Here is a 57,671-nt window from a genome sequence, read left to right as displayed (position 1 = left end):
AGCCGCTCCCTTGTACTGATCCTCAAATTTGGATACCGTTCCGAACAAAATATATTCCATCAAAATAACGGTTAAAAGAAAGCTAACAAGACCGCCATCGTTTAATTGTAATTGTGAAGAAAGATAAATAGGAGCTATAGCAGCAAAAACGAGTAAGATTAGAAAATATTTTTTGACTAACAAAAAGTCTTTCATCACTAGGTTAATTAACATGGATGTTCCCCCCAATATATGAAAGCATAATCTCCTCAATAGTTGGTCTTTCTATTAATACATCAGGCATGAGTCGACGTACATCATCTTTTTTATTAGTAATCCCTTCAAATCCATAGTGAGTTTGATGTAAATTTAAAAAAAGAGGTCTTGTTTGTTTATTAATTAAGCGGTTGTCGCCCTTTACCAATGCATGTGTGTCTATTAAAACATCTTTTTCATCATTTACTAAAACTTTTCCATCATCAATTAAAATAATCATATCAGCAATTTTATCTAAATCAGATGTAATATGAGTGGAAAAAAATACGCTTTTCCCCGGCTCTTTCATGAAATCAAGGAGAATATCCATTAATTCACTCCGTACTAATGGATCCAAGCCACTTGTTGGTTCATCCATTATTAATAGATCTGCATGATGGGATAGGGCTAATGCAACTGCAAATTTCATTCGCATTCCTTTGGATAGAGTAGAGATTTTTTGTTCTAGATTTAAGTTAAACTTTTTAATATAATTTTGGAAAACTGTTTCATCCCATTCAGTGTAGGATGGAGCAATAACATTTTTCATTTCCTTTACTGTTAATTCATCATAAAAATAGCCCTCGTCTAGCACAATACCAATTTTGTTTTTAGACTTTCTTTCATGCTTATCCATATCTTTTCCTAGAAAATTAATTTTCCCAGAATCTTTTAAAATAAGACCCAAAATCGCTTTAATTGTAGTGGTCTTTCCAGAACCATTTGTACCGATAAATCCTGTTATACAGTCTGTATTAAGTGAAAAGGTAACATCTTTTAACGAAAAATTTCCGTAAGATTTATTTAAATTATTTACTTCTAACACAACATTCATTTTTCATTCTCCTCCTCTAAAATTAAATCTAAAATTGAATGGAGATCATCTGCATGAATACCTATACTACGAGCCATTTGACAAACTTCAGTAAGTTTAACTTCTACCATCCGGCGTTTGGACTCCATTAACAACTCTAAATTTGTAGGAGCTACATAGGTCCCTTTTCCAACCTTTGTAATAATAAAGCCTTCTGTTTCTAATTCTGCATAAACTCTTTTTGTAGTAAGTACACTTACATGTAAGTCGTTAGCAAGTGAGCGGATTGATGGTAATTGTTCACCCTCTTTTAATTCATTGTTAAATATGGATTCCTTAATTTGCTCCTTTATCTGTTGATATAAAGGCAGACTTGATACATTACTTAAGACTATTTTCATTAAACAACCTCTCTATCGATAAGTGTTATGTTATGTAATGCACACCATACACACCATACACAGTTAACATTATAAATTATAAAAAGCAGTTTAACAAGATATACTGCGATTAAATAACTTTTCATAAATAAAATTTTTAGTATCAGTTAATAAAGATATTTGTTATTTTAAATAAACCAAAAAGAAAGTTTTGTAAATATATGTCACAAAATATTAAAGAAACACACACAAAATGTTTGAAATTTTTTGATTGTTTTTAGAAAACATAGGGAGTTATACTTTAGTCGCACCACACAATACAGAAAAGGGGGTAGGTCAAATGGAAACACCAGTAGTACAACCAAGGGATTGGACTTGTTGGAGTTGCTTAGTATGTGCAGCATGTTCTGTGGAATTATTAAATTTAGTTACTGCGGCAACAGGGGCTAGTACTGCAAGCTAATATCCTTTCAGAAGTTTTTTGGTTAAAAGCACTAAGAGAATGAGCACTTTTGGTCAAATTAACTTTCTAGGAGAAAAATAAATAATCAAAAAGGAGATGTTCTAAATGGAAACACCAGTAGTACAACCAAGGGATTGGACTTGTTGGAGTTGCTTAGTATGTGCAGCATGTTCTGTGGAATTATTAAATTTAGTTACTGCGGCAACAGGGGCTAGTACTGCAAGCTAATATCCTTTTAGAAGTTTTTTGGTTAAAGGCACTAAGAGAATGAGCACTTTTGGTCAAATGAATTTTCTAGAAGAAAAATAAATAACCAAAAAGGAGATGTTCTAAATGGAAACACCAGTAGTACAACCAAGGGATTGGACTTGTTGGAGTTGCTTAGTATGTGCAGCATGTTCTGTAGAGTTATTAAATCTAGTTACTGCGGCAACCGGAGCTAGTACTGCAAGTTAAAATTTTAAAATGTGAGAGTGTTTATGGTGAAATTAAATTAGGACTTATTCTAATGACAAACAGTTATGTTAAGAATAAGTCCTATAAATTTATCGAAAACGAGTATGGGATTTTTGTAATACATAAACTAAAAACAAATTTAAATTTTATAGGAGATGATTAAAGTGAATGGCTATTTATTTTGGAAAGAAAAGCTAGAAATAAGAAAATTTACATCAAATTATGAATCTATGTTGGTAGTTCATAAAAACCCAAACGAAAGCGCTCCCACACTCAAAAACGAAAATACATTTACGATAAATAAAACCGCCACTGAAATTATTGAGTTAATTGATGGTACTAAAACATATGGACAAGTTGTATCTTTCTTGTCTTTAAAATACAGTGAAGATCCAATAAGTATTGAAAAGAAATTAAATGCATTTTTAAATAATGTATCCAAAGTTTACAATATGAACATTGGTACGCAAGAAGAACCTATAAATGTACCAGTTAATTTAATTGAAGAACAGACTATATATCCAAAAGTGGCTTCAATTGAAATCACAAACAGATGTAATGTAAGATGTCGTCATTGCTATGGAGATTTTGGAGCAGTAAAGCCAAAAGTAATGAGCTTAGATCAAATAAAATCCTTATTAGATGACTTAAATAATATAGGAGTGAAATTAATTGAACTTACGGGCGGTGATATAACAGTACATCCAAATCTAAAAGAGATATTGTTATATGCACTTAACTTGGATTTTTCTCAAATAACACTGTTGACCAATGGTATAGCTCTTTCTGATAAAGTTATGGACATAATAATAAAAAATAAGTCGAAAACATTTGTGCAAATTGATATGCATAGCTTAGATGATAATTATTTGACTTGGTTCTTTAAAGTTCCTAATACACTTCATAAAATTAAAAATAACATAATGAAATTAGCCGAAAATGATGTTCGTTTGCGGATCGCCACAATAGTTACACATTTGAATGTGCACGAGGTAGAAGATATAGCTGAATGGGTACATAATTTAGGGATTGATAGTATTGGGGTATCTCCAGTAATACCCATGGGAAGAGCCTTAGGATGTAGTGATCTTTATTTAAATGAAGAGGATGTTAAAACATATGGTGAAGCATTGTTGAAAATAAATAAAAAATATCCTAAATTTGTTTCATTATATGAAGGTGCGCGCGCTGAGATTAGGAATTGTGGTGCAATAACATCACATATTGTGATTGCGCCTGATGGTGAAATTAAAATGTGTACTATGCATAGTTTAGATGATTTGAAAAACAGAATAGGTAATGTTTTTGAACAGAATATTAAAGATATTTATGATGAAAAATTCAAATACATTAATGCATTTTTTAACTTACAAGCACCTCAAATGGACTCTGAGGAATGTAAAGAGTGTGAAAATAAACGTTTTTGTAGTACATGCTTCTTAAGAAGCTTTATAAAAGTACAAGAAATTGGCGATAAATGTAAATGGTTTAAAAATCATGTCCCTGAAATAATTAAGGAGCCATTAATGGTAGGGCAAAATTAGTATGATTGGATGAGATGAATATTGTTAAGTTTCTGAGGATAAACCAATATAATTCCATAGATAATGCGTCGGGATAAGGTCTCAAGATATCTATGGAATTATATAAACCTCATTATATTGATTCGTAAATTAATATAATAAATAGACAAAGGAGGAGAAAGAGGGTGAATAAGAAGATAAATAAACAAGATGAAATTCAAATTTCTTATAAAGAGTTATTATTTTTATATCCGTATTTGAAAAATACAAAAACTTTGTTAGCTTTTGGTTTAATTGGGATGGTTATAGCTTCTTTGATTATCGCACCGATACCATATATTATTGGCTACATTATTGATAAAGTTATACTATTAAACAAAAGCTACGATCAATTATTAAAAACAACTCTTATACTCTTATTAATTTATTGTATTAACTATTTAATATCGATAGGTTATGAGTATTTATTTACTCGTGTACAACAAAATGTAGTTAATGAAATTCGATTATCTATGATAAGTAATATTATAGATGCGCCTCTTTCTTATATTAATCAGAAGGAGAAAGGTTACATTCTTAGCAGAATTGCTGAATCTGGTAATGTAAGTGCATTATTTTCTCCAAATTTATTAAGGGTTTTTTCAGGTATATTCGATTTTTTCTTTGCTTTATTTATAATGTTTAATTTAAGTGTTAAACTTACAGGTATCATAGTAATTATTATCCCAATATATTTTATAATATCCAAACATTCTTCTAAAATGATATCAAAAAGTACCACAAACGTATACGAGTCATCGGCAGTATTAAACGCAGAAATGTATGAAACCTTAAATGGAATAGAGGATATAAAATTATTAAACGGTAAAAATATACAAACCAATAAGATTAAGAGTAAATTAAATAATGTAATTAAAAGTGCGCTAAAACAAAGTTTACATTTTATTTTCTTTATGCAAAATTTAATAGTAACAAATAACTTTGTTACAGTAATAGTATTACTGGTATCAGGTATTTTAATTTTACAAAACCAGCTTACTATAGGGGTGTATACTTCATTTTCAATTTATATGGCTAAACTCCTTGCGACTACCCAAGCTTTAGGCAGCTTAGATATAACTCTAAAACCCGTGTGTATTAGTATTAAGAGAATTAAGGAGTTCTTCAATTTAGATGTTGAAAATACACTAGGTACAAATATAATGAAAGAACCAATTAATTCAATAGAATTTAAAGATGTTTGTTTTAAATATAATGGAAATAGTGATTTGATATTTGATCATTTAAACGTGCAAATTGAAAAGGGTGACAAGTTATTAATTGATGGTATAAATGGATCAGGAAAATCTACCTTTATAAAATTATTAACAGGTTTATATCAACCTGAAAGTGGAAAGATATTGATAAATAATATTGACTATAACTTAATACATAAAGAAAGTGTTAGAGATAGAATAGGTATAGTTTCACAAAATATATTTTTGTTTAAAGGAACTATATTAGATAATATATTATATGGACAAACAAATAAAACGAAAGAAGATGTAGTTAAGTTAATGAAAAGGTATCATTTAACATCACATCTCAACAGATTTGAGAATGGATTAGATACTATAATTGTACAAGATGGTTCCAGTGTTTCAGGAGGTCAAGCACAATTTATAGCCTTTTTAAGGGCTATCCTCACAAAAAGGGATATAATAATATTAGATGAAGCAGCATCTAATTTACATATTGATACAAGAAATCTTATGTATGAGATACTTCAAAATTACAATCTTTGTAATATATTAATTATGATTTCACATCAGCAAGATGGCTTGTATTTTCTCAATAAAACATTAGAACTTACACATGGTAATAAAAGAATTGCTTTAAATGGTAGTATGCTTTAATCATCATGCTTTCATAGAAGGGAGCATCCTAATTATGTCAAAAATGAAACTTATTAATTTTGATACATATAGAAATTCAATAGTTTTATTTGAGAACACTGGCGAGATTATATCAGTGTCAGCTCATTTTCAATTTTTTGAAGGAAGTGAAAGCTATATTCAAGGTTTTATTGATAATGAAGAAGTTATTCACTTTAAATCTAATAATCCTGGTCCAACTATTTCTATATATCGATTTACGCCTAAGAATATTACCAAATTAATTATAGCAAGTGAAAATAGAACACATGGAATGGTCACATTGTATACTTCAGAAATATAGCTAACATCTAAATTTTTTAATAGTTAATACGATGAAGTCTTGGATTAAGATCGCTTGTATAACATTATTTGTTTTTAAATAGCAGCTATATAATCAAAAAAAAGGAATCCTTTATTATAAGGTATTCCTTTTTTTGATTATAATATTAAATTTATTATAGGGCTTCTTTACCCATCGGCATTTAACTAAAGCGAAATTGTAAACCTAAAATAACATTATCCTTTACTATAATTCTACAGAAAGAAAAGTGTATTTTTTACAAAATGTATGTGATGTCACCAATAATTAAAAAGTTACTCAATAAAAAAGCTAACTGCCGCATTTAAACATATTGAAAGTAACTAATTTAGTTATATATCAATCAACCACGTCCAGCTTGGAAAGATGGATAAAGCGACATACCACCATCAGCAAACAGTGTAATACCTGTTACATAGCTCGCTTGTGAAGAAGCAAGCCATGCTGCTACCGCTGCAATTTCTTTCGGTTCTCCGATATATCCCATAGGAACCATACTTTCAACATCGGCACGTTTTTCTGGATCCGCAAATTTTTCAGCATTAATCGGCGTATTCATAGCACCAGGCCCAATATTATTTACACGAATTCCTTTTGGTGCATATTCTAGTGCTAATGTTTCTGTCATTAGCTTAACGCCACCTTTACTTGCTGCATAGTGTACAAATAATGGCCATGGAATTTGCTCGTGAACGCTTGACATATTAATAACACTACCTTTAATATCATGCTCAACAAAATATTTAATTGCTTCCCGGCTCCCTAAGAAAGCCCCTGTTAAATTCGTAGCAATTACCTTATTCCAATCACTTAATGGCATTTCATATGAAGGTACTGAATTTTCAATACCCGCATTATTAATCATGACATCCAGTGTACCAAATTCTTTCACAGCAGATTTAACGAGATTGATAACATCTGATTCAACTGTTACATCTCCTTTTACCGCAATCGCTTCTCCACCTGCTTGTTTAACTACTTGTACTACCTCATTTGCTTCTGATTCGTTTGAATAGTAATTAATTACAACTTTGGCTTGTTCTTCTCCAAAACGAATTGCCATCGCTCTTCCTAATCCTGTGGATGCACCCGTAATAACAACAACTTTCCCTTTTAAATCTGTATACATAATTTTTTCCTCCTTTTTATCCTTTAGCAATTCCTAACATAATGCCAGCTGCAATAATGAAGATAATTCCAATGACAATCGCAATAAATTGTCGTTTTGTTTTCTTTTCACCTAATATAAAAATTCCACCTAAAGTTGAGATCACGATCCCCATTTGGGAAAGGGAAAAGCTTGTTGCCACCCCTACACGCGGCTGGGAAATAAATAAAAACATATTTCCTGCTGCCCAAATTAAACCAGGAATAATATTGCGAATCGCATATTTATTAAATGGTTGATGCTTAAAGGTTAGTAGAATTCCACCTAACACCATACCAATGGCTTGTGGTAATAACGCTGACCATCCGTCTATACCGAATAGGCGGATAATTACCACATATACTAAGTAACCAAGAGTTGAAATTAATAACATCACAATCCCTTTTTTGAAATTTCCTTTTTGTTCATCGTTTTTCTCCTCTTTGCTTTGGAGAGATGTGAGAACGATTCCGATTATGATACAAAGAAGTGCCAGAACACCTAATACAACAGATGTTGTTGTTGACCATTCATGAAATACAATGACCCCAAATAAAGTAGTCGAAACTAATTGCATCCCTGTTGAAATAGGCATTGTTTTAGAAACCCCAATTAAATCAATACTTTTCAATTGATTGGCTTGTCCTAATGCCCAAAATAGGCCAGATATAATCCCGACAATTATCATCACGGGCGTCAAAACGGGTTTTATAAAAATATAAACACCGATAGAAAAAACTAGAGCGCCAAGGGTAGTTCCAAGTATTTGACTGTAAGGACCGCCTCCTAGTTTAACGTTGAAGAGTACAATACTTCCCCAAAATAATGCTGGTAAAATCGCTAATAAAATATCCATTTTTTCTAACCTTCCTAAAACATATTTATTAAGTTGAATGCTTGTACGAGATAGTATCTTTGTGTCGAGGGAATTATTTTAGAATAAGAGAAATTTTTCGTTTTTCTACCCGTAATATTTGTTTACCCAAAATAAAAGAAAAATAACATCATGTTGAAAAAGAAAATAACTAGCACGAAATAAAAAAAGTTATTAGAAAGAATATGACCAATACAATTTCAAGTTTTGAAAATAGGAATAATGGAGAAAAACTTGATGCAAAATTAAGCTATGTTATACAAAAACAAAGCATTATGTTTATACATGAGAAAAAGAAATAATATCGTAAAATCTTTAATTTCGTATATAAAATTAATAAGAATTATGATATGATGAAAGTAACAAAATACTTCTAAAACTATCTTGCAAAAGGACACACCTACGCATACATATGCGATAGGTGTGTCCTTTTTTATTTGTTTTTAAGATTTCAAGACTGAAAAGGGGGATGTATATTGTGTACCAGTAATATAGCATCTACTAATGTTTCTTTTGAAAAATTGAAAAGTCAGGAAGAGAATGAAAAAAACATAGTGTCAATATGCCCGAATTGTAAGAAACGCTCATTTAGAGCACTTTATAATGATTATCCAAAATGGATACAGTATTGCCTATGTTGTAATTATCGAGAAGTAAATACAATAGAGAGTCCGTTTGTTTATTAGATGTAGCTATTTACGTATTTTGATTAGGAGGAAGAATTTCCGATATGAAAATATGAATTAAGGCTATTTGTATAACATCATTTGTATTTCAAATGACAGCATATAGCAATTCGACGCAAACAAAAAATGATTCGAGACCTGCCCAAGCAGTACAAAACGGAATACAACAGCACGTAGAAGGGAAAGGTATTGTTGATATTCCAGGGGATTATAAGGGGAAATTAAAAGACTTAGAGACCGTTAAAGGGAAGGTATTACATATAAAAGACGGAGATACAATAGACGTAAACGTAAAGGGGCAGAAACAGATGGTAAGGTTACTGTTATTAGATACCCCTGAGTCTGTATCTCAAAAAATTCCACCACAAAAGATGGGAAAAGAACCATCTTCCTTTTTAAAGAAACAGCTAGAAGGGAAAAGTGTAACATTTGTTTATGATCGGGGACCAAAAGAAGACAAATACGGTAGAAAATTGGCTTATGTATTTTGCGATGGAATACACATCAACGAATTAATGGTCAAGTCGGGTTATGGGATTATAGCCTATATTTCTAGACCTAATACTACAATTCTATCTGAAATGAAAGAAGCAGAAAATGAAGCAAAAGAATCAAAGGTTGGCGTATGGAGCATTAAAGGCTTTGTAGATGAAAAGAACCAGCATTATAACCGTAAAGATGCAGCTTAACACCCTAACCCATTGCAATACAAATATTTGTGCAAAATGGAGGTTTTTTGAATGAATGAAAACAAAAGAAATATGCTCTTATCCTTTATCATTTCAATTTTATTTATTTTCGCGAGTCTATTGCCATTTAGTAATAATGAATATGTGTATGTTGTCTCCAAAATTGGTGCTGCAGCAGGTGTAATAAATATTGTGATGATGAGCGTTTTCTTGTATTTTCAAAGCAAAAAAACGGGACATTTATTAAATTGGTAATTAAAGCTAAATAGTTTTCCTTACTCATATCCTTTTAAGTTTGGTAAGGAAAGCCGAAAAGGAGTGTGAAAGGTGAGTCAAGTACCTGGATTTTTAAAGTTTGTTTTAGCGAAAGAAAGACGGTATGTATATTTAGTTGTAGGAGAAAAGAAAAACAAAAAAGTACATACACACATGGTATATAGATTTGGTTCGCTAGAAAAAGCATTCGAAACCATGTACGAAATGCGTGGTGATTTTGAAAATCTTTTCCCTCTAGAATTAAAAGAGAGGGGATACGACTGAGAAGATATCAATGATTGGATACTTTCTATTGAAACAGGGTACTCGAAACACGGAAATAAACTAGTCATATACTAGCAAATGTTTTGTATTTAAAAAAATAGGTGAGGTAAAAATAAGATGTTGATCATTCAAAAGTATCACATTGTAATTGCTTGGACGATAGCTACTAGTGCAATGTTAATTAGTTTGTTTTTTAGTGAATGGATGAAGCTGCCGCCATGTGATTTGTGCTGGTACTAAAGAATGGCCATGTATCCATTAGTATTAATATTGGGGATAGGGATATATATAGAAGATTCGCACGTAAGCACGTATGCATTTTCATTTGCGTGTATTGGTTTAATGTTATCTGTATATCAAATTACAATTCAAGCGTTTCCTAATAGTGAGATGCAGATTTGTTCAGTAGGAGTTTCTTGCACAAAAGATTACTTAAATTTATTCGGTTTCATCTCGATACCTATGCTATCTTTTGTTGGATTTTTAGCTATCATAATACTTCTATATATTAAACCTGAGAGAGACAAAAGATTAAACAATACAGTGATTATGAACAATATGTTCGAATAAACACAAAATACCTATAAATAGATAAAAAATAAAAAGAGTTAAAAAAGGAGAAATACAAAATGACAACAATGCAAGTAAGTAATGAAATGTACAAAATTCCAGAGGCGGATATAGAACTATTAAAAATCATGGCCCATCCAGTTAGATTACAAATTGTGAAAGAGCTAGAACGCCACAAAATTTGTAATGTAACACAGTTAACAGAGCTATTAGATGTGCCTCAATCTACCGTATCTCAGCATTTATCTAAAATGCGTGGGAAAATTCTTCGCTCAGAAAGAAGGGGATTAGAGATGTATTATCATATTGTGAATTTTAAGGCATGTCAGATTGTCGGAGTATTAGGTCTTTAATTTTAACTTGAAATAGGATGATAGTAAGAGTGTTGTTAAATATAGCTGCAAAAGCTGATGTACTGCAGAATAATAAATTCAGAAGCGTAAAGTCTAGTCTTCTAATAATGGAGGAGCTGACTGTGGTGAAAAATTGATATAGGAGTTACTAAAAAAGAGTGCAGTACATGTGCATTCTTTTTCTTTGTGCCATAGCTACAATAGATAAAGTATTTTGTTTTGCTATGCGAAAACGATATTTTTGACTTTTTAAGCAAAGAAAATATTTAGTTTACTGATTTGTATAGTTAGAATTAAAGTTTAGAATATTCTGTGTCAACATTATCAATTTACTATAGTTTCCAATTATGTAAAGATAGAATTGATTATAATTTTCCGTAAATATTAGATTGAAAACTATTATAAGGGGAATTTGAGTATTTATAGCTTGTTTATAAACGATGATTGGGGGATACAGACAATAGGGTGATCAAGTTCTGGTAGAATTTATTAAACGAAATGAGGTGACTTTAACTTGAGAGAAATTGCGAAAAAAGTACAAATGTTACGTTTACAGGAGGAGCATTCCGGGCGTAAGGCAGACGCAAAACAGTATTCTTCCAAGCGATGTAAAATAGAAAGAGAGGGTATTAATTTAGAAAAAAATAGAGTTAAAAAACGAACTCAAAAATTTCAAACGTCAGAAGAAAAATGGGACATAAAATGTAAAAAAGCAGTACAATTATTTAATCAAGGAGAGGAATATCCAACTATTGCAAAAAATCTGAGGTGCAATGTGAGTAGTTTGTATAGAGAACTTAAGAAACGGGGCACATTACAAACACCAAAGCAGGTAGCAGTATCTAAATCATTAAAATCACCTATAACATCAACACGAACAAAAAAAACAAATTTTGAGAGATATAAAGAATATTATATGTACAAATAGAAGAATTCATGGCTATAAATCTATACTTAATTCTTTAGTGTTAAAAAGCTCAGATTATAAAAGGTACAATGAAAAAATGCATGTTTAGCAGCAAATCTTCTTACAGTATTGATAGAGCATCTTTTTATTTTTTAGGATATTTTTAAATCTAACAAATATTGAAGGCTATTACCTGTTGCTCAGATCATAAAAATATTCATAAAACTAAATCCTTACTTATATTTGTTGAGTAGTCGGTTAAGAAGAGTTTTTTTGCAAATGTTAAAATAAGAATAATTTGTCTAAAGCAAAAGAATCCCCATGTCATAAAGGATTCTTTTAGAAGAGTTAGAGAGATGTTGTCACTTGACTCATATTGATTTTACGATAAAAAGAAAGAGTATTCAATTTTATTATATATTTCTCAATATATTTCTTTCATTTTAAATATAGTAGATTTTAAAAATGTTATAAGTGGGGTTCTTATAAAAAAATAAAAGCCCTCACAATGAAGTGAAGACCTTTATTCATTTAATATCCGTTAGTATGGCTATGAGTGTCTTGTGCGATTTTATGCTCGTTCAATTAAGACCTTAACCACCATGATTTCCGTGTGCATATTGAATAACATCAATAGCTTTATGTGTTTCTGTAGGGGATTGGGCACCAAACATTAAAGTAAAAATAGTAATTACACCAACTAAACCGAGAATTGTCTTTTTCATTTTAATGCCTCCTTCTCAATAACTTTTTTTCCTGCCTGAGAACATGAATAGAAATAATGACTTGCTTTAATATGGTTATGCTCTTTATAAAATGCAGTAGCAAGATATTCTTCGTATTCCTTAATGAATTCAAAAAGTTCTTGCTCTTTAAAATATGATACGCCTTTTAACACTGTCCTTTCAAATGCTTCGGCAGGAAAACCTCCATTCATTGCATCTAATATTTTAAAATGGTGAAGATACTCTATATTTTCAATCTCTTGACAAACGGAATATCCTTTTGCTATGAGATCTTTGGCAACGGAGTGATTTCCTTCCTTCATGTGTTCCCGTGCCTCAATAAAAAGTGCCTTATAATTGTTAGGCATTTTTTGATTTACTTCTGAAAGATATCTAATAGCTAATGGCGAAAGATTTTGAGTTGCATACATTAATCCTAAATTTTGACGCACCATTAAAATAAATTGCTCTTCGTTTATTTTTTTGAACATATCCATTGCTTTTGTGAAATATTCTTCAGCGAGCTCCCATTCCTTCAAATGAGTACAAACTAAGCCTATGAGATTATCACAAAATGCTACATTGATCTCATACCCAGCATGTTGAGCAAAGATTTCTCTTGCCTCTGATACTTTTTTATAAGATAAGAGTCCTTGATATATGTCATAATGGAAAGCTCCAACTTTATAATAAAATTCCGCTTTTTCCAATTCATCAGGAATGCAGTCTAAAAGTTTTTCTGCGCTTTCATAATTCTTTTTTGCAATTTGATATTCACCAATAGTAGAGGCATGAATCCCTTTGAAAAAGTGATAATAATAAGCTAAGAAATTATCTGTAGGCATATCAAAAGCCTCGACTTTGTCAAAGCTGTTTTTTGAAACGATTAAATTATCAATTACAAATTGATATCTAAAATCTAGTAGTGAGTAGTAGAGTAATAAATCTTGATCTTCTTCAATACTATGAATCTTAGAATCAATTATTTCTTTTAATTGATGTGCATTACCTATACGCCTTGAGCGGATTTCAAGATACCAATCGTTTAATAGCTTTGTAAATTCATTATTCCCCTTAGCTGAAACCATCATTATATATTCCCCCATCCCATAAAAATCTACTAATGTTATATATTACCATCATAGCAAAGTATCCAGTTCGTTTAATTGTATTATACTTATTTTTCAATAAAATTCAGAAAAATAAGTTAATTATGATAGTCCAATTATATTTGATTCATAGTTCTCTCATTAACAATTCACGCAAACGTGATGTGATTGAATAAATATGAAAGCGAAACGGATTTTTGAGGGTACTAGTGCAGATGGTATATGGAATAAGGCCTATTCAAGGTAAAAGAATGTATCTATTCTTATAGGGGGAGCACCACATCACCATAAAGTTCAAATTTTATAAGGACCCAAAACGAAAAATTAGAGTCTTTTATAGCTATGAAGTTCATTTTTATCGTTTTGGGGCCACCTATTCCGTTAGGTTGATGGGTATGGGATACCGCCACATCGCTATCAAGCTTTAAATCAAAATAGCTCCTAAAATGAAAAAATACACTATTCATTTTGTAAAATCATAGGGAAAGATGGCGTTTTGTATGTGTCTATCAACTTGAGATGAATTTCACTTCTTCGTTGGATCCCTACATATTCTTCAAACATTTGCAAATGAGTTAGGATTTGTAAAACTTAAAAATAATTATGGTGCACAAGAATTGACTGCTTTATTTAATTTGGATTAGTTAATATGTGCATTATATACATTTTAAAAAGTATAATTTTTTCTGAGACTCACTTGTAACTTTCATCAATTCTGTTTTATGAAATAATCTTGAGAAAATATTTATTTAAATAAAAAATTAACATTTTTTCAATTTACTGTAATTATAATTAAAGGTATTCTGTTAGTGTTATACAGATGTATCTGTCGAACTATTCCATGTATGAATCTAGTCTGGCTATCAACAGAATATTCCACATACCATTGAAAAAGGGGGAAGTTTATGCAAAGGGTTTTTAAATTCCTGTTTATGTCCGTTTTTTCGGTAATTTGTGTTTTGTATGTTCAAACAAACGCTTTTGCCGCACCAGCATACGAAGGAGTTGTCAAAATGAAGCAGCCTTCAGGCGAAACTTTTGAGGGCACGTTACATGGAGATGAATGGTTCCACTGGGTAAGTACAAAGGATGGCGACGTACTTTTACAAGATCAGAAGGGATATTGGAATTATGCTGAGCTTACATCAGATGAACTGAAATCAACGGGTACAAAATATAAAATTGATAAGAAGCCATCAATGGCGGTAAATGAGGGCAATTTGAATAAGTGGATAAAAAAATATAACCCTCAAGCAAAGAAAAAACAGGAGCACATGAATAAATTACAAAAAGAATCACTAAAAAATATTGATGGAACTGTCACTCCAGTTTTAGGGACCAAAAAAATACTTGTTTTGTTAATTGGGTTTACAGATGTTGATATTGCATATAACGATAACGACTGGAGTAACAAATTCTTTTCTACAAATCAAAAGTCAGTTAAGAATTACTATAATGAGGTAAGTAACGGAAAAGTACAGATAACTTCAGCTCCTGAAACATATGGTACTCAAAATGATGGAGTGGTTAAAGTAAAATTAGATTACGCTCATCCGAGTACATCGGGAAAAAGTATGGGTACGGTTATAACAGATGCACTGGCTAAAGCTGATTCTCAAGTGAATTTTGCTAGTCTTGATACTAATAATGATCAAGTCGTTGACTCTAAAGATGGCTTCTACATTGTAAGCTTTCTTGCTGGTAATGAACAGGCTGCTCCTGGTGCTCCACTTCCTTATATTTGGGCACATCAGTCGTATGCTCCAAATACAAATCACGATGGTGTTACGGTATCAGGTATGTATACGGCACAGGGTGAAAAACAATATGGTCATATGGCAACGATTGGTATCCCTGCTCACGAGTTAGGTCATTCCTTTGGCTTGCCAGATCTATATGGTGATAATAATCGTGTGGGTAGCCTAAGTATAATGGGTAATGGATCTTGGAATAGTCTTCAAGGAGAAGATTATGGAGCTACACCCGGTCATATGGATGCTTGGTCAAAAGTAAAATTAGGATTTGTAACACCAAATGTAGTAAATACCACTAATAACTTTACTCTAAATGCGATCCCAAATAACTATAATGTGTTAAAGATTCCTTTAAAGGATAATACGTATTTTTTAGTTGAGAATCGTGCAAAGGTCGGGTATGATGCGAGCTTACCAACAAATTCTGGTGGTATTGCGGTTTGGCATATTGATGAATCTATGAATAATAATTCCAGCGATCCTCATCCTTTCATTGATATAGAGCAATCAGTCAGTGAATACCAAGACCCGTTCTATTATACGAATCAAAATCATGCTGCTACCTTTGGTCCAGACACTAATCCGAATAGTAATACCTACACAGGAGAAAAATCAGGAGTAACGATTACAACGACAAGTACAAGTAATTCTGCCATGAATGTAGCAGTCACAACAAAAGAAGCTAGTTTAATTCCGCAAACAAACTGGACACTAAAATATGTAGATAGCTATAATTGGTACAATTTAGGAACGTATGCCTTTGATGGAAACAAAGACACATTTTGGCATACAAACTGGAGCCCCGTAGCTCCAATGCCGCACGAGATTCAAATTGATTTAGGTGCAATCTATAACCTCTCCAAATTTAGCTATCTCCCAAGGCAAGATGGTCAAATCAACGGAACGATTAAGGACTATGAGTTTTACGTTAGTAGTGATGGAGTGAATTGGGGAACAGCTGTATCCATAGGTGTTTTTGCCAATAATACTAATTTGAAAGAAGTCAGCTTTGCAAACAAGACAGGTCGTTATATTAAACTACGTGCATTAAGCGAGGTAAACAATAATCCATGGGCAAGTGCAGCTGAAATCAATGTATTTGGAGTGACTCAATAATATATTTTTGAGGATATCTATTTAAATTATTGATACGCCATTTCAGGAGATTATCATCTGCTGAGAGTTCATTCAGCCTTTGATAACCTCCTTGTTTTTCTAATGTGGATTAGCACCAAATGCCCATCAAGCCAATGTTTTGAGGCACCTTCAAAACAAAAATTCTATCTCTTGACATTTATTTATGTTAATTCAGCGCGTTTTTTAGAGATTAATAGAAGAACTTTTAAAAATTTTGCACTTTCTTTATCAATTGTTCAAAAAGAATAGTCGTAACTGTCATAGACATAAGAAGATGCCCGTCTTTGATATTCTAGAGATTGTGTATAAAACGACGATGAAGCATAGACGAGCTGCTCAGTGAAAAAATTGTATTTTAATAGGCTTCTTTAGCATGCCTACTTTTTTATCACTTGCTAGTTTTTAAACAAGAGTCACTTCGTACCTAGTAAATTACTTGGCTAGCTTGATGGTAATGGGACCTCAATTAGGATTGTTTCTGATGAAAAAACAATTTGTTGAATAGATAGTTAAAGAAGGCTTATTTATTTCCCTTTAGAATAAATGGTTATATATAATCTAATTTCCTTAAATGTAAAAAGGAGGTAGTCAAATTCGAATGGGGAAATTTGGTTTATATTTACCTTTTTAGCTATTTTAGTAGCTGGTTATGTTGTTGTTCAATATTTCATTTTATATGGGCTTCAAACAGAACTTGTATCGAAGCTAATATATGTATCTAAATTAAGTGATTTTTGGTATATTATGTTATTTTTACATATTGCAACTAGTATATTAGCATTAGTAATTGGTCTGTTAACATTAACCACAAAATTTAGAGGGAAGAATATAAGCTGTCATCGGATGTTCGGGAGAATCTATATGATTGGTATAATATTAGGTGGCATTTCAGGATTGTACTTATCCTTTTACGCTATGGGCGGATTGATATCAAGTATTAAATAGAGTTAAAAATAAAAAAATTCAAGACCATCAGAATTGGATGATCAGAAATTATTCCTTAACCTTTGCAGCAGTTACATTGCGAATTTGGCTACCATTATTTGTATTTCTATTTAGATTAGAGAAGTTTGAACTTAGTTATGCTACTATAGTGGCAACTTATTGAAGTTTTAAGTTTATAATTAATAGACAGTTTTAGTTAAAGAAATTTAAAAGCGCTGTCTTTAAAGACAGCGCTTTTAAAAAAGGATGACAGTTAACAACTGAAGGTACCATTATATTACTATAATTAGGATTTTAATTCCATATTTTCATGTTGATAAATAATTTATTTGCAACGTATATTAAGCATCATTCAAAATCATGTATAGGTTATAATATGAATAAATATAGTGTAGCTAAAAAATTTTAAGACACCAATTCATTGGAACGGTAAAAACTGTTTTTGGAATAGGTGTCTTTTTTGTATTGAGCAGAATATATTTTCTCAACAGGAAAAATTGTAATTATCTATAAGTATTACTTATAAGGATAATAGGAAAATAGAAATTAATAATAAAGGAGAATGCGAAATGTTAGCAGTAATATCTAATAATGACCTAGCTAAAATACGCGAAGAAGATGTAGATGTAATAAGGGTAATGGCACATCCGGTTCGATTAAAAATTATAAGTGAGTTAATGCATTATAAAATGTGCAATGTTACACAGTTAACAGAAATATTAAAACTTCCACAATCCACTGTTTCACAACATTTAGCAAAGTTAAAAGGAATTGTAATCCGTGCAGAAAGAAAAGGATTAGAGATGCATTATTATATTGATAATAATAAAGCTCGTCAGATTGTAGAAATTTTAGGACTATAGGTAAATTATACGTAAAAGTTTCCTAGGTCTAAGATAAATCATGTACCATCTAATCGAATTATCGCAGAGGAGTTTGGAATTAACCGTACTGTTCCAGGTGCTACCCAATACATGCAAGATCTTATTTCTATCTTTAACCAAAAAGGATGGCATAAATCATTCTATGCATTCCGTGAAGACACATGGACAGGGATGAATTATGAATTGGGAACAGGAAAATTAAAATGGGATGAAGAGGGTAAACCGATGCGTCAAGATAATTCACTCTGGGATGTAATAAAAAAAGATCTACAAACGCATAAATAGTTTAGATTGTTAGGGTTAAGGACTAAATGTAAGCATCTAATTCAAATAGAATTAGATGCTTTTTATTTCAAAAAAATGTGGTCGTAATTGTTTAAACCTTTAAAGTGAAAAAAGTTTTATGAATTTTTTGTGAGATCCCAACCCTTAAATGTTGAAATTTATTTACTTATTTCTCCATTTGGATATATTTCTCCAATTGGATGGAAGTTTAGAATACAGAATCAAAACATAATAGGCTGTTATCGATGAGTTTATCGTAAAGTTGTTATTTAATGTGTCATCAAATAACATTTATATACAATAATACATAAAGAAAAGGAGATATATATAAAAAAATATAGAGTAATAGACACAACTTAAATAGTATGAATAGTTTAGATTGTAAAAACATGAAGAAGAAAACAAAAAATCCTTAAGAGTACTAAGGAAAAATGAGGGAGATAATATGGGAAATAATTCAAAACATAAAACTAGAAAAATACTTGCAGCTACTGCTACAGTAACTATGCTTGCGACTGGAATGATTTCTTCATCAGATGTCTTTGCAGAGGAAACGCAGCAGCAAAAAAATTTATCGACATCACTGCAAAGTGAAAAATCAGTTAAATCAGAAAATAGAACATTTACAGTCCCAGGAAAAGGGGATGTTGAGGTACTGAAACAACAGGAAAGAAAAAGTATGGCATTTAGTCCATATGAACCAACTGGTTTATATGCAAAGCCAAATGAACAAATAACGATTAATGTAGAAGGTAATCAAGATATACAGGTATATATTGGAACGTATTCGTATGATGCTTCTTGGAGAGAAGATTCTAAGATAAAATCATTTACATTAAAACCTGGTGTAAACACAATCCAATCTCCAAATGGGGGGCTGATTTATTTTTATAATAAACAGCAAGGAGGTAGCATTCGAACAACAATTACAACAGGTGGAACGACTACGCCTTTCTTTGAACTAGGAAAGCATACGAAACAAGATTTAATAAACATGCTGGACCAATATCCTAATGCACATGCAGTGGAGTTAAAAGGCGAACGTGTATTAATTACGGCCAGCCCTGCACGTGTTAAGAAATATTTGTTGGGTTCTAATACAGATCCTGTACAACTCTTAAAAAAGATGGATGAAGCTACTCGAATTCAAGACAAAGTAGCTGGATTATCTGAAGAACAAGTAGATAAACATTATGTTCATTACGTAGAAGAAAATCATTCTCCTGATTATTATATGTATGCAACTTCTTATCGAACAGCATATGTAGGAGATGCAATCCAATACGTGTTAGATATTAATAAATTTATAACAGATGGCTGGGGCCCTTGGCATGAGGCAGGACATTTGAGACAACAATCGCCCTGGAAGTTTTATAATATGACAGAAGTACAAAATAATATATACAGCCTTTCTGTAGAAAAAGCATTTAATCAACCATCCAACTTAGAGAAAAGTGGAATTTATCCAAAAGCATTTCAATATCTAGAACAAGTGAATAAAAATTATGATGAAATTAGCGATGTTTTTGTAAAGCTTGTTATGCTTTGGCAACTACAGTTAGCGTATGGAGAGGATTTCTATCCTAAATTACATCAATTGTATAGAGACATGCCTTCAAGTGAACTTCCACAAACTGATGAAAATAAAAAACAACTATTTATGATTTCAGCATCAAAAGTAGCCAAACAAAATTTAATTCCTTTCTTTGAGAAGTGGGGATTACGTCCAAATAACGATACCATTCAAAAAGTAGCTGCATTAGGATATCCGATTTTAACAGCAGAGATTTGGAAGGGTACGGATTCTAATCCAATTAAACCAGATATGCCTAATGTAAATAATATTTTAGAAGGAAACCAGTTTGCATGGTCACTAAAAGGAATTAGTGATTTCGAGTTTGCAAAAATCAATTTCAATAAATCAACAGAAGAAATGCAAATTGATTTAAAAGCAGGCGTACCACATCATTATTTTAATGAAACATATGCGAGTATTAAAGTACAAAATGCATCAGGTAAAGTAATGTACAATAAAGACATTTATGGGAACAAACAACAAAATGCTGAATCACAAAAAGTTTCAGTCAAAGTAGGAGATTATATTGAGCTGACACATTTAGAAGGTGTGCATAGAGCTACTCTCACAAATGTAGATAATAGTAAACAAGAGAGCTTTGGAAAAAAAGCCATGTACGAAGTTACAAAGGAAGGTCTGAAGAAAGTAAATCAAATTGTTAATCCGAAACCGGACACAGAAGCTCCAACACAGCCACAAGGATTATATGCAAGCAACCTTACTTCTAACAGTGTAGAGCTAAAATGGAATCCTTCTACAGATAATGTAGGTGTAAAAGAATATCAGGTATTACGCGATGGACAATTGATTCAAACGGTACAAGGAACGACGTTTACTGATCAAAACTTAACAGTTAATAAGGAATACAAATATGCAGTGAAGGCTGTAGATGCAGCTGGAAATACATCAATCCAAAGTGAAATTCTTCTTGTAAAAACCAAAGATCAAAATGTATCTTATGAAAAATGGGATCCAAAGAAGGCATATACAAAGGGCGATAAAGTAGAACATCAAGGGACAGTGTATGAAGCTGTTCAAAATCATCAAGGAAATGGTGACCCGAATTGGATATTTGCACTATCGTTATGGAAAGCAATTACAATCAATTAATATGTAAGAATCAGATGTAAAGATAGAACAACATCCAGTATTTTAAAGAATTACTGGATGTTGTTTGAATTTTGATAGATTTCTCTACTACGTTAGTATTCAATAATAAAAATTAGAAAAGGATGTAGATTAGTGATTAGTCAGAAAACAAAGCAAAGATTTAATAAAGTTATTATAATTACCGCAGCATGTAGCATGTTTTCTATGTTTGGAACGTCTATTTTGCACACTAAAGCTGCAACACATTCAGCTGCTCCAGCAGTTTATGTGAGTCCCCAAAATATACCTGCCTCAGATATTATTAGTATAGACTGGTCACCAGTTCAGACACCACCTTATACGTACTGGGCTGTACACAACTGGAATGCAGGTGGTGAAGCTGGAGGATATGCTGGTTTTCAACAACAAAGTGGGTTTGATGAAAATGGAAAACGTACTTTACATTTTGCCTTATGGGATCCAATTTCCTCTAAAGAAGCAATAAAGGCCGAATACTTATTTCCGAATTCGCAAGCTGGACCCTTTGGAGGAGAAGGAACAGGAATGAAGGTTCAAACAACTTATGGTTGGAAAGACTACAATTGGTACACAATGACAATGCGTTCATGGCAAGAAAATGGTCATACTAAATTTGGACAATGGATGAAAGATGTAACAAAGAATAAATGGCATCAAATTGCAATTATGGACTTTCCGGTTGCTAATGTTGCATTTAATCATGGTTTAGGAATGTTTCAAGAAGACTGGGCTGATAGTGGACAGAATGTTCGAGAAGCGCGCTTGAAAAATGGTTATAGCCGAAAATTAGTTGATAAACAATGGAGTTCTTGGAATAATCAAAGTATTTCTGGAACGCATGATAATACTTATCAATATGATGGAGGATCTACTTCAGAATATGTATGGGTCAAAGCAGGAGGTAATACGCAGTCTACTATTGGGGCAGGAAAAATATTCACGCTAAATCAACCTACTCAACCTGAAATAGGAAAACTAGATTTTGATATCCAATCTATATATTATGAAAATGAAAAATTAAATGTATCTTGGAAACTAAAAGAAAATAGTACACCGCAATTTAAGGGGAAAATTGAAATTTATAACAATGAAAATATGACGGGCCAACCTATTAACGTAATTAATGATATTAAATCTTATCAAAATGGAATCAGTCAATCTATATCATTACCAACAAATGCTTATGCAAAAATTGTATTAACGGATATATTTGATCAAACTGTTGAGAAAAAGGTACAAATCAAAAATGAATCTCCAAACATTTTTGAAGGTAATGAATTTGCATGGTCGCTGAAAGGGATTGGAGATTTTGAATTTGCGAAAGTAAATTTAAATAAATCAACAGAAGAAATGCAAATTGATCTAAAAGCAGGTGTACCACATGACTACTTTGATAGTACATATGCAAGTATTAAAGTGCAAAACACATCAGGTAAAGTGGTCTATAACAAAGAGATTTATGGAAACAAACAGCAAAATGCTGAATCGCAGAAAGTTCCAGTCAAAGTAGGCGATTATATAGAGTTAACACATCTAGAAGGTGTACATAGAGCTACTCTTACAAATGTAGATAATAGTAAACAAGAGAGCTTTGGAAAAAAAGCCCTATACGAAGTTACAAAGGAAGGCCTGAAGAAAGTAGAAAAAATGCCAGAAGCAACAATTTTAGAAGGAAACAAGTTTGCATGGTCATTAAAAGGATATAGTGATAGAGAAATTGCAAAAGTAGATTATGATAAAACGGTAGAAGAGATGAAGGTAAAACTAGAAGCAGGTGTACCACATTCCTATTTTGCTAGTACGTATGCTAGTATTAAGGTCCAGAATTCTTCTGGTAACGTTCTGTACAAAAAGGAAATCGTGGGAAATAAACAACAAAATGCTGAAAGCCAAACTGTGCCCGTCAAGGTAGGGGATTACATTGAATTTACCCATATAGAAGGAGAAGCAGCAAAGGAAAAAACGCGAGCAACTTTAATTAACCTTGAAAATAACAAAAATGAAACCATTGGAAAAACAGCAAGATATCAAGTTACAAAAGAAGGCTTGAAGAAAGTAGAGAAAATGCCAGAAACAACGGTTTTAGATGGAAATCAATTCGCTTGGTCATTAAAGGGATATAATGATCGAGAAATCGCGAAAATAGAATATAACAAAGCAACAGAAATAATGCAGCTTAAATTAGAAGCGGGTATACCCCATTCTTATTTTAGTAATACGTATGCAAGCATTAAAGTCCAGAATTTATCCGGTAATATTTTGTACAATAAAGAAATTATAGGAAATAGACAACAAGATGCTGAGAGCCAAACCGTTTCAGTCAAAGTAGGAGATTGTATTGAGTTTACTCATATAGAGGGAGAAGCACAAAAGGAAAAGACACGCGCCACACTTACTAATCTTGAGAATAGTAAACAGGAGTATATGGGAAAGAAAAGAATATATCAGGTTACCTCTATGGGATTATTAATAAAGTCATAGATTTCACTACAAAAGTTAAATTATAGATTTATATATTATATAAAAATCTTAACCATTATACGCATTAAAAAATTCTCAAGAGAATATAGATCGGCGGGTATAGTATGAACATATTTAAAGGGTTTCTAATTTCATCAATTGCAATGACCACATTTGTAGGAACAGATCTAATTCTACAAAATGATAGTATTCATAATAAAGTTTACGCTGAATCTTATAATGTCACATACAAAGAAAGAGATTCAAAGGAAGAAAGATTAGTTGTAAAGTTTAAAAATCAAATTGACTTACCTTATGAAGATGGTATTGAGAAACGAATAAAAAATGGGGATTACGATAACAATTTAAAGAAGTTATTTTCCGAAAATACAGAACTTACTTTGAATCGTCTGTTCTCATCTGTAAATCCGATAGAGATTGAAAAGTTATCAGTACAATCTAAATCAGTTGCTAATGAATCAGCTAATAATTTATTAAATTATTATATTGTACAAGCTCCTAATAACATAGAAATAGAATTATTACTGAAAAAATTTGAAACATCTCCTCTCGTAGAGGAGGCTTATATACAAGAAAAACAAATTTTGACACCTCCTGAAATACAGTTACCAAATTTATCTGTTAATCCGTACGATGATCCTAGATTTACAAATCAAGGATATCTTGAAGCGGCACCAAAGGGAATTAATGCCTCGCATGCTTGGAGCATTAAAGGTGGTGATGGGAAGGATACAACTTTTGTGGATATGGAATATGGATGGTTATTGAACCATGAGGATTTAGTCAATAAAAATATTAAGCTTATGTCGGGACAAAATATAAGCCAGCATAGGGCTCATGGTACTTCTGTATTAGGAATTGTTTCATCTGAAGATAATCAAATTGGAAATATTGGAATTGCACCAAAAGCAAATGTAAAAGTAATATCCCAGATCAGGGATAATGGAATTTATAATACAGCGGATGCTATTTTAAGTGCTGTACATAATTTACAAGCGGGAGATATTCTTTTATTAGAGGCACAAGCTTCGTATGATGGGTATGGGGATAAATATTTACCTGTAGAAGTACATCCAGATATTTTTGATGCAATTCGTGTTGGTGCAGATAAAGGGATTATTATTATAGAAGCTGGCGCAAATGGTTCAAACGACTTAGATAATTTTAAAGATCGTAATGGAAAAAAGATCTTAAATCGAAATAGTCCAGACTTCAAGGATTCAGGTGCTATTATGGTAGGGGCGGGATCATCAACTGTTCCACATAAACGTTTATGGTTTTCAAATTATGGAAGTCGATTAGATGTATATGGATGGGGAGAAAATGTTGATACAACATCAGCAAATCCAAGTCAAAATACTACAAATTTATATACATCAACATTTAGTGGAACATCAAGTGCTTCACCAATTATTGCTGGAGCAGCAACTTCGATTCAAGGTATTGCTAAAGAACATCGAGGTTCTCCTTATACACCAGCCGAACTAAGAAATATCTTAAGTAATCCGAATACAGGAACAAAATCTCAAGATCCGTGGAATGATAGAATAGGTGTTTTACCTGATCTAAAATCTATATTAGATAACTTAGGTTTTAATTCAGATATCCCGAACTCTTCTAGTATTTTAGAAGGAAACCAGTTTGCATGGTCACTAAAAGGAATTAGTGATTTTGAGTTTGCAAAAATTAATTTCAATAAGTCAACGGAAGAAATGCAAATCGACTTAAAATCAGGCGTACCGCATCATTATTTTAATGAAACGTATGCGAGTATTAAAGTACAAAGTGCAACAGGAAAAGTAGTATACAATAAAGACATTTATGGAAACAAACAACAAAATGCTGAATCGCAAAGAGTTCCAGTCAAAGTAGGAGACTATATTGAATTAACACATCTAGAAGGTATTCATAGAGCTACTTTAACAAATGTAGGTAATAGTAAAAAAGAAAGCTTTGGAAAAAAAGCAATATACCAAGTTACAAAGGAAGGTCTGAAGAAAGCAGAAAAAATGCCCGAAGCAACAATTTTAGATGGAAATCAATTTGCATGGTCACTAAAAGGAATTAGTGATTTCGAGTTTGCAAAAGTTAATTTTAATAAGTCGACAGAAGAAATGAAAATCGATTTAAAATCAGGCGTACCGCATCATTATTTTAATGAAACGTATGCGAGTATTAAAGTACAAAATGCAACAGGGAAAGTAGTATACAATAAAGACATTTATGGAAACAAACAACAAAATGCTGAATCGCAAAAAGTTCCAGTTAAAGTAGGAGATTATATTGAGTTGACACACCTAGAAGGTGTGCATAGAGCTACTTTAATAAATGTAGACAGCAGTAAACAAGAAAGCTTTGGAAAAAAAGTCATGTACGAAGTTACAAAAGCAGGCTTGAAGAAAGTAGAAAAAATGCCAGAAACAACGGTTTTAGATGGAAATCATTTTGGGTGGTCTTTAAAAGGATATAGCGATAGAGAAATCGCAAAAGTTGATTATAATAGGACAACAGAGAAAATGCAGGTGAATTTAGAAGCAGGCGTACCACATTCTTACTTTAATAATACGTATGCAAGTATTACAGTAAAGAATTCAACCGGTAGTGTTGTGTATAATAAGGAAATAGTGGGAAACAGACAACAAACTGCTGAATTCCAAATGGTGCCCGTAAAAGCGGGAGATTACATTGAGTTTACCCATATAGAAGGGGAAGCAGTAAAGGAAAAGACACGTGCTACACTTATTAACCTTGAGAATAATAAACAAGAATATATAGGCAAAAAAAGAACCTATCAAGTTACTTCAACGGGATTAAACAAAATAGATTAACATGAAGAACCTTCTAATTATTCGTTAGATGCAAATAGTCGTTCATTATGAACGGCTATTTGGCTTTTATTTAAAGAAAAGTGAAATGAAAATACTCTCTCTTTTGTCTATACTCTCGTTGCTATCAACTGCTACATTTTTTTATTACGAGAAAATAATTTAAAAAATGTGCTTGAGAATTGATACATGTTTAAGTGCTATAGATTTGAGAAAAAAGAAACAGAATAGTAAGGTATTTATTGATAAACTCTCTCTAGTATTACAATATTTTACATATTTGGTATGATGTATATGAGTTCTATGTATATTGAGGGAGGAATGGGAATGAAGAGGTTCATAACACATGCAAGTGGTAATACAATCTCAAAAAAGTTAGTTTTAATGATGTTGCCGATGGTTTTAATGATATTGATGATTACACCATTGAATGATGTATCGGCAGCAAATCTATCAAAAGCAGGTTCACTAAAAGGCGTGAATTTATTTAATGGAAGTTGGACAGTTGCTATACAGGCAGCAAATTTACAATATGTTTCTGCTGAGCCTTTGGGAAATGTAACAGCAAATCGTAATGTAGTTAATGAATGGGAGAAATTTGAATTAATTCCGACTGGAGAATTATATACATACGCTTTAAAAGCCAAAAGTAATGGGAAGTATGTTTCGTTTGAGCCAAATGGTAGAGTAGTAGCAGATCGTACATCAATTGGGACATGGGAAAAGTTTATCTTATATAATGGTGGAGACAATAGGATATATGTATTACAAGCACTCAGTAATGGTAGGTATATATCAGCAAATGGTGGTAGAGAATTAACGGCTACTAGTTATGTAGCTGGAAGCTGGGAAAGATTTGTTATTGTATACTTCTAAACTTTGAAGTGTAAAGGGCTGCAGGTAATTAGCAGTCCTTTTTACATGCTAAATAAGGACTTACTGAGGTTATAATGAAAAGAAAAAGAACCCTATAGGGTTCTTTTTCAAGGCATATTAACAGTAAGGAGAATCATGAAATGCTACTTCAAATCTTTATTAGGGGAAAGATTTTGAATAAGCTTAACATACATCTATTTTTACATAAATGTAAGATATAGTAAATTGATAATGTTTCTACTTACTATTACTAATATTCAATTAAGATAGTTAACACTATGTATATAGTGTTAACTGGTGTTTAGTACAGTATACATTTAGAAATTTAATATTAGATTTCATTTGTTAAAAAAGCTAGAGAAAGTAGTTATGAAAGCAATGAACTAATAAAGAATTTAACAAAATAGTTATTTTGTTAAATAAAAAGCTATGTCTTGTCTATGTAAATATATGTTTGGTTTATACAAACTGTGAGTATTTTTAAGTAAATTATTTGTTTATAAACAAATATAAAGAGCGTCCTCCAGGACGCTCTTCCACCCAAACTTACAATGAAAAAGAATACGTGACATTGTATGCGTTTTTTTCTCTTTGTGTAGTTTATCAACAAAAAAGAGCGCTTTTAAAGGCGCCCAATGATCAAGATTTATGTAAAAAAGGTGCACAAGATATGGTATGTATGCTTCTTAATCTTGGTGCAGATTTAATACAAAATCCTTATTTGAAAACAAGAAGCCTTAGAGTTAGGGCTCTAGGGCTTCTTGTTTTGGTATTCTCACATGGTTTTTCAAAAAGAATAGAACATATTGAAGATAACATGTGAATGTTTCATAAATGTATCAAAAAAGTGAACAAAATTGCTATTGCAGAAGAAGCAGAAATGAAGTTTCTAATACGTAAGTACGTGAAAGGTATTATTTCCAGTGGATAAAATGCGCATGGGACACCTAATCATTATTTTATCGGGGGAAAAGAATATGTTATGAACTTGGTGGAATGAAAAAATGAAAATTTTACTTTTAGAGTGAAACTAAACAAAAATGCTATTTTGTAGAGCTTTAATTCCATGAGAAAAGAGCACTTCGTAAAAGTGCTCTTTTGACCAAAATCCATTTTGTAAAAGAGAGGAATACGTAATATCATATGAATTTATTTTTAAATGTGTTTAAAATCGTATAAAAACTTCTTTTTGCAAAACAAAGCAGCCAGCTTAATTAACTAACTGCTTGTTGTACAAAAGAAAATTAGGCCCTACAAGTAAAAGATATGTAACTTTAAGTTACAACTATATTATAAGCAGAATTAAACATGTTATGCGGTAGTAAAAATAAGCTTAATCAAACTTTCATTTTGTATTAAGTTGGAGTATAAAAAGGGCACTTAGTAAAGTACTCTCGTGACGAGTCTCATTTTATAACGACTATTTTATAAAGAAAGGAACTCAGGATATTATATGTGCGCCAGTCAATTGAGTACCTTGTACAAATAAAGAGCAGCTAACAAAAGTTAACTGCTCAAGTTGTATTATGAGTAGTATTGTTAGAATATCGAATTTTATCCGTTTAATAAAAAAAGCAGCTAGCAAAAGCTAGCTACTTAGCCCCAGGGAAGGGAGAGGAGCAATCAATTAGGTCTAAGTTTGGAATAAGGTTTTTAGATTTTAAGATCTAACCTAAGTATAGTATCGATTTTATTTGAGTTATTATGCATATAAATGTTTCCTCTTAAATTATTGCCTTTTTAAGAGAACGGAAAGAGTTTTTCGAGTTAGCATCTTTTGCATAATAATTATTAAAGAGGGAATTTCCACTTAGAAATACTTTTAAGCAGAAGAATAGACTAGTTTAATTTCTAATGGTCCCAGTATCTTTTATTTTGACGTGTGTCTTTACATTTATTTTAGCCTCTGCTAACGCTTGCGACCAATCTCCTTTTACTTTTTTCCACTCTTTATATTGAAATGCTCTAGCATATAGGGATAATCCGATTGGATCAATTTTATTCTGCTGTATTTCATACAATATATTTTGTAAATTATTATTAATTTCTTTTTGAATAGCACTTTTTAAATTATTTATATTTTTTTTATTATCATAGTACCCCTTAATTAAATTCGGATTAGTTTTTTCTATTAAAGCTACATTAGCATATATATCGAGATTAAATACAAACTTTCCGTTTTGAAAAGTTACATCTACCTTCCTTGTCGCGTTCTGTACGAAGATAGAAGTATTTGTTTTTTTGTTGGAATTTTTAGGAGGAAGTGCAAGGTGTAGTATCATTCGCCCGTTACTTTTTGGCTTATTTATAAGATTGAAAAATTTAACATCTTTTTTAGGGATATGAGTCAAATATTTCCCTTTTCGATTTAAAAATGCAATTCCTACTGTGTCGATTTCATCCTTTGTTTTTTTGATAATTGGAACAGTTTGCGTCATTCCTTCTTCATTTTGTTCTCTCATTAATTGTTGAATTGTAGAAGAGACTGATTGGTTATTTTGAATTGACGATTCAATTACACCATTTATATAAGATGAAAGTGATGGTTTACTAGGCTTATGAATTTTAAAAATTTCTTCTGCAGGTCCATCTACAAGTACTACTTTAGCATTAATGGTAGCGTAAGGATCACGGTAAGAAGAATCAAGCTCCTGCAACCAGTTTGCTTCTTGCGCTAATTTTTTCCCAATTAAAATGATTTCAGCTTTGGAAGCTGTCAGATATCCCGTTAACTTCGTATCTATCTTACTGAATCCATTATATACAGTTGATGCTTGTGTCCAATGCTCTATAGTACTTTTTTGCTGCTTATGATGAAAGAGTGGTATGCTTGTTCCAACTTTTATGTCTCCATTAGAGGTTCTATCCAAGCCAATTAAAAGGATTAATGAAACCTTCTCAAGAGGAACTCTCTGACTACAACCAATTATATACACACAACAAATTACAATCCATATCCATTTTCGAATCAAAGTTGTTTCCTCCTAGTAACCCAAGTAAAAAGAATGCTGTAAGCGAAAAATAAGATTGGTAATAGAATAAAGAAAATGACATTTAAGATATCCATAAGAGAATATATAAACAAATATTGATCCACATCGGGATTTAGGAAAATAAATAGCCCAACTATAAATAACATAAAAGCAAGCAGCGCCCAATTTCGGGCGTTTTTTTGAAGTGATATGGTCATAGATTCAAAACTGAAAAATAAATACGGATATATTGTAGTGGAAAATACAATCAAGTAGTAAGCGATATATATAATTTCTAATCTTTCCATGAAAGAAAAACGAACCCCTTTTAACAGATGAAATACTGGCCAGATTACGTCTTTTATCCCCTCTGGACTAAAGTATATATAAGAAAGAATAGTCACATATAAATAGAAAAACATAGTTCCAGTATTCGCTATTAGTAGTCCTTTTATGGCTTTTTGTTTTTTTTGTAAGAACGGGTATATATAATATGCAATTTCTAAGCCAGCATAAGGTGTAATGGTTTCTTTTGTTGCCTTTATAATAGGGTATAATCCATCTTTAAAAATAGGTAGTAGGTGTAAAGGGGTGCAGTTAGTCTTTAGTGAAAACAGAAGAAATAGTGGCATCCAAGTAGTGAAGAAGAAAACAAGCATAGAATAACTAGTAAGAGCCCTTAACCCACTCAGGGTTAAAATAATAAAAGGTAATAGTAATAATATGGTGATTTGATAAGCAGGAGTGGAAGGGAATATCCACACTTTTACAATATCAGTTGCCTTTAATAAAGTATTAAATCCAGCAAAAAATAGATAAGAGGCATATGCAAGAAAAAGAATTGTTCCTATCCATTTACCAAAGTATGTTTTTAAGATTTGTGAGAAATTTTTGTTGGGATTTTTTTGTAACATTAATATAATAATTACACCGATTATAGAAGTAACTATCCATCCGAGAATGATCGAAATCCAGCCATCTGTACCAGCAGTAGTAGCAAGTGGGCTTGGCATAATTAACATACCAGATGCAAGTTGCAGCGAATGGATGAAAATAATAAATTCGAATAAAGTTATATTTTTGAATTTAAGATTCCCCATGCGGACCACCTTCTTTTTTCTTTTCTTGTTTCGGCTGTCCAGTACTCGAACGGGTGGTAATCATCGAAATAGGAAACCTTACAAAAGAGTCTTTTAACTTTTGAAGCCGAAATGGCGCGATTGGCAATCCGTATGGTGAACCATAGGAAGTCAGTGAAACAAAATGAGCAAATAAGAGCATTAATCCACTAACAATACCTACAATCCCATAAAAGTATGCCAATAACATCATTGGAAAACGAATAAGGCGTATAGAACTTGATAAATCATAATTAGAAACAATAAATGATGCAATGGCTGTAATAGATACGATAATAACCATAACGTTACTCACAAGTCCAGCTTGAACAGCTGCCTGTCCAATTACAATCCCTCCAACAATACCAATAGTTTGTCCAATAGGTTGTGGTAAGCGAATACCAGCTTCACGTAGCATTTCCAGTGTAATTTCCATTATAAAAGCTTCCAATAAGGGAGAGAAGGGGACCTTAACTCTTGACGTTGCAATAGAAGTGTATAAATCTATAGGAATGATCTCAAAGTGAAAGGATACTATAGCAATATAAAATGCGGGTAAAAAAATAGCTATAATAAATCCTGCAAATCGTAATAAGCGAAAAAAAGATGCAATGAGCCAATGAATATTATAGTCATCTGGGGTTTGAAAAAATCCAATCAAATTCATAGGAACAACCATAGCACCAGGGGATCTATCCATTAACACTGCTACTTTCCCATCAAGTATATGATTTGAAATGGCGTCTGGACGTTCGCTTAAATAAGCCTGTGGAAAAGGAGTCCAATTTTGATCTTTTGTATAATTAGATAGCTCTCCAATACTTAATACCGCATCTGTTTTGATTTTGCAGATTCTAGTTTCTATTTCTTGGACTACATCTGCGTTTGCTACATCACCTAAGTAAATTAAATAGACTAAAGAAGTGGCTCGTTCTCCAATCGTCAGCTTTTTGATTTTTAACTCTGTAGAAGGAATATATCGACGAATTAGGCCTATATTTTTTGTGACATTCTCAATAAAACCATCATGTGAGCCTTTAATAGTAACTTCTGAAATTGGTTCTTGAATGGCTCTCTCTGCCCAGCCTTTTGTATTTATTAGAAGTGACCGATTTTCTCCTTCCATAAACAGTACACATTGACCCTCAAGTAATCCTTCTTTAATTTCATTCCATGTATATACGATTTTTGTATGAGTAGCAATAATATTAGAATTAAAAATTTGACTGTCTTCATTTACTTCTTGTAATAATGGTGTAACAACATTGGCTTTTAATGCAACACCATCTGTAAGGCCTTCAAAATAATAAAGTAAAATATTCGTGTTTGTTTTTAATTGCAAAGGATGTTCAATCAAATCTGCACTAATATCAAAGATATTATCTAGTGTATTTTTAAGTTGTTTTAGGTTATTTGTTTCGATCTTTTCAATGGTTTTATATGTCTTAGTTTCTAAGGTCTCTTCATTTAAGGACAAAATTGACACCTCTTTAATATATACCGATTAGTTGTAGTTATTATTTTTATATAATTGAATTTTATTCATTAATTTAATCGAATTGGATGTAAGAATTGATAAATTTGATGTGCTATATTATTAATTCAATAATTGAGAGGAAAAAAGTAGAGGTAATTTGTGTGAAAATCTAAGTTTCAAGATAGAATTAAAATTTCAATGATTATAACAAAAAAGAACCATTGATAGGCTCTTTTTCATAGTTGGTAAATATGTTATCAACAATAGATGGCGATTAAGGTAGTAATTTAGATGCCTTTAAGTTAATCATCTGAATTTTGTAGGAAGAATTCTTTTTCCATACCTTAATGCTCAATGAAAAAGGATATTTCATTTATTTGGGTGTTCTAGTGTATTTGAATCTTGCGCACTAACAAATTTTGTTTAGGGACAAAATGTATTTTCTTAATAATCAGAAAAATAACGCAGCAAAATTCTTATTAATTATTTTGGTAGGTATCAAATATTCCTTTGGCCTTATTTTCATGATATTACCGTACGCTTATATGTTTCTAAGGGAAAGAAATACTTTCATTTTTATGACCATCTATTGTTTGATTAAGATGGTAACACGAAATAGAAGCGTTTACAACCAGAAAATAAAGAAAAAATATTAAAATAAGACTTTTTTCGACAATTATTTTATGTTTATATTTCATTTTATTATAGGAAAAGGTGGGGGAAGCGGACCTTTTCCTATAAAATGTTTTGTTGGAATTAGAAATAACTAAAAAAGTAATATTAGCTTAAAATTAAAATGAAATTCAATGATAAGATTATAATTGAATTTTTAAACCTCAGGTGTATTGAAAGTATGGTCAAATTTTAATCCACTTTGCGTTTCTTCCCTTTGTAACTAGCTTAATATGGCCAAACACTTGCAAGGAATTTAAAGCCTTACTGATTGTACTTTCTGCAATGTCTGGATAAGTGTTACGAATACTCTCCTTAGTAAAAGGTTGTTTTTGTTTAAGTATAAAATCTTGAATTCTCTCAACTTTAGTATGTTTACATATAGAATCTAGAACTGTGTTATGAAGATCTTTGTAAGCCTCTAATATAATTGTTAAAAACGTTTTTAACCAAAAGCTATTATTATGTTCCTCGCAGTACCAATTGACCGAAGATTTATAAATCGAATTGTAATAATCAGATTCATTTTTCTTAATATATTTATCCAAACATACATATTTTACAAATGTATGTCCACTCTTAATTAACAGCAATTGCATTAACATAAATGCCAGCCTGTTATTACCTTGATTGAAAGGGACTATGCAATAAAAATTTAATATAAAACGAGCTATTAATAAAAGTGAATGTAGCCCCTTACTAGTATTTAATGAGTTGTATTGATCACATAATTGCTCCATAAACTGTGGAATGAGTTCATGCGGAAGAATGCGGTAACTATTCAAGTGCATTCCATGCTCAGGAATACCTGGAATAATAAAAGGTTTTTCACGCCATTTGGCACTGTCAGAGGTAAGGTAATGTATTAGTTGAAAATGTAATTCCTGTATAGTTGCTGGATTAATTGATAAAGTACAGGAGTTTTTATGTACAAAAGAAAGTGTTTGATAATAACAAAAAATAGCATCTTCAGAAATATTTTGAGGTACTATATCATCTAAAATAAGTTCTTTTAATCTTTTATTAGGAACTTTTATATCCTCATAAATAGTTGTGAAATTTTTTATGTAATGTAGTGGTATAGTTTTTTCTAAACTATTAAATATGTCAGGGTTTTGTTCCTGATAAGCAGCTAATTTTCCTTTGAATTCGCTAATTTCACTTATTAAATTGATTAACCTCCTTTTTAATTCAATATTTTTGTACTTATCATCAAAAAAGTCTCTCATTTTTGTTCCTCCTGTAACCCCTTAACACGTTGTTGCATATATCTTTCCATTCTAAAGGTATGCTACGACATCATTGTAAAATAAAGATATTTTCGGTCTGATTTTGAATATATATCAGAATCTATATTTTTATTTAACAATTAAAATATGGAAATTATAAAGAAGAATCGTTAGGATTCAATTTTAATAGGCATAATCCTAACATCAAATGCACAAATGTACAATAAAAAAATAAAAAAAATAAAACTATCGACTCTTTTGAAATATTATCTAAAAGAGTTTTAAGAAATTGTAGGTATAGATGTGCTTTGGTTTAGGAGTAAATAATAAAGCGGTAATAGAGTTTTCATAGGTAATTAAAAAGTAGATAGACTATTAATTTGTGACAATTACGTGCCTAATCTATCATATGCTTTTATGAGAATTTTAAAATTAAATCCTAACGAGCTGAATTTTCTATATTTAGCATAAATATTAGGGAGGCGTGCTGATGAAATGTATCATTTTATATAGAAATATGTAACGTTTAACACTCGTATTGTAAAATATTTTGACATACGTTAATTTAAATATTAGGTACAGGAACATTTAATAAAAACTCAGTACTAAAGTACCCTTTAAACGTTTCACCCTAAGAACCGTTTTCTCAAGCACACTGAAGTTTACCCGTTGTTTCTGTGCCTTATTAGATAAAAATAATATAATAAATTTTTAGAATATGATAATGAAAAATGGGTTTTCAAATCTTTTCTCCTTAAATATTAACAATCTCTTGATAATCTGTTTAAAGTAAGAAAATGCAGGATAGACAATGGTTATTAATAAAGAAAATACAGTTAAGCTAGATACCTTAAGTCATTTTATAAGTAATTAAGCGTTAGATTGAATTAGTAAGAATATTATATGTGTTTGCTAAATGGCTTGTTTTAATTGTTCTGTTACTATTAATTTATGAATTTTAACATTTAGAAGCTAGTCAACATATAGGTTATATTGATTATGTGGGTTTTAACCTCAAGTGTATATGTTTAAGGTTAAGGGATTTGTGAGTGTTATAAAAGAAGTGAAAGTCTGGAAGAAACGGATATAATCGGTTTCTTCCAGACTTTTTTTGCTTTTTTGTAATATAAAAAATTTATTTTTCCTACATGATTTAATTATCTGTTTTAATATTTGAATTTTTTGTGAAATTAAACGAAGTTTTTATTCTTTTTTAAAAACATAATGTTACAAAATAGACTTATTGTATTTATTTTATTTTTATATGAGATTAAAAATAATAATAAACGTACCAATGTATGAGAGGTATTAGTATATTTATTAGTAATTTGTTCGTTTATCTCTATATTGCTATTATATTAGCGATAACAATAATATATTGGGGGGACAAGAATGAATTTGAAATTTACATCTAAATTTGAAAGATTAAGAAAAAGTAAAAAAGGAATTGGTGCTTGTGTTTTAGCTGCAGGGGTAACGGCTATTACTATGATTCCTCAAAGTGCTTATGCACATGGATTTGTTGAAAAGCCAAGTAGCCGTGCTGCTTTATGTAGTCAGAATTATGGAGCATTGAATTTAAATTGTGGAAATATAATGTACGAACCTCAAAGCCTAGAAGCACCTAAAGGATTCCCAGATGGGGGACCGATTGATGGAAAAATCGCTTCGGCAGGAGGACTGTTTGGAGGAATTCTTGACCAACAAACATCAAATCGCTGGTTCAAAAACACGATTAAGGGTGGAGCAAATACCTTTACATGGAAATATACAGCTGCACATCCTACAAGTAAATGGCATTATTACATTACAAAAAAGGGATGGGATCCTAATAAACCATTAACACGTGCTGAATTAGAACCAATTGGAACTGTGAAACATGATGGTTCTGCCGCATCAAATAATTTAACACATACAATTAATGTACCAACTGATCGCAATGGTTATCATGTTATTTTAGCTGTATGGGATGTAGCAGATACGTCAAATGCGTTTTATAATGTAATTGATGTAAATCTAGTAAATAATGAAACTCCCGATACAGTAGCTCCAAGTCAACCAACTGAATTAAATGCCTCTAAAGTTTCTGCCAATAGTGTTGAAATAACATGGAAGGCCTCTACTGATAATATAGGTGTAAAAGAATATCAAGTGTTACGTAATGGCGAAGTAATTGATACGGTACCAGGTACAACTTTTATTGATAAAAAACTAAAAGCAGATACGGAATATACCTATACAATAAAGGCATTAGACTCTGCTGGAAACATATCAAAAGAAAGTGAAAAACTAAAGGTTAAGACAACACATGCAATCCCAGATATAGAGGCTCCAGGTCAACCAAAAGGATTACATAGTATGGGTACAACAGCGACAACTGTTGATTTGATGTGGAGTCCGTCTGAAGATAATGTAGGTGTTGACCATTATATTGTATATAGAGAAAGCGCTGGGGTTATGAATAAAATTGGGACAGCGGCTAATACATCCTTTATGGATAAAGATTTGAAGGCTAATACATCGTATAAATATGTAGTGACGGCGGTTGATTTAGCTGGAAATGAATCTAGTAGAAGTGATGTTTTGACTGTAACAACAAAGTCAGAGGATTCCACATATGAAAAATGGGATGCAAGAAAAGCATATACTAAAGGCGATAGAGTAGTACATGAGGGAAAAGTGTATGAAGCAGTTCAAGATCATCAAGGAAATGGCGACTCAAATTGGATTTTTGCCTTATCGCTTTGGAAGCCAGTTTTGAATAAGTGACAGGTGGGAAAAGGTAGTTAACATTTTTGGGTTTTCTTTTAAAAATTAAGGGCTGTTCCAAATATGAATTATCTTATGATTTAAATGATAAATCAATAAGATTTAAACCCCATCCTAATGTTTACGAAATGAAATTAAAAAAGAATCCCAATGGAATTTCATTGGGATTCTTTATTTTCTAATTTGTAATAGCGTATATTTTCACTGTGAATTTGTTAGTGGCACCCATTGGACTTGCAATATAATATTTAGTATTTGTGTAAGCTTCAGTCCTAGATCCATGTGAAATGTTTTTCCAACGAGTAGAATCTATTCCTAGGGAAACATCAATCATTACATTGAAAGAGATAGTAGAAGAATAATCTTTTTCTGAAGGCTCAATAACCCATTTTAATTCTTTGGTACCTACAGGTAAACTATCAATTTTAAAGTTTTGACTGGATCGATTTTGTTGCCCGGATAAAGGACTAGATTCAGATGATATTTGCGAAATTAATATTTCTTTTTCATTAGAATGTATACCATTTAATTTAATGATACTATCAATTAAACCTGGACCAGGAAAATCAGCTGCGATGATACCAGAATGTTTAATTATGCCTTGTTGTAAGAGTTCGGTCCCAAGTGTATTCATTCCTCCATAGTATACTTGTCCGTTTCTATCGCGAGGGAAATCACTCCATGCATTTGTGGAATTCGTTTGAATCAATTTAGGACTACTATCAGTATTTCTGCTCTCTTTTCCGCTTGCAACAAACCAAGGATATACATTATTTAAAAATGCTGCTGCGCCTCCCGTACCACTAAAATGGTTGAGATGAATTTTTCCATTATTAAAATTAGTATTTGCATTTTGTAGATGGGTTTTTATCGCAATCCATTTTGCATATATTTCGTCTGGTCCGCTTCCAATTTCAAATTTATCTTGTATATTCAAACCTTCGTAATCAATACCGTACAATTGAGTAGATGTAAAGTTTTGTAAGATTACAATTTTCCCGCGGGTATCTCCTAAAGTAGGGTTATTTCTATCTGAGGTTGGTACGGAATTAGGATTCCAAAAATATGAAGCATTAACGTTTTTATATTTTAAAAATATCTCCTCAAATGATAGCGAGCCGCTTTCAGGAGTAGTTTCTTCTTTTAGGCGCATTAATATTGTTTCTGTTGGATGCTCTTTTAAAAATTGAATTGTCTCTTTTAATACATCTTCAAACACAGCTTTTTGATTTACAATGCCATGATACATTGCAAAAGAATCTTTTACACGTTTAACACGCATATCTACATATCGGATTCCAGAATTTAATTGTTGGGATAGACTCATAGTTTGATTTCTTGTCAAATTTTCATCAAGAAAGCTTGCTCCATGTAAAGCCATTGTACCGTGAGTCCCTGGAATAGATATTTCACTTAATTTTGTTGAATCTTCTATTTTGGACATCCACGATGGATTTTGATATCCTATATTGGATTCATAGGAGTAACCTGGATGACTATCAGCTAAAAGAGTAGATGGTGTACTTAAACTTGCTAGTGTAATACAAGTGAGGATGCTAATTTTAATGAAATTTCTCATTTTTATTTTCTTCATTTTATCTCTCCTGATCTTTAAACAATTGCTAGATGATGTTTTTACTATATTTATTGTTTTTCATTCTTGAGGTAATAAATTTTTGGATTTGAAAATAATTAAAAACAGGGGGAGTAAGTTATTTGAGACTTTAATAATTTGTTTTTATGAATTGTACCTAATAGCCAAACGTATTCTTGAAAAATCGAAATATAGCCTCCAAAAACCAACCGTTGCTCGTATTGTATACAAACAAAACAGAAGCCTTAAAAAAGACTTCTATTTTGTGACATATAATGAATGATAAGGTGGTAAACAAATCAAGATAATGTGAATGAGTAGTAAAAGTTTATTAATAGCTGTTTTAGAATCTCTTATAACAAGGCTGATTACAAAAAGTGAATCCCTACAATGCTAATAAAAATTGAAAAATTCTACTCATTAAAACTTAGACTAACTACAGTTGCGATTGATTGGGCTGCATGTTCCCAACTTCCATCTATAACTTTACCAATCTGCTGACCAAGTGTATTTAAATCATTTGGATTAACTGGAATTCCATTATAAGCAGCAAGAATTGATAAAAGTGGAGCAGCAAATGGTGTCCAACCACCTCTATCAATACTAAATACAGGCTTATCTACTACTTTTCCATCTTGCACAGTAAACTCATAATAAAATTGATCATCTGGACGGAAACTTAAATGATGAGAAATTTGTCCCTTAACATATTTTTTTCCTGCACCTAGATTTACTACTTCTATTTCCTTTACGTTAAATTCATGTTCAAATACTTTTATTTTTTTGACTTCTGGACCATTTAAGGCAGCATTAACAGCTGTTTCTAAATTATTTTGTGCTAATGGTTGAATACTCATTTGTGCCTTGTTTTGTTGGATAGGAGCCTCTTTTTTTGCAGCAAACACTGATGTGGTAGGTAGTGCACCTGTAGCTAATGTTGCTGCAAGTGCTGTTGTCATCATGATTTTCCTTTTCATCTTCATAGTTTTTCTTCCTCTCTAAAAGTTTTGATATATAATCTTTTAAAGACTGACATTGTGTAATATTTTATTTCATAATGAACAAAAAACTGGTTTAAGAATGATGTGGAATTATGTCAGAGCATTAAAATTAATTATATATGTACTTAAGATGATATATATCTACACATATTTTTTCAATTTTTAGACAAATATAATGTTATGACTTCTTAAGAGTCAATTTAGTACCTTGTTTATCTATAGAAATCCTATAAATAAACTAATTTCATAGTGAATGTAATATATTTGATATTAAATGTCTTACATAATGATATAAAATTTCACATTTTTTTATTTTTAAGAATGAAGCGATAAGGCTTCAAACCGCAAGGGATGCGGGGATAGCCTAGTCCATTAGAGTTTGAAAGAATCTTTACTTAGGAATCCCTCATTTCTAAATGAAGTGAAAGTGGTTGGAGTTCAAGGAGAGTAAGCTTTTGAACGATTTTTCAACTGTAATAATTGATCCATTTAGATATCTTAATACCCAGTAAGAATAGAATAATTAAAGCGTTACAAAACACTGAAGTGAACCCCGAAAACGGGACACCAATCAAAACACCTTAACCACTTGTTCCCTAAATTCTTTAGGGGATAGGTGGTTTAATTTTTCTTGAATTCGCACACAATTGTAGTAATGAATGTATTCTAGCACAATCTTTCGCACAGTTGTGTTGGATACTTTTGTTATCTTTTGTGAATAGAAAGCTTTACTTTTTAAATGACCAAAGAAGCTTTCCATGACGGCATTATCATGGCAATTTCCTCTCCGGGACATGCTGGTGATAATGCCGTTTTCTTTGGCATACGCTTGAAATTCTTTTGCTGTATAAATACTTCCTTGATCCGAGTGAAGAAGGACATCTTTTATTTTTCGCCCTCTCATTGCTTGTTTTAATGTCTTCATCGCTAATGTCAATGTTTGTGATTCGCTGATGACACAACTAATAATTTCACGATTAAAGGCATCCATAATCGTTGATAAATACAAGGTACGCTCTCCAAATAAAAGATACGTCACATCCGTAAACCACTTTTCATTTAGTCTGGATGCATCGAATTGGCGCTCCAATCGATGAGGGGCTACCATTAGTTCCGCACCATTGATATATTTCTTTTTCTTTCGATGTACTTTTGAAAGAATGTGATTTTGTCTCATGATTCGTAATACTTTTTTATGATTAACACACAGTCCCATTTTTCGAAGAGTAGCGGTTACTCTTCGATATCCATACCGGAATTTATGCCTAAGACAAACGTCCGTTACTTTCTCTTCTATACCATCTTTCAAATCTTCCGTTCGTTGTAACCAACGATAAAATGTGGAACGGGGTAATTCTAATACGTTACACAATTCTTTTACCGTTATTTTTGTTTTTACATTTTCTCATAAAGTAACTACAGTTTCTGGTTTCAGCCCCTTTCGATTTCCAGATACTTTCCCCATACAAGTAATTTTGTTTTTAGATGTTTATTTTCTAAACGTAGCTGTTCTAATTCACTGAGCTCTTTTGGTCCTTTTCCATAAGAATATTGTTTTCCTACAGGTTGTTGAAAACGATACGTTTGATCTGTACGATACCATTTCATCCATGTCTTAATTTGGGAAACATTTTTAATTCCGAGTTTCTCCATAATTGTACGATTTGAATAGCCGTCTTTCTTCATTTCAATAACTTTCCACTTTGTTTCTTCTGGGTAATGAACTCTTGTCTTCAAACGAAAAACACCTCCATTGAATTTGCATACTTAGTATGCGAATTCAGGAGGTGTTTTTTTCATGTACCACTATTCGGGTTCACTTCAGTACATAATGATAAGCTTTTTATTATTTTCTTCATCTCTTTTTCGTTTTAGGAGGTATTTTATTTTCTTAGCTTAATTGCGATGAGCGGTACCCCATAAAGATCCCTGATACATAATTGATGTTCTGCCATTTGTAGAAAACAATCCACTTATACCATTTTAACAAGAAGAAATATCTCGTCCATGTTGTAATATTGGCTTACGTTAAGCTTGTGAAAAAATCATATTCATGTATTATACAATTAATGTATGATACAATTAATGTATGATACATGAGTTGTAGGAGGGTGACCTTTTTGAAAAGAGAAGATGCCTTAAAATTAAGAACAGATATTAAGAAAATGATTATAATAACTGGGGTTTTTGAATCTCAAAATTTGCCCAAAGGACCATTTGAAAAACCTTTACCAACTTCTCAAATGATGGCGTTAGAGGAACTAGAGGTGGAAAAATTAACTGTTTGGCAACTATCCAATAAACTTAGATTAGAGACTTCAACTGTAAGTAGATTGGTAGATAAGTTAGTAAAAAAGGGGCTTATTTATCGTGAAGTAAATGAAAAAAATAGAAGAGAACTTTTTCTGCACCTCACAGAAAAAGGTCACATAACTGTTAATTGCTTAAGAGAGCAATCCATTACATTTTATCAAAGTATTCTCAATAACTTATCAGAATCAGAACAAAAAATAGTTGTGGATGGTTTTGAATTATTTATTGATTCTATTTCTAAGCCTTTTGATTAGAGTGAGGTAAGTCATAACATTTGGAGGATAAAATGAGTTTGCATTTTGAACGTCCTATTATTGAATTAAAAGAGAAATTTGATGAATTAAAGAAAATTATGAAAGAAAATAATGTAGATTTATCGTCAGAAATTCATGAATTAGAAAAACGTTTAAATAAAATGCAAGATAAAATTTATTCTAATATTACACCTTTTCAACGAGTTCAAATTGCAAGGCTACGTAACCGACCCACGACATTGGACTATATACCTTTATTGTTTACAAACTTTCTCGAACTTCATGGTGATCGATTATATGGTGATGATAAAGCAATGATAGGTGGTATTGCAAAATTTAAAGGAATGCCCGTTACGGTTATTGGTCATCAAAGAGGTAGAAATACAAAGGAAAGTATAGAAAGAAATTTTGGAATGGCACATCCAGAAGGTTATAGAAAAGCGCTAAGACTTATGAAACAAGCTGAAAAATTTAATCGCCCTATTATTACATTTATTGATACAATAGGCGCCTATCCAGGGATAGGGTCTGAAGAACGTGGAATTTCTGAAGCGATAGCTCGAAATCTATTTGAAATGGCTACACTTAAAGTGCCAATTGTTTGTATTGTAATTGGAGAGGCATCAAGTGGTGGAGCTCTTGGCATTAGTGTCGGTAACCATATCCATATGTTAGAGTATTCATGGTACTCGGTAATTTCTCCAGAAGGAGCAGCATCTATCCTATGGAAGGACGCTAAGTATGCTCCAGAAGCTGCTGAACATATGAAAATTTCAGCAAAAGATTTAAAACATTTAGGAATTATTGATGAAATCATTCCTGAAATTAAAGGCGGAGCACAAAATGATATAAAATTACAGGCAAAAGTGATTGAATCTGTAATCGAATCATCTCTAAAAAAATTGATACTATTATCCTCGGAAGAGCTTATACAACAGCGGTATGAAAAGTATAGACAAATAGAGAATTATAAATGAAAATATTTAAAGTCCGTATTACATTTCGGAGGATTATCGCAAAAAAATTCTAAATGTTTTGTAAGTAACCTCTTAAACTGGGATATGCTGATACTTTTACTCTACAAAAGGTGTGTGATCGGTATGGAAAAGGAAAATTTGTTCAAATGGAAGCATTATCACATACCCATCAACTTAAGAAATTGATTGTTCCCCAAAACGAAAAAATGAGCTGAATTCTCATAAATAACTGTAAAAAGGTGAAAATTTCGTTATGGGGGTATCTCAAAAGCTTAGGTTGCTGGCAATGGGGTATCGCCAGCATTTCGGAAAAAACCAGGCTAAGAGTATGCAAGATTTTATACAGTTTTTCGGCTGATCCAGTAACAAACAAGAACTCTAAAACCGCACCAGAGTAGGAATGAATAAAATCATGTATAGGATGATACAAATCAAGAGCGAAATCCACTGATTAAGTAAGGATTTCGCTCTTGATTTGCTACCGATAATGAGACGTTATGTTAACTGAGTGTGTATACAATATTCAACCGAAAACAAACAACATATCAACTCTCTCAAATGGTAAAATAGGAAAAAAGACATTCAGAATAATATCTTTAGAAACCACTATTTATCACATAGGGGTTTTCGAAAAAAGTAGAGTAAAGGGGTGGGGGAAATGAAGTATATTAATGGATTGTACATATCACTTATATTGATGATATTCATTAATTTACTTAATATTACAATGTTTGATAATAAATACTCAGGGATAACAATGTATCTTTCTTCCGTTATATTCATAATTGGAAGCGCATTTTTCGGAAGTGCAAAACGGCTTAAAATGAGTGAGAAAAAATAAACCATTTAGGAGGTGACAATCATTAATGAAACAAGAAGAACAAGTTATCTTTCGTGAGGTTCAGCGATCCCCAATTTGGGTATGGATACTCATATTAGGGATCGCCATACTGATGTGGTATGGATTTATTCAACAAATTATTCTTGATATCCCGTTTGGAGATAAACCAGCCCCTAATGGTGTATTAATTGTTATGTGGTTGTTTTTCGGGATTGCCTTTCCTGTATTAATGCTTGGAGTATTGAAACTGATCATTGAAGTCCGTGAAAAAGGTCTTTATGTTCGTTTTGTTCCTTTTCATTTTCAATATAAGCAGTACCTTTTTAAAAATATAAATCATTATGAATGCATTACTTACAGTCCACTAAAACGATTTGGAGGATGGGGAATTCGTTTTAACCTTAAAAATGAAAAAGCCTATAACATTAATGGAAATAAAGGTATAGAGTTAAAGTTGCAATATAACACAGTAGTAATCGGCACTCAAAAATCAGACGAATTAAAAAAAGCACTGTACTCAGTACAAAAGTATAATGAAAATTAAACTTCAACAAACGGGCACAATTCAAGAATTTCTACTAGGTATATCTACTTTAAAAACAAATTAAATTTACTTCCGATATCGAAAATTATGTAAATAAGCTGTCCATATGGGCAGCTTATTGTATTTTTTGCTTAGCGTGGGGTTTTTCCAAAATGCTGGAGGCACACTTTTTTATTAAACTCTAATTCAAATCTACAATTGTTTATATTTTGTTATTTCCTGTTGCAGAATCCTTATGATAAGGATTCTTTTTTTATATCAAAAATCACAAATAAAAAAAAGATAAGATCGGCGAACACGATCTTATCTTGAGCACAAGGAGTAAACAAAAGGATAACCATCATATTTTTATTATAATTTATTTTTTTATTAATTTTGAATATTTAAACCATAATTAACATGTATATCAATATTGAGAAAATTATTACAAATTTCACTATAAATGATTCAAAACTCCAATGTAAACTTTTACCCAGTAGTTTACTTTCATACTATTGATTTTTATACGTGTTTGGTAAAGAAGACACAATGAATTGCAAATAAAAACTATACCAAAATCTAGTTCGGTATAGTAAAGTGCATATAAAAAATCCCTCTTTGTTACCTCCCCAAAAAAGAATCATTGCCGAGGACCTTATAAACTGTATTTTCAGAAACATGACAAGCATGTAAGTATAATGTAAGGCAATTCAATATGAGAAAAACAATCTTACTACTACAATGAATAACAGAAACATTCATGAAATACCTGTGATGCAATATCAAGTTATTTTAGTGCTTAAAACATTCAGCCCAGTATTACAGCTTAAATAAGGAAATACAAAACTAGACCAACAATTAATGGTAAATTACTCGTATTTTTAAAAAAATAAAAATGTTAGCAGGCATCATCTATCAACGCTCATTCTTAGTGTGTAAATTTGGAGGGAATTTCTCATATGAAAATAGTAAAAGTAAAAGATCTTAGTAAAGAATACACAGGCAAGGTTTCACATACAGCACTTTCAAATATTAATTTAACAATTACAGAAGGAGAATTTGTTGGGATTATGGGTCCTTCTGGTAGTGGGAAAACAACGTTATTGAATATGATTTCTACTATTGACTCGCCAACATCAGGCAGTGTATTCATTAATAGTAAAAATCCTTATCAACTATCACCCAATGATTTGGCCGTATTTCGCAGACAGGAATTAGGATTCGTCTTTCAATCCTTTAACCTGTTGCATACATTAACAGTAAAAGAGAATATGGTTCTTCCGCTCGTATTAGATGGCATGAATGTGAAAATAATAAATAAACGAATAGAATCTATTTCAAAAAAATTAGGAATCAGTGAAATTTTGAATAAACGAACATATGAAATATCTGGAGGACAAGCACAGCGAACAGCGATTGCCCGTGCACTCATTCATTCTCCTAAATTGGTTCTTGCCGATGAGCCAACAGGAAACTTAGATTCTAAAGCTTCTCAAGATGTAATGGAGATATTAACACAATTAAATAAAGAGGAAAAGGCAACAATGATGTTAGTAACGCACGATCCAGTTGCTGCAAGTTACTGTGACCGCGTTATTTTTATTAAAGATGGACAGTTATATAATGAAATTTTCTACAATGACAATCGTTCGTTATTTTATCAAAATATTATGGACATTCTTTCTATGTTAGGAGGGAATAAACATGACTTTTCGACAGCTCGCATTCAATAATGTTATACGGAATAAACGAATATATCTTGGACATTTTTTTAGTAGTACATTTGCGGTAATGATTTTCTTTACTTATGGGCTACTTGTCTTTCATCCAAATCTACAAGGCGAACTGACTCATGCAAGTACCATTATGAATACATTTGGGAAAATAGGATTTCAACTATCGTATTACTTAATCTTTGTTTTCTCTTTCTTATTTATTTTCTATTCTGTTAGCGCATTTTTAAAAAATAGAAAAAAAGAGTTTGGATTATTAATGTTACATGGAATGTCTCATCAACAGCTTCATCAATTAATTTTTTTCGAAAACATGTTGATTGGAATCCCTTCTATACTAGCAGGCATTGGACTTGGGATGGTTTTTTCTAAATTATTTTTACTAGTTAGTGGGTCTTTATTAGGAGTAGAGCATACGTTATCATTGTACTTTCCATTAAAGTCTATGGGAGTAACAGCTATTTCCTTTTTTGTTTTATTCCTACTCATTTCATTATTTACATCAAAAATGGTGAAAATGAATGAACTTGTAGAACTCATAAAATCAGAGGAAAAACCAAAACCTGAGCCGAAAGCGTCCGTTTGGATATCCTTGTTGGCAATAATCTTAATTGGAGCAGGTTACTCCGCCGTCCACTACTGTATCGTCGCGGTCGATTTCATGAGTTTAAAACAATTACTTCTACTCGTAGGAGTAGGTGTCTTATTAATTGTATGTGGAACCTATTTTTTCTTTACTCAATTGTGTGTATATGTGATATACACTTTAAAAAATAGAGAAACTACATTCTTTAAAAGAACCAATCTCCTTGTTATTTCAGAATTAGCGTTCCGAATGAAAGATAATGCGAGAACGTTCTTTATCGTTACAATTATATCAGCTGTATCTTTTACAGCAATTGGAGTTTGTACGGCAATCGCAAATCCTGAATTGGCAAAAAGTGCGACGCCATATGCATTTACCTATCGATCGGATAATGGAAATACACAAGAAAAATCCCATATTGAAGAGATAAAGAAACAATTAAAAGAATCTGGATTTTCTTATAAACTTGTAGCAACAAAATTTAAAAGGTCACAAAACGGTCCGGTGTTAATTAATCTTTCTACGTATAATGAATACGCTAAAAAATTAGGGTATGAAATAGAAAAATTAACAAATGAAACTGAAAGTATCGCTATACTACCAAAGAAAAATCCCACAAGTGCAGAGAATCAAAAAACATTGGAATTAAAACATGGCGAACTAGAAGTACCACTTTCTGTTCAAAAAACAATTTATATCCCAGAATTCGCCGAGATTGACAACCCTTTTATTGTCTCTGATGCTGTTTACAGTAAAGTTCTAAATGTACAACAAGAAGGCGTACTCCGAGATTACACCATATATGGTTTTATCATAAAAAATTGGCCTAAAACAAGTGTAATTTCTACAAAACTTATGAAGTTCATTGGTACGAGTCAAGATGATTTTTATGCCTTTTCATCTTTGTATTTAAAATGGCTTGAACTGAAACAACAAAATGGATTACTTTCTATTTCAAGTGTATTGGTGGGGATTGTATTTTTCGTATTTACGCTAAGCTTTTTATATTTCCGTCTATTTACTGACTTAGAACGTGATAAAGAGCAATATCAGATGCTTTCAAAATTAGGTTTAAGACAAAAAGAGTTAAAGAAAATTGTGACAAGACAAATGATGATTCTATTTTTCTTACCGATTGTAGTAGCTATGGTTCACAGCAGTTTTGCATTTCTAACTTTTCACCAATTAGGACAAACAGTAAGTAGGGAACTGTCCGTTATTCAAAGCTCAATTGTTGTATTAGTAAGCTTTATTTGTATGCAAATTATTTACTTCCTTATTATTAGAAATCACTATATAAAACGTATATGTACAAAAATATATTCATAATAAAGATAAACAAAAAATTGAAGGGGCATACTCAATCACTAATTATGCTTGGATATCCACCTTGAAAGCAAGTTTGATGAAATCAGGGCACATCCCTTGGACTGTTTCAACTCCATCGAGGTGGATTAGCACCCAGAGATTTAACGAACGAAGATTTGAAAAATGCAGAAGCCAATACTCGAATTGTAATATCTAATATGACAAGTGCTCCCTTAGTACAATTATGTAGTAAACTTCATGCAGCCACTGGTACCTTACTCAGCCTTGAGGACTTAAATAAACGCTTAAATACAAAGGCAGTTTTGTTTTTACAACATATTTTTCTTTATTGTTACAACAAAAACTCTGTGAACAAACACAGACTTTAACTTTAAAAAAACATCTTAAAAAAACTTTAGATAAAATTTATTTTTTCTTTCTATAATTATTCTATAATTTATGCATAAATATGAAAAATATTTTTAAAAGTTACACAGCTTTTTTGTAGTATCGGGGGGGTAAATGACCTTTATTAACAGCAAAATCTACAATTGACAAGGAGAACATTTTATGAGTAAGAGAATAAACGAATTAGACTCAATACGAGGACTAGCGGCTATCACAGTGGTATTTGGACACTTTTGTTTAATGCTACCATCGTTGCCTAATTCTATTAAATTTTCCCCGCTTAGGTTTTTATGGGCGGGTGGAGAAGCTGTAATCGTTTTTTATGTACTCAGTGGTTTTGTGTTATCTATGGCACTTTATCATTCAAAAACAAATTATTGGGGATATTTAATTAAGAGATTTGTAAGAATCTATATTCCTTATTATTTTTGGATAATCATTACCTTTTCTTTATTTATTTTGTTTTCACCATATGAAGTTACGGGACTACGAGACTGGTTCTATGATAAGTGGCAAGGGCCAATAACAAAATTAGATATTATGAATCACTTTGTACTTCTTAATAACTTTTTTACGGATAATTATAATCCGGTTATCTGGTCATTAGCTCAAGAAATGCGTATATCTATCGTGTTTCCCTTGTTATTCCTTCTGTTTTATAAACAGAGTTGGAAGAAAACGATACTGTTTGCTATGAGCTTTTCTTTAATTGGTATTTTCCTTAATATGTTGCATATTGGGAAAGCTGAGGGGTTTTATAATGGTTATGCCGATACACTGCATTTCACATCTATGTTTATGGTTGGAATGCTACTTTTTAAATATCAGGAAGAACTTACTCAATTATATAGAAGTATGAAAAACTTAAACAGAAAACTTCTTATCGCATTAGGGGTCTTTCTATATCTATATTCCATTATGATTTATGGGCTTTCTAGTAATGATACTACTTTCTTATTAAAAGATTGGGGTGTCGTCATTGGTGTTAGTATAATAATCATTATGGCAATGAATAACCTAAAGGTAAAAGCTATTTTAAATAAGGGTGTATTTGTATACTTAGGGGAAATTTCATATAGTATCTATTTATGTCATTTTCCAATCACGATGGTACTCTTTAAACTTTTGTATGCAAAGATACCCACCCTTTTTCTTCTTATCTTATGTATTACAACGACAATACTTTGTTCTATATTATCGTATCATTTAATTGAAAAGAAATGTATCAATTGGGCAAAACAAAGAACAGCAAAGTTCAAAAAAAAAGTGTGACATTTGAAGGGGGAAGGAAACGATTCAAAGAATAACCCGCTTTGAAAAATCCTCCAATTCAGGCGGTTGTTTTTCTTTAAATTTCTATATTAAACTTTGCACCTAAAAGAAATAATTTTGAGTCCGAAAAGGTATGAATTTTTAATACGAGGAGGAGTATTATATGAAGGATACGATTAAAAAACGATTTATTATATTATTCTATATTAGTATTTTAGGTTTAGGAACCATGCTTGGAATATTTTATGTTAAGCATAAAACCAATATTCAAAGAAATAAAGTGATTGCTGCCGAAAAACGTTTATTGCAATATGAGCTCACCTTGAAAAAAGAATTAGAAAAATATAATTTAGGAGAGAAAACAGCAGTTTTATTAGGAATTATGTACCAAGAGAGTAGAGGTGAGGGAAACGACCCTATGCAGTCTTCTGAATCACTGGGATTAAGGCCAAATGAAATTCAAGAGACAAGCTTGAGCATTAAGCAAGGGGTAAAACACTTTGCTCAAATGTACAAATATGGAACGGAAAAAGATGTTAGCATGGATACAATTATTCAAAGCTATAATATGGGACCGGGGTATATTGATTTTATTGCTAGTCAAGAAGTTAAACAACACTCGGAAGATTCGGCCAAAAATTTTTCTAAAATGAAAGTTGATCAAAATCCAGAGATGTACACTTGTGGTGGAAATAAAAATAATTTTAGGTATCCATATTGTTATGGTGATTTCACATATACAACAAAGGTGAATGAAAAAGCAAAGCTTATTGAAGAACTTCTCCGAAAAAAACCAAAATATAATTCAGAAAATTTTTAATATAATAACTTTAAGATTTATTTGAGAGATTTATTAAATCAGGTCATAGTGATACCCGTATTCTAAAAATAGTCTGAATACATGTCTGGTTCAGATAAGTTTGGAGTGACTCATGCAAAGTAGGCAGGATTTAAAAAGCACTCCACCAAGTCACGAGAATTTAGGTTTTACCGTAGATACCATTTCACGTTCAACAAAATAATATTTGGTTGATAATGTCTCCATTTTAATAAACTTTCCTTATCCACACTAAGCATACACCTTTTTAAAGTAGTCTAATCAGTATGGATAATTTTGAGAATGTTCAATCTATCCTTATTATTGTAAAATATTAATAAATGTTAATGTACACATAAAAAACAGGATAGTTCCTATAAAAAGTAAATACAAGAATGTCTAGGGGGTGTAATGGTGGAAAAAATAGTTTTTTTAAAAAAATTAGATAAGAAACTAATATTCATTTTATTCATATTATGTGTCACCAGTATTGTTGCAATATACAGTAGTCAGCAAACCGGGCAATATGGTAACCAAAATTTTGCTATGAAACAAATGGTAAATTACGCTATCGGATTTGTTTTATTATTAATTGTTGCCAATCTCGATTTAGATCAATTACAAAAATTAGCTTGGCCGAGTTATATTGTGGGATTCATCTCAATTATTATCTTAAAAGTATTACCAGTATCAAGTTTTACACCTGAAATATCAGGGGCAAAAAGATGGTTTAGATTCCCAATTATTGGTGCTACTCAACCAGCTGAATTTTTTAAGCTTGCCTTACTTCTTCTGGTCGCTAGTTTAGTCGTAAAACATAATGCACAGTATATGGCACGGACATTTCAAACTGATTTACTTTTGATTGGTAAAATATTTTTGATATCTATTCCACCAGCGTTACTTGTTTATAGTCAACCCGATACGGGAATGGTGTTCCTATATATAGCAGCCATTGCATGTATTATATTTATGTCAGGAATTCAAAAAAAGTTAATCGTACTATGTGCTGGAATTCCGATGACTGTATTGTCTGCTTTAATATTTATATACGTAAAATATCCAGATATTTTCTTCAATAAGTTAGTTACTTTATTAAAGCCTCACCAACAATCGCGAATTTTAGGCTGGTTAGATCCATTTCAGCATACAGATCAGGGATATCAAACTCAACAATCACTTTTAGCTGTTGGTAGTGGAGGGATAGAAGGAAAAGGCTTCGGTTCTGGAAATGTTTATATTCCAGAAAAACATACTGATTTCATTTTTGCCACAATTGCCGAAGAAGGCGGTTTTATAGTTGCTACTTTTATAATATGCATATTCTTCTTACTGCTTTCCCGAATACTTATAATTGGTAATTCCGCAAATAATTTATTCGGCACCTTACTATGCGCAGGAATTGTAGGCGTTCTAATGTTACAATTTTTTCAAAATATCGGTATGATTGTGGGATTAATGCCTGTCAAAGGTATTGCACTTCCATTTTTATCATATGGTGGAAGCTCTTTATTTTCGAACATGCTAATGATGGGGCTTATTCTATCCACACGAAAAACATACAAAGAATATATGTTTTCAGTGAATCAGCACTAAATATCAAATAAGAAGTACTTATACTTTAAACTATTCGTAGAATAACACGAGATGAATAAGAAAGGTTACAGAGCTATAATCAAGTATTGTCAATAGACAGAGGGAGGAGAATAATAAACATTCTTCTCCCTTTGTCTGTAATTAGGGTTTGCATTATCAATAAATATATGTTGTAAGGAATTGCTGGAATGAGTTTTAAGGTTACAAAGGGGTAGGACGCACATTTTAACGTTATTATACGCAAAGGGATTCTCAAAACTCCATAACACGAGTTAAATTGAGAATCAAATTGCATCTAATTTGATTCAAAACAGATTGGCGTCATAGACTACTGAATAAAAACACAGGGTTTTATCTCTGTGTTTCTTCAAATTTTCGTTTTTGAATATATGCTTGAGCATGAATAATTTCTTCCTGAAGTTCTTTTAATTCTTTCATAGATTCTGATTCAATAGTCATGTAAGTAGTAACTAAACTAATCATCATATCCATCTTCTCTACTATATTTTGAATGACCTGTTCAGATTGCTCTTTTTTAGGGTGTTGTATTGCTTTTAATACATCTTCCATATAATTGTTCTTTCTTTGCTGGATATCATAAATAAACTGTTTTGTGTTTGAGTTCAGTTGTTTTTCCTCCTCTTTAGATATATTTCTATTCTATCATATTCAAATGTAAATATTGGATTACTCTGAATTTACACCAGCCTAATTGCTTAACGTACTCTATATACGTCTAAAGAGATGATAAAAATATATATTTTTTTATCAAACTTGGAACTTTATCATGATTACTGTCCAATATATAGTGAAATCAAATTTAAGGAGGATGCCTGTTTGGCTAGTAATGACAACATAAGCAACTGGATAGACCGTCTGTTATCCGGTGACGAAGAAGCTTTTGAATATATATTTGATTTAACAAATCAGAGAATATATGACACCGTATTTGCTATAGTTAAAAATGGTCATGATACAAATGAAATTGTAAATGAAGTTTACTTTCAACTATGGAAATCCATCTCAAAATATGATCAATCTAGACCTTTTTTATTTTGGTTGAATGGCATTGTCTATAAACAAATTAGTCAATGGCGAAAACAAGTTTGGAAGAGGATGCGTTTATTTGAAAAACAGCATTCAATGCAGGAGTCTGTTGTAGAAATCCCAGAAAAATTATTACTTGAGAAGGAAACACAAAAGGAATTGTTAACATTAATTCAAGAATTGCCGTTCAAATTTAGGGTTGTGATAGTGTATCGTTTTTATCACGATTATACGTATGAAGAAATTGCGGAATTATTACAAATCCCTATAGGTACGGTAAGATCTAGAATTCATAGAGCGTTAGAAAAAATTCGGAATCAATCTAATATTGAAATAGATGAGGAGGAATATAAATCAAATGTCATTTTCAAATGAATTAAAAAAAGAAATGAAACAAGAAGTTCCTAAAGAAGTTAAAGAGCGTGCATATCAATCATTTACGCAAATTCACAAGAGGGAGAACAAAAAGAAATTGAAAAAGAAATTATTAATAACAGGTGTAGCGGCAGCTATCATTATACCAACTAGTACAATGGCACTAAATAACTCTTATTTTACGCAACCTCAATTAAAATTGAATGACATGATTACTGATCAAGTTAGAAAGTATGCAGCAGCGGGAAAATCTATACCTTTGGATCAAAAAATAACAGATCAAGGAATTACGCTTCATTTAAAAGAAATGTTAATCCAAGAGGATAAAATACTTGTTTACTACCGATTTGAACAACAAGATGGATCAATAATTCCGTATGAATTTAATACAAATGGATTGCATATCATATCCAGTGGTAAAGAAAAGGGTAAGCAAGTGGCAAGTCCAACGTATAAGAATGAAAAATTTAATACTGTAAGTGAATTGAGTTTTCTTAGTAACAATAATCTAGACAGCTATCAAAAGGATCGTATTGGTAATCCAAATGCACCGGATATTGGTATGTTTTACTTAACTGATGCAACAGGAAAGGCTTTTGAAACTGCGCTGGCTTTTCATGATAAACCAGAAGGAGCAGTAGTTTTTGAAGTACTTCAAGGAGAAAAATTCCCTAATTCTTTAACTATAAATATAAATATTGATAGAGTTGGAAAAACAGAAGGAAATTGGAAAAACAAAATTTTAGTTGATGTAGAGCATAAATCCGTACAAAAGACTGATATGGATAAAGATCAGTAGAAATCATAAGAAAATATACCTTAGTATCCTACTATCAACATCTAAATATTTGTGAAGAATATCAGCATGATAACTGTATTTAAGAATTACAATTATCTATAACTATAATTACATATTGGGTCCCACCATAACGTATCAAGTTAAAAAACTAATTAGTCCCCAAAACGAAAAAATAAGCTAAATTTACATAAATAACTGTAGAGAGAGAGAAAAATTTCGTTATGGGGGTCATTTAAAATATTAACTGGATGGGCATGGGGTCCCTCCTTCATTTTGACAAAAATCTACAAAAAATTCTACAAATTATGGTCAGGGAGAGGTTTTGCTCTTTGTAAGGATGAAAGGTGAAAAGAATGATCTTCCATCACCGGGTGCAGATTTTAAATATTTAATACCAGATGATATCGAAGAAAAATAAAGAATATTCCTGTTGCAGAATCCTTATTATAAGGATTCCTTTTTTTGTATCTAAAATTTACAAATAAAAAAAGATAAGATCGGCGAATACGATCTTATCTTAAGCATAAGGGAAAAACAAGTGACACAAACCATCTTAATTTTTATGATATTATATTTTTTGTTAATTTTCGATATAAAACCCATATTTAACATCTATATCAATATTGAGAAATTTATTACAAAATTAGCTATAAATGATTCAAAAATCCAATGTAAACTTTTAGCCAAAAGTTTACTTCCAAATTAGAAAAGATTAGGTCCTTAATTGGCTTTACCCCAGCCATAAACCTTACAATCAAAAACAAAGGGTAATTCAACTATCAACCTCATATAAAATGTTAATCTTGTCTAAGCATTCATTAGGATATACAATTGATCATCTATTTTTCTTTACATAATCTCCAGATACAGTCCATATCAACTATAGATTCTTGCCTTATGCTAAATGTAATCAAAAAGCAAGTAGATAAAGATAATGACTAAAACATTAACTCTAGATACTTTTTTGATGAATATTACAAATACACAGGAGGTAATGAAGAATGATTAAAACATTATTAGCAGGAGCATTTTTAAGTACAGGATTATTAGCGAGTGGTGCAATTGGTGCAGAAGATGCGAAAACGGACAATTTAAAGTCAAATGAAAATTCAAATCAAGTAATTACACAGAGTGTAGATGGAACAACGTCTTCCTCACAAAACTTTGATTTACCTAAAGATGCAGTGCCAGCATCTAAAGGAGATGTAAAAACTGTTGAAAAATCGGAAGGTACAGGTACAGATTCTCAAGAAGGAAAAATGGTAGAAACAAAAGAAGGTACAGAATCACAACCTGGAAAACATGCAAAAACTGTTGAAAGAACAGAAGGTACAGATTCTCAAGAAGGAAAAATGGTAGAAACAAATGGAGGTACAGAATCACAACCTGGAAAACATGCAAAAACTGTTGAAAGAACAGAAGGTACAGATTCTCAAGAAGGAAAAATGGTACCAACAAATGAAGAAAATTAAATAATATATAGTTATAACGAAGAGCATCCAAAAAGGGGTGCTCTTTTTATATTATAGGGATTAACTAGTTTTACTCAACATAGAGCTGTAGGAGGAATTGAGGATTAGAACATAGGGTACTGTTTCTTCAAATTATGGTGTTTAGAGCAATAGTTTTGGTAGTAACGTTACAATACAAACATTTTGTTAGAGATTTTTTAAATCTACATAGACTCTAGATAGACTACATATAAACTTCAGATACTTGTTTTATGATACAAGTAATTAAACAAAAGAAGGGGGTTATAACAGTATTAATAGGGCAATCTTTTAAGTACAGGAGATTATTAGTAGATGGAGAAAATGTTGAAGATGTACAGACAGATAAAACATATTTCATATAAATAAAATGAATTGCAACAAGCTAAAAGTACGGTTTTAAGAAGTTTGAGTTATAAGAAGAAAATAGATAAGTATAGTGAAAATAGATAAATTGACAAGAGAAAAGCACTTTGTGTATATCACAGGTGCTGTTTATTTTTATTTTGGTCTAGGACTTGAATTAAACTTTTATACTAAAATATATATAGGAAAAGGAGGAAGTTCATTGTACAAAATTATTTATGGAATATTAATTTTAATTTATACTTTGTATTCATTTTTTGTAAGTGATGGAAGTGAAATAAGGGTTATAATGGTGTTAACTATAGTACTTATCTTTTCTGTGGTTTTAGAAAAAAGGATTGATTAAAGGTCGTTTTTTTAACACTTTGTAAAGATATCTAATGTAAATTATTATTCATTAGTTTACTTTCATTTCCCCTTAAACATTGAATTTACTATATATATATTCAAATCATTGTAAATAGAGGGATTGAAAAGTAGATGAATAAAAAACAATATATATATTGTTTTACAGTAAGAATGCGCCATTCTTCTTTAT

General features: G+C 31.5%; 46 protein-coding genes and 10 pseudogenes (1 of these 56 running past the window's edge). 40 read left to right on the top strand and 16 right to left on the bottom strand.

Translation table 11 applies throughout. The annotated features are described in order from the left end of the window. The 3 genes in view from D1166_RS24250 to D1166_RS24240 are tightly spaced (each overlapping or abutting the next) and all read right to left on the bottom strand, a layout consistent with a single transcriptional unit that may run on beyond the window. A protein-coding gene (locus D1166_RS24250; RefSeq protein WP_000906771.1) for an ABC-2 transporter permease crosses the window boundary here: on the bottom strand, positions 1-213 show its start. 435 nt of this gene lie to the left of the window's left edge; the window shows 213 of its 648 coding nt (coding positions 1-213); its start codon is at positions 211-213; the stop codon falls past the left edge of the window. Further along, positions 203-1,069: an ABC transporter ATP-binding protein gene (locus D1166_RS24245; RefSeq protein ID WP_001103609.1), complete on the bottom strand. Its 867-nt coding sequence runs from the start codon at positions 1,067-1,069 to the stop codon at positions 203-205. The genes D1166_RS24250 and D1166_RS24245 overlap by 11 nt, the downstream gene beginning before the upstream one ends. Continuing rightward, complete coding sequence (locus D1166_RS24240; protein WP_000706800.1) at positions 1,066-1,449, bottom strand: GntR family transcriptional regulator; 384 nt, start codon at positions 1,447-1,449, stop codon at positions 1,066-1,068. Before D1166_RS24240 ends, D1166_RS24245 begins: the two co-directional genes overlap by 4 nt. 319 nt (positions 1,450-1,768) lie before the next feature. Between D1166_RS24240 and tucA (D1166_RS31930) the strand changes: the two genes are divergently transcribed. The 6 genes from tucA (D1166_RS31930) to D1166_RS24225 all read left to right on the top strand — a co-directional run bounded on the left by tucA (D1166_RS31930) (position 1,769) and on the right by D1166_RS24225 (position 6,087). Then, entirely contained in the window at positions 1,769-1,891 is a 123-nt protein-coding gene (gene tucA / locus D1166_RS31930) for a subclass IId bacteriocin thuricin17 (RefSeq protein WP_000449799.1), read from the top strand. 105 nt (positions 1,892-1,996) lie between these two features. Beyond that, a complete protein-coding gene (gene tucA, locus D1166_RS31925; RefSeq protein ID WP_000449799.1) occupies positions 1,997-2,119 on the top strand; it encodes a subclass IId bacteriocin thuricin17 in 123 nt (40 codons plus the stop codon). 105 nt (positions 2,120-2,224) lie between these two features. After that, positions 2,225-2,347 carry a subclass IId bacteriocin thuricin17 gene (gene tucA / locus D1166_RS31920; RefSeq protein WP_000449799.1) on the top strand — a complete coding sequence of 41 codons (123 nt, stop codon included), beginning with the start codon at positions 2,225-2,227 and terminating at the stop codon, positions 2,345-2,347. 155 nt (positions 2,348-2,502) lie between these two features. Beyond that, on the top strand, positions 2,503-3,891 hold the full coding sequence (locus D1166_RS24235; protein ID WP_097856717.1) for a PqqD family peptide modification chaperone: 1,389 nt from the start codon (positions 2,503-2,505) through the stop codon (positions 3,889-3,891). A gap of 164 nt (positions 3,892-4,055) precedes the next feature. Next, complete coding sequence (locus tag D1166_RS24230) at positions 4,056-5,765, top strand: ABC transporter ATP-binding protein (protein WP_086412018.1); 1,710 nt, start codon at positions 4,056-4,058, stop codon at positions 5,763-5,765. 34 nt (positions 5,766-5,799) lie between these two features. Next, entirely contained in the window at positions 5,800-6,087 is a 288-nt protein-coding gene (locus tag D1166_RS24225) for a hypothetical protein (RefSeq protein ID WP_097856718.1), read from the top strand. Positions 6,088-6,448: 361 nt separating this feature from the next. On the opposite strand, the gene gdh is transcribed toward D1166_RS24225, so the two are convergent. Together gdh and D1166_RS24215 are read right to left on the bottom strand one after the other, a co-directional pair. Beyond that, the gene (gene gdh / locus D1166_RS24220) at positions 6,449-7,234 is read right to left on the bottom strand and encodes a glucose 1-dehydrogenase (RefSeq protein ID WP_000287799.1); all 786 of its coding nucleotides are present in this window, start codon (positions 7,232-7,234) and stop codon (positions 6,449-6,451) included. 16 nt (positions 7,235-7,250) lie between these two features. After that, complete coding sequence (locus D1166_RS24215; RefSeq protein ID WP_000353532.1) at positions 7,251-8,108, bottom strand: RhaT/GlcU family sugar-proton symporter; 858 nt, start codon at positions 8,106-8,108, stop codon at positions 7,251-7,253. Between the two features lie 494 nt (positions 8,109-8,602). Here D1166_RS24215 and D1166_RS32195 point away from each other — a divergent pair, with 494 nt between their 5' ends. The 7 genes and pseudogenes from D1166_RS32195 (at position 8,603) to D1166_RS24175 (ending at position 11,892) form a co-directional block, all read left to right on the top strand. Next, a complete protein-coding gene (locus D1166_RS32195) occupies positions 8,603-8,812 on the top strand; it encodes a hypothetical protein (protein WP_000337626.1) in 210 nt (69 codons plus the stop codon). A gap of 92 nt (positions 8,813-8,904) precedes the next feature. After that, positions 8,905-9,501, top strand: a complete 597-nt coding sequence (locus tag D1166_RS24200; protein ID WP_098213553.1) for a thermonuclease family protein — start codon at positions 8,905-8,907, stop codon at positions 9,499-9,501. 51 nt (positions 9,502-9,552) lie between these two features. Further along, on the top strand, positions 9,553-9,756 hold the full coding sequence (locus D1166_RS24195) for a hypothetical protein (protein WP_098213555.1): 204 nt from the start codon (positions 9,553-9,555) through the stop codon (positions 9,754-9,756). A gap of 72 nt (positions 9,757-9,828) precedes the next feature. After that, positions 9,829-10,116: pseudogene (locus D1166_RS24190) on the top strand (hypothetical protein). Positions 10,117-10,158: 42 nt separating this feature from the next. Next, positions 10,159-10,611: pseudogene (locus D1166_RS24185) on the top strand (disulfide bond formation protein B). Between the two features lie 59 nt (positions 10,612-10,670). After that, positions 10,671-10,964 (top strand): ArsR/SmtB family transcription factor, encoded by a 294-nt coding sequence (locus D1166_RS24180; protein ID WP_000210392.1) that lies wholly within the window; start codon positions 10,671-10,673, stop codon positions 10,962-10,964. Positions 10,965-11,478: 514 nt separating this feature from the next. Next, on the top strand, positions 11,479-11,892 hold the full coding sequence (locus D1166_RS24175; protein ID WP_097862032.1) for a hypothetical protein: 414 nt from the start codon (positions 11,479-11,481) through the stop codon (positions 11,890-11,892). Between the two features lie 572 nt (positions 11,893-12,464). Here the strand turns inward: D1166_RS24175 and D1166_RS24170 are convergent. Together D1166_RS24170 and D1166_RS24165 are read right to left on the bottom strand one after the other, a co-directional pair. Then, positions 12,465-12,596 carry a hypothetical protein gene (locus tag D1166_RS24170; RefSeq protein ID WP_000751016.1) on the bottom strand — a complete coding sequence of 44 codons (132 nt, stop codon included), beginning with the start codon at positions 12,594-12,596 and terminating at the stop codon, positions 12,465-12,467. Then, on the bottom strand, positions 12,593-13,687 hold the full coding sequence (locus tag D1166_RS24165; protein WP_176520624.1) for a response regulator aspartate phosphatase: 1,095 nt from the start codon (positions 13,685-13,687) through the stop codon (positions 12,593-12,595). Before D1166_RS24165 ends, D1166_RS24170 begins: the two co-directional genes overlap by 4 nt. Positions 13,688-13,883: 196 nt before the next feature. Here D1166_RS24165 and D1166_RS32405 point away from each other — a divergent pair. The 10 genes and pseudogenes from D1166_RS32405 to D1166_RS24120 form a co-directional block, all read left to right on the top strand. Next, positions 13,884-13,972 (top strand): annotated as a pseudogene (locus D1166_RS32405) (helix-turn-helix domain-containing protein); the annotation flags it as partial. 638 nt (positions 13,973-14,610) lie between these two features. Further along, positions 14,611-16,575: a M6 family metalloprotease domain-containing protein gene (locus D1166_RS24160; protein WP_098213560.1), complete on the top strand. Its 1,965-nt coding sequence runs from the start codon at positions 14,611-14,613 to the stop codon at positions 16,573-16,575. A 765-nt stretch (positions 16,576-17,340) separates the two neighbouring features. Then, positions 17,341-17,689, top strand: a pseudogene (locus D1166_RS24155) (DUF2306 domain-containing protein); the annotation flags it as partial. Positions 17,690-18,110: 421 nt separating this feature from the next. Continuing rightward, positions 18,111-18,404: an ArsR/SmtB family transcription factor gene (locus tag D1166_RS24150; protein WP_000881643.1), complete on the top strand. Its 294-nt coding sequence runs from the start codon at positions 18,111-18,113 to the stop codon at positions 18,402-18,404. 27 nt (positions 18,405-18,431) lie between these two features. After that, a pseudogene (locus D1166_RS24145) lies at positions 18,432-18,710 on the top strand (glycoside hydrolase family 5 protein); the annotation flags it as partial. Between the two features lie 445 nt (positions 18,711-19,155). Next, positions 19,156-21,396, top strand: a complete 2,241-nt coding sequence (locus D1166_RS24140; protein ID WP_097879759.1) for a M60 family metallopeptidase — start codon at positions 19,156-19,158, stop codon at positions 21,394-21,396. Between the two features lie 132 nt (positions 21,397-21,528). Continuing rightward, positions 21,529-23,895 carry a putative mucin/carbohydrate-binding domain-containing protein gene (locus tag D1166_RS24135; protein WP_097879758.1) on the top strand — a complete coding sequence of 789 codons (2,367 nt, stop codon included), beginning with the start codon at positions 21,529-21,531 and terminating at the stop codon, positions 23,893-23,895. A gap of 104 nt (positions 23,896-23,999) precedes the next feature. Beyond that, positions 24,000-26,723, top strand: a complete 2,724-nt coding sequence (locus D1166_RS24130; RefSeq protein ID WP_097856645.1) for a putative mucin/carbohydrate-binding domain-containing protein — start codon at positions 24,000-24,002, stop codon at positions 26,721-26,723. Between the two features lie 324 nt (positions 26,724-27,047). Continuing rightward, positions 27,048-27,596: a fascin domain-containing protein gene (locus D1166_RS24125; protein WP_097855897.1), complete on the top strand. Its 549-nt coding sequence runs from the start codon at positions 27,048-27,050 to the stop codon at positions 27,594-27,596. 493 nt (positions 27,597-28,089) lie between these two features. After that, a complete protein-coding gene (locus D1166_RS24120) occupies positions 28,090-28,419 on the top strand; it encodes a hypothetical protein (RefSeq protein ID WP_255257766.1) in 330 nt (109 codons plus the stop codon). Between the two features lie 1,021 nt (positions 28,420-29,440). On the opposite strand, the gene D1166_RS24115 is transcribed toward D1166_RS24120, so the two are convergent. From D1166_RS24115 to D1166_RS24095, 4 genes are all read right to left on the bottom strand, one after another. After that, positions 29,441-30,568: a Ger(x)C family spore germination protein gene (locus tag D1166_RS24115; RefSeq protein WP_065845729.1), complete on the bottom strand. Its 1,128-nt coding sequence runs from the start codon at positions 30,566-30,568 to the stop codon at positions 29,441-29,443. Continuing rightward, positions 30,565-31,668, bottom strand: coding sequence for a GerAB/ArcD/ProY family transporter (locus D1166_RS24110; protein ID WP_118043444.1), 1,104 nt, complete (start codon positions 31,666-31,668; stop codon positions 30,565-30,567). The genes D1166_RS24115 and D1166_RS24110 overlap by 4 nt, the downstream gene beginning before the upstream one ends. Beyond that, on the bottom strand, positions 31,655-33,163 hold the full coding sequence (locus tag D1166_RS24105; protein ID WP_097855900.1) for a spore germination protein: 1,509 nt from the start codon (positions 33,161-33,163) through the stop codon (positions 31,655-31,657). Before D1166_RS24105 ends, D1166_RS24110 begins: the two co-directional genes overlap by 14 nt. Positions 33,164-34,020: 857 nt before the next feature. Beyond that, positions 34,021-35,064 (bottom strand): Fic family protein, encoded by a 1,044-nt coding sequence (locus D1166_RS24095; RefSeq protein WP_001204220.1) that lies wholly within the window; start codon positions 35,062-35,064, stop codon positions 34,021-34,023. 1,392 nt (positions 35,065-36,456) lie between these two features. Here D1166_RS24095 and D1166_RS24090 point away from each other — a divergent pair. Beyond that, positions 36,457-37,833: a lytic polysaccharide monooxygenase gene (locus tag D1166_RS24090; protein WP_097855901.1), complete on the top strand. Its 1,377-nt coding sequence runs from the start codon at positions 36,457-36,459 to the stop codon at positions 37,831-37,833. Between the two features lie 178 nt (positions 37,834-38,011). Here the strand turns inward: D1166_RS24090 and D1166_RS24085 are convergent, their stop codons facing one another. The 3 genes and pseudogenes from D1166_RS24085 to D1166_RS24075 form a co-directional block, all read right to left on the bottom strand. Beyond that, entirely contained in the window at positions 38,012-39,427 is a 1,416-nt protein-coding gene (locus D1166_RS24085; RefSeq protein WP_000721442.1) for a phosphatidylinositol-specific phospholipase C, read from the bottom strand. 413 nt (positions 39,428-39,840) lie between these two features. After that, positions 39,841-40,410 (bottom strand): hypothetical protein, encoded by a 570-nt coding sequence (locus D1166_RS24080; protein ID WP_000782804.1) that lies wholly within the window; start codon positions 40,408-40,410, stop codon positions 39,841-39,843. Between the two features lie 589 nt (positions 40,411-40,999). Continuing rightward, positions 41,000-42,165: pseudogene (locus tag D1166_RS24075) on the bottom strand (IS3 family transposase). Positions 42,166-42,548: 383 nt separating this feature from the next. On the opposite strand from D1166_RS24075, the gene D1166_RS24070 reads away from it, so the two are divergent. The 10 genes and pseudogenes from D1166_RS24070 to D1166_RS24025 all read left to right on the top strand — a co-directional run bounded on the left by D1166_RS24070 (position 42,549) and on the right by D1166_RS24025 (position 51,463). After that, positions 42,549-42,995, top strand: coding sequence for a MarR family winged helix-turn-helix transcriptional regulator (locus D1166_RS24070; RefSeq protein WP_000817656.1), 447 nt, complete (start codon positions 42,549-42,551; stop codon positions 42,993-42,995). 32 nt (positions 42,996-43,027) lie between these two features. Further along, positions 43,028-43,972 (top strand): acetyl-CoA carboxylase carboxyltransferase subunit alpha, encoded by a 945-nt coding sequence (locus D1166_RS24065; RefSeq protein WP_097855902.1) that lies wholly within the window; start codon positions 43,028-43,030, stop codon positions 43,970-43,972. Between the two features lie 658 nt (positions 43,973-44,630). Further along, positions 44,631-44,813, top strand: coding sequence for a hypothetical protein (locus D1166_RS24060; protein WP_000875161.1), 183 nt, complete (start codon positions 44,631-44,633; stop codon positions 44,811-44,813). A 25-nt stretch (positions 44,814-44,838) separates the two neighbouring features. Continuing rightward, positions 44,839-45,357, top strand: coding sequence for a DUF6141 family protein (locus tag D1166_RS24055; protein ID WP_097879726.1), 519 nt, complete (start codon positions 44,839-44,841; stop codon positions 45,355-45,357). A 938-nt stretch (positions 45,358-46,295) separates the two neighbouring features. Beyond that, a complete protein-coding gene (locus tag D1166_RS24050) occupies positions 46,296-47,069 on the top strand; it encodes an ABC transporter ATP-binding protein (protein ID WP_097879725.1) in 774 nt (257 codons plus the stop codon). Continuing rightward, on the top strand, positions 47,041-48,984 hold the full coding sequence (locus tag D1166_RS24045) for an FtsX-like permease family protein (RefSeq protein ID WP_097879724.1): 1,944 nt from the start codon (positions 47,041-47,043) through the stop codon (positions 48,982-48,984). Before D1166_RS24050 ends, D1166_RS24045 begins: the two co-directional genes overlap by 29 nt. 80 nt (positions 48,985-49,064) lie before the next feature. Then, positions 49,065-49,193 (top strand): annotated as a pseudogene (locus D1166_RS24040) (transglycosylase); the annotation flags it as partial. Beyond that, positions 49,188-49,345 (top strand): annotated as a pseudogene (locus tag D1166_RS24035) (IS4 family transposase); the annotation flags it as partial. The pseudogenes D1166_RS24040 and D1166_RS24035, both read left to right, overlap by 6 nt. A 188-nt stretch (positions 49,346-49,533) precedes the next feature. Beyond that, positions 49,534-50,643 (top strand): acyltransferase family protein, encoded by a 1,110-nt coding sequence (locus D1166_RS24030; RefSeq protein WP_097879723.1) that lies wholly within the window; start codon positions 49,534-49,536, stop codon positions 50,641-50,643. A 163-nt stretch (positions 50,644-50,806) separates the two neighbouring features. Next, the gene (locus tag D1166_RS24025; protein ID WP_098347671.1) at positions 50,807-51,463 is read left to right on the top strand and encodes a lysozyme family protein; all 657 of its coding nucleotides are present in this window, start codon (positions 50,807-50,809) and stop codon (positions 51,461-51,463) included. A gap of 170 nt (positions 51,464-51,633) precedes the next feature. On the opposite strand, the pseudogene D1166_RS24020 reads toward D1166_RS24025, so the two are convergent. Then, positions 51,634-51,720 (bottom strand): annotated as a pseudogene (locus tag D1166_RS24020) (IS6 family transposase); the annotation flags it as partial. A gap of 151 nt (positions 51,721-51,871) precedes the next feature. Between D1166_RS24020 and D1166_RS24015 the strand changes: the two are divergent. Beyond that, entirely contained in the window at positions 51,872-53,056 is a 1,185-nt protein-coding gene (locus tag D1166_RS24015; RefSeq protein WP_033667195.1) for an FtsW/RodA/SpoVE family cell cycle protein, read from the top strand. 351 nt (positions 53,057-53,407) lie between these two features. On the opposite strand, the gene D1166_RS24010 is transcribed toward D1166_RS24015, so the two are convergent. Continuing rightward, positions 53,408-53,683, bottom strand: a complete 276-nt coding sequence (locus D1166_RS24010; protein WP_071719813.1) for a hypothetical protein — start codon at positions 53,681-53,683, stop codon at positions 53,408-53,410. Between the two features lie 210 nt (positions 53,684-53,893). On the opposite strand from D1166_RS24010, the gene D1166_RS24005 reads away from it, so the two are divergent. The 5 genes and pseudogenes from D1166_RS24005 to D1166_RS23990 all read left to right on the top strand — a co-directional run bounded on the left by D1166_RS24005 (position 53,894) and on the right by D1166_RS23990 (position 57,479). Continuing rightward, positions 53,894-54,478: a sigma-70 family RNA polymerase sigma factor gene (locus D1166_RS24005; RefSeq protein WP_097879721.1), complete on the top strand. Its 585-nt coding sequence runs from the start codon at positions 53,894-53,896 to the stop codon at positions 54,476-54,478. Then, the gene (locus D1166_RS24000; RefSeq protein WP_098347673.1) at positions 54,462-55,277 is read left to right on the top strand and encodes a DUF4179 domain-containing protein; all 816 of its coding nucleotides are present in this window, start codon (positions 54,462-54,464) and stop codon (positions 55,275-55,277) included. The genes D1166_RS24005 and D1166_RS24000 overlap by 17 nt, the downstream gene beginning before the upstream one ends. Positions 55,278-56,278: 1,001 nt before the next feature. After that, positions 56,279-56,749, top strand: coding sequence for a hypothetical protein (locus tag D1166_RS23995; protein ID WP_097879719.1), 471 nt, complete (start codon positions 56,279-56,281; stop codon positions 56,747-56,749). Positions 56,750-57,000: 251 nt separating this feature from the next. Further along, positions 57,001-57,133, top strand: a pseudogene (locus D1166_RS32400) (histidine kinase); the annotation flags it as partial. Positions 57,134-57,206: 73 nt separating this feature from the next. Continuing rightward, positions 57,207-57,479, top strand: a complete 273-nt coding sequence (locus D1166_RS23990; RefSeq protein WP_097855905.1) for a hypothetical protein — start codon at positions 57,207-57,209, stop codon at positions 57,477-57,479. The last annotated feature ends 192 nt before the right edge of the window (positions 57,480-57,671 follow it).

It is taken from the genome of Bacillus sp. ISO11 (genome assembly GCF_003458115.1).
In the GTDB taxonomy this organism is placed as follows: domain Bacteria; phylum Bacillota; class Bacilli; order Bacillales; family Bacillaceae_G; genus Bacillus_A; species Bacillus_A cereus.
This window is presented reverse-complemented; position numbering and strand designations above follow the sequence as displayed.

Coding starts and splice junctions, on each gene's coding strand:
- D1166_RS24245 (WP_001103609.1), bottom strand. CDS start 1,069: ATGAATGTTGTGTTAGAAGTAAATAATTTAAATAAATCTTACGGAAAT.
- D1166_RS24240 (WP_000706800.1), bottom strand. CDS start 1,449: ATGAAAATAGTCTTAAGTAATGTATCAAGTCTGCCTTTATATCAACAG.
- tucA (WP_000449799.1), top strand. CDS start 1,769: ATGGAAACACCAGTAGTACAACCAAGGGATTGGACTTGTTGGAGTTGC.
- tucA (WP_000449799.1), top strand. CDS start 1,997: ATGGAAACACCAGTAGTACAACCAAGGGATTGGACTTGTTGGAGTTGC.
- tucA (WP_000449799.1), top strand. CDS start 2,225: ATGGAAACACCAGTAGTACAACCAAGGGATTGGACTTGTTGGAGTTGC.
- D1166_RS24235 (WP_097856717.1), top strand. CDS start 2,503: ATGATTAAAGTGAATGGCTATTTATTTTGGAAAGAAAAGCTAGAAATA.
- D1166_RS24225 (WP_097856718.1), top strand. CDS start 5,800: ATGTCAAAAATGAAACTTATTAATTTTGATACATATAGAAATTCAATA.
- gdh (WP_000287799.1), bottom strand. CDS start 7,234: ATGTATACAGATTTAAAAGGGAAAGTTGTTGTTATTACGGGTGCATCC.
- D1166_RS24215 (WP_000353532.1), bottom strand. CDS start 8,108: ATGGATATTTTATTAGCGATTTTACCAGCATTATTTTGGGGAAGTATT.
- D1166_RS24200 (WP_098213553.1), top strand. CDS start 8,905: ATGACAGCATATAGCAATTCGACGCAAACAAAAAATGATTCGAGACCT.
- D1166_RS24195 (WP_098213555.1), top strand. CDS start 9,553: ATGAATGAAAACAAAAGAAATATGCTCTTATCCTTTATCATTTCAATT.
- D1166_RS24180 (WP_000210392.1), top strand. CDS start 10,671: ATGACAACAATGCAAGTAAGTAATGAAATGTACAAAATTCCAGAGGCG.
- D1166_RS24170 (WP_000751016.1), bottom strand. CDS start 12,596: ATGAAAAAGACAATTCTCGGTTTAGTTGGTGTAATTACTATTTTTACT.
- D1166_RS24165 (WP_176520624.1), bottom strand. CDS start 13,687: ATGATGGTTTCAGCTAAGGGGAATAATGAATTTACAAAGCTATTAAAC.
- D1166_RS24160 (WP_098213560.1), top strand. CDS start 14,611: ATGCAAAGGGTTTTTAAATTCCTGTTTATGTCCGTTTTTTCGGTAATT.
- D1166_RS24150 (WP_000881643.1), top strand. CDS start 18,111: ATGTTAGCAGTAATATCTAATAATGACCTAGCTAAAATACGCGAAGAA.
- D1166_RS24140 (WP_097879759.1), top strand. CDS start 19,156: ATGGGAAATAATTCAAAACATAAAACTAGAAAAATACTTGCAGCTACT.
- D1166_RS24130 (WP_097856645.1), top strand. CDS start 24,000: ATGAACATATTTAAAGGGTTTCTAATTTCATCAATTGCAATGACCACA.
- D1166_RS24125 (WP_097855897.1), top strand. CDS start 27,048: ATGAAGAGGTTCATAACACATGCAAGTGGTAATACAATCTCAAAAAAG.
- D1166_RS24110 (WP_118043444.1), bottom strand. CDS start 31,668: ATGGGGAATCTTAAATTCAAAAATATAACTTTATTCGAATTTATTATT.
- D1166_RS24095 (WP_001204220.1), bottom strand. CDS start 35,064: ATGAGAGACTTTTTTGATGATAAGTACAAAAATATTGAATTAAAAAGG.
- D1166_RS24090 (WP_097855901.1), top strand. CDS start 36,457: ATGAATTTGAAATTTACATCTAAATTTGAAAGATTAAGAAAAAGTAAA.
- D1166_RS24085 (WP_000721442.1), bottom strand. CDS start 39,427: ATGAAGAAAATAAAAATGAGAAATTTCATTAAAATTAGCATCCTCACT.
- D1166_RS24080 (WP_000782804.1), bottom strand. CDS start 40,410: ATGAAGATGAAAAGGAAAATCATGATGACAACAGCACTTGCAGCAACA.
- D1166_RS24065 (WP_097855902.1), top strand. CDS start 43,028: ATGAGTTTGCATTTTGAACGTCCTATTATTGAATTAAAAGAGAAATTT.
- D1166_RS24060 (WP_000875161.1), top strand. CDS start 44,631: ATGAAGTATATTAATGGATTGTACATATCACTTATATTGATGATATTC.
- D1166_RS24055 (WP_097879726.1), top strand. CDS start 44,839: ATGAAACAAGAAGAACAAGTTATCTTTCGTGAGGTTCAGCGATCCCCA.
- D1166_RS24050 (WP_097879725.1), top strand. CDS start 46,296: ATGAAAATAGTAAAAGTAAAAGATCTTAGTAAAGAATACACAGGCAAG.
- D1166_RS24045 (WP_097879724.1), top strand. CDS start 47,041: ATGACTTTTCGACAGCTCGCATTCAATAATGTTATACGGAATAAACGA.
- D1166_RS24030 (WP_097879723.1), top strand. CDS start 49,534: ATGAGTAAGAGAATAAACGAATTAGACTCAATACGAGGACTAGCGGCT.
- D1166_RS24025 (WP_098347671.1), top strand. CDS start 50,807: ATGAAGGATACGATTAAAAAACGATTTATTATATTATTCTATATTAGT.
- D1166_RS24015 (WP_033667195.1), top strand. CDS start 51,872: ATGGTGGAAAAAATAGTTTTTTTAAAAAAATTAGATAAGAAACTAATA.
- D1166_RS24000 (WP_098347673.1), top strand. CDS start 54,462: ATGTCATTTTCAAATGAATTAAAAAAAGAAATGAAACAAGAAGTTCCT.
- D1166_RS23995 (WP_097879719.1), top strand. CDS start 56,279: ATGATTAAAACATTATTAGCAGGAGCATTTTTAAGTACAGGATTATTA.